General features: G+C 35.0%; 55 protein-coding genes, 3 pseudogenes, 1 riboswitch and 1 other annotated feature (1 of these 60 running past the window's edge). Of the genes and pseudogenes, 20 read left to right on the top strand and 38 right to left on the bottom strand.

The window, feature by feature from the left end:
* Positions 1–543, top strand: the final stretch of a protein-coding gene (locus tag ACQKN2_RS04140) for an MFS transporter (protein WP_427413818.1). Its footprint begins 639 nt before the window's first position; only the last 543 of its 1182 coding nucleotides appear in the window; its start codon lies beyond the left edge, outside the window; its stop codon occupies positions 541–543.
* Between the two features lie 169 nt (positions 544–712).
* Entirely contained in the window at positions 713–1120 is a 408-nt protein-coding gene (locus ACQKN2_RS04135; protein WP_427413817.1) for a hypothetical protein, read from the top strand.
* Positions 1121–1182: 62 nt separating this feature from the next.
* Here ACQKN2_RS04135 and ACQKN2_RS04130 read toward each other — a convergent pair whose 3' ends face one another.
* Complete coding sequence (locus ACQKN2_RS04130; protein ID WP_427413816.1) at positions 1183–2346, bottom strand: MFS transporter; 1164 nt, start codon at positions 2344–2346, stop codon at positions 1183–1185.
* Complete coding sequence (locus ACQKN2_RS04125; protein WP_427413815.1) at positions 2343–3191, bottom strand: NAD-dependent epimerase/dehydratase family protein; 849 nt, start codon at positions 3189–3191, stop codon at positions 2343–2345. The genes ACQKN2_RS04130 and ACQKN2_RS04125 overlap by 4 nt, the downstream gene beginning before the upstream one ends.
* A 107-nt stretch (positions 3192–3298) precedes the next feature.
* Here ACQKN2_RS04125 and ACQKN2_RS04120 point away from each other — a divergent pair, with 107 nt between their 5' ends.
* The gene (locus ACQKN2_RS04120; protein ID WP_427413814.1) at positions 3299–4636 is read left to right on the top strand and encodes a PLP-dependent aminotransferase family protein; all 1338 of its coding nucleotides are present in this window, start codon (positions 3299–3301) and stop codon (positions 4634–4636) included.
* 114 nt (positions 4637–4750) lie between these two features.
* A riboswitch (SAM riboswitch) is annotated at positions 4751–4855 on the top strand.
* Positions 4856–4981: 126 nt separating this feature from the next.
* On the top strand, positions 4982–5719 hold the full coding sequence (locus ACQKN2_RS04115; RefSeq protein ID WP_427413813.1) for a cyclase family protein: 738 nt from the start codon (positions 4982–4984) through the stop codon (positions 5717–5719).
* A gap of 441 nt (positions 5720–6160) precedes the next feature.
* Here ACQKN2_RS04115 and ACQKN2_RS04110 read toward each other — a convergent pair whose 3' ends face one another.
* Positions 6161–6757, bottom strand: coding sequence for a DedA family protein (locus ACQKN2_RS04110; RefSeq protein ID WP_427413812.1), 597 nt, complete (start codon positions 6755–6757; stop codon positions 6161–6163).
* A 111-nt stretch (positions 6758–6868) separates the two neighbouring features.
* Entirely contained in the window at positions 6869–7672 is an 804-nt protein-coding gene (locus tag ACQKN2_RS04105) for a Cof-type HAD-IIB family hydrolase (RefSeq protein ID WP_427413811.1), read from the bottom strand.
* Positions 7673–8263: 591 nt separating this feature from the next.
* Between ACQKN2_RS04105 and ACQKN2_RS04100 the strand changes: the two genes are divergently transcribed.
* The 3 genes from ACQKN2_RS04100 to ACQKN2_RS04090 all read left to right on the top strand — a co-directional run bounded on the left by ACQKN2_RS04100 (position 8264) and on the right by ACQKN2_RS04090 (position 11364).
* Positions 8264–8959: a DUF2225 domain-containing protein gene (locus tag ACQKN2_RS04100; RefSeq protein WP_427413810.1), complete on the top strand. Its 696-nt coding sequence runs from the start codon at positions 8264–8266 to the stop codon at positions 8957–8959.
* Positions 8960–8982: 23 nt separating this feature from the next.
* Positions 8983–9336: a hypothetical protein gene (locus ACQKN2_RS04095; protein WP_323647932.1), complete on the top strand. Its 354-nt coding sequence runs from the start codon at positions 8983–8985 to the stop codon at positions 9334–9336.
* A 603-nt stretch (positions 9337–9939) separates the two neighbouring features.
* Complete coding sequence (locus ACQKN2_RS04090; RefSeq protein WP_427413809.1) at positions 9940–11364, top strand: erythromycin esterase family protein; 1425 nt, start codon at positions 9940–9942, stop codon at positions 11362–11364.
* Positions 11365–11420: 56 nt separating this feature from the next.
* Here ACQKN2_RS04090 and ACQKN2_RS04085 read toward each other — a convergent pair.
* Positions 11421–12596, bottom strand: a pseudogene (locus tag ACQKN2_RS04085) (DUF4272 domain-containing protein).
* Between the two features lie 385 nt (positions 12597–12981).
* A complete protein-coding gene (locus ACQKN2_RS04080; protein WP_427413808.1) occupies positions 12982–13812 on the bottom strand; it encodes a MerR family transcriptional regulator in 831 nt (276 codons plus the stop codon).
* 284 nt (positions 13813–14096) lie between these two features.
* On the opposite strand from ACQKN2_RS04080, the gene ACQKN2_RS04075 reads away from it, so the two are divergent.
* Both ACQKN2_RS04075 and ACQKN2_RS04070 read left to right on the top strand, forming a co-directional pair.
* A complete protein-coding gene (locus ACQKN2_RS04075; protein WP_427413807.1) occupies positions 14097–14564 on the top strand; it encodes an N-acetyltransferase family protein in 468 nt (155 codons plus the stop codon).
* On the top strand, positions 14551–15900 hold the full coding sequence (locus tag ACQKN2_RS04070; protein WP_427413806.1) for an MATE family efflux transporter: 1350 nt from the start codon (positions 14551–14553) through the stop codon (positions 15898–15900). The genes ACQKN2_RS04075 and ACQKN2_RS04070 overlap by 14 nt, the downstream gene beginning before the upstream one ends.
* A 71-nt stretch (positions 15901–15971) precedes the next feature.
* On the opposite strand, the pseudogene ACQKN2_RS04065 reads toward ACQKN2_RS04070, so the two are convergent.
* The 5 genes and pseudogenes from ACQKN2_RS04065 to ACQKN2_RS04045 form a co-directional block, all read right to left on the bottom strand.
* A pseudogene (locus tag ACQKN2_RS04065) lies at positions 15972–16229 on the bottom strand (GNAT family N-acetyltransferase); the annotation flags it as partial.
* A 136-nt stretch (positions 16230–16365) separates the two neighbouring features.
* Positions 16366–16563: pseudogene (locus ACQKN2_RS04060) on the bottom strand (GNAT family N-acetyltransferase); the annotation flags it as partial.
* Positions 16564–16952: 389 nt separating this feature from the next.
* On the bottom strand, positions 16953–17996 hold the full coding sequence (locus tag ACQKN2_RS04055; RefSeq protein WP_427413805.1) for an AI-2E family transporter: 1044 nt from the start codon (positions 17994–17996) through the stop codon (positions 16953–16955).
* 895 nt (positions 17997–18891) lie between these two features.
* A complete protein-coding gene (locus ACQKN2_RS04050) occupies positions 18892–20292 on the bottom strand; it encodes an amino acid permease (RefSeq protein ID WP_427413804.1) in 1401 nt (466 codons plus the stop codon).
* 183 nt (positions 20293–20475) lie between these two features.
* Positions 20476–20637: a hypothetical protein gene (locus ACQKN2_RS04045; RefSeq protein WP_427413803.1), complete on the bottom strand. Its 162-nt coding sequence runs from the start codon at positions 20635–20637 to the stop codon at positions 20476–20478.
* A 102-nt stretch (positions 20638–20739) separates the two neighbouring features.
* Between ACQKN2_RS04045 and ACQKN2_RS04040 the strand changes: the two genes are divergently transcribed.
* On the top strand, positions 20740–21492 hold the full coding sequence (locus ACQKN2_RS04040) for an IclR family transcriptional regulator (protein WP_427413802.1): 753 nt from the start codon (positions 20740–20742) through the stop codon (positions 21490–21492).
* A gap of 144 nt (positions 21493–21636) precedes the next feature.
* Positions 21637–22572 (top strand): aldo/keto reductase, encoded by a 936-nt coding sequence (locus ACQKN2_RS04035; RefSeq protein ID WP_427413801.1) that lies wholly within the window; start codon positions 21637–21639, stop codon positions 22570–22572.
* Between the two features lie 56 nt (positions 22573–22628).
* Here the strand turns inward: ACQKN2_RS04035 and ACQKN2_RS04030 are convergent, their stop codons facing one another.
* The 6 genes from ACQKN2_RS04030 to ACQKN2_RS04005 all read right to left on the bottom strand — a co-directional run bounded on the left by ACQKN2_RS04030 (position 22629) and on the right by ACQKN2_RS04005 (position 27339).
* Positions 22629–23237 carry a flavin reductase family protein gene (locus ACQKN2_RS04030; protein WP_427413800.1) on the bottom strand — a complete coding sequence of 203 codons (609 nt, stop codon included), beginning with the start codon at positions 23235–23237 and terminating at the stop codon, positions 22629–22631.
* Between the two features lie 14 nt (positions 23238–23251).
* Positions 23252–24190 carry a ring-cleaving dioxygenase gene (locus tag ACQKN2_RS04025; protein WP_427413799.1) on the bottom strand — a complete coding sequence of 313 codons (939 nt, stop codon included), beginning with the start codon at positions 24188–24190 and terminating at the stop codon, positions 23252–23254.
* A 340-nt stretch (positions 24191–24530) separates the two neighbouring features.
* Complete coding sequence (locus ACQKN2_RS04020; RefSeq protein ID WP_427413798.1) at positions 24531–25124, bottom strand: NADPH-dependent FMN reductase; 594 nt, start codon at positions 25122–25124, stop codon at positions 24531–24533.
* A 726-nt stretch (positions 25125–25850) separates the two neighbouring features.
* Positions 25851–26195 carry a YunG family protein gene (locus tag ACQKN2_RS04015; RefSeq protein WP_427413797.1) on the bottom strand — a complete coding sequence of 115 codons (345 nt, stop codon included), beginning with the start codon at positions 26193–26195 and terminating at the stop codon, positions 25851–25853.
* Positions 26196–26226: 31 nt separating this feature from the next.
* Complete coding sequence (locus ACQKN2_RS04010) at positions 26227–26751, bottom strand: GNAT family N-acetyltransferase (RefSeq protein ID WP_427413796.1); 525 nt, start codon at positions 26749–26751, stop codon at positions 26227–26229.
* A gap of 219 nt (positions 26752–26970) precedes the next feature.
* A complete protein-coding gene (locus ACQKN2_RS04005) occupies positions 26971–27339 on the bottom strand; it encodes a nuclear transport factor 2 family protein (protein WP_427413795.1) in 369 nt (122 codons plus the stop codon).
* 254 nt (positions 27340–27593) lie between these two features.
* On the opposite strand from ACQKN2_RS04005, the gene ACQKN2_RS04000 reads away from it, so the two are divergent.
* The gene (locus tag ACQKN2_RS04000) at positions 27594–28052 is read left to right on the top strand and encodes a hypothetical protein (RefSeq protein WP_427413794.1); all 459 of its coding nucleotides are present in this window, start codon (positions 27594–27596) and stop codon (positions 28050–28052) included.
* Complete coding sequence (locus ACQKN2_RS03995; RefSeq protein ID WP_427413793.1) at positions 28030–29499, top strand: serine hydrolase domain-containing protein; 1470 nt, start codon at positions 28030–28032, stop codon at positions 29497–29499. Before ACQKN2_RS04000 ends, ACQKN2_RS03995 begins: the two co-directional genes overlap by 23 nt.
* A 64-nt stretch (positions 29500–29563) precedes the next feature.
* On the opposite strand, the gene ACQKN2_RS03990 is transcribed toward ACQKN2_RS03995, so the two are convergent.
* On the bottom strand, positions 29564–30127 hold the full coding sequence (locus ACQKN2_RS03990) for a cupin domain-containing protein (protein WP_427413792.1): 564 nt from the start codon (positions 30125–30127) through the stop codon (positions 29564–29566).
* A 332-nt stretch (positions 30128–30459) separates the two neighbouring features.
* Between ACQKN2_RS03990 and ACQKN2_RS03985 the strand changes: the two genes are divergently transcribed.
* A complete protein-coding gene (locus ACQKN2_RS03985) occupies positions 30460–31299 on the top strand; it encodes a YitT family protein (RefSeq protein WP_427413791.1) in 840 nt (279 codons plus the stop codon).
* A 191-nt stretch (positions 31300–31490) separates the two neighbouring features.
* Here the strand turns inward: ACQKN2_RS03985 and ACQKN2_RS03980 are convergent, their stop codons facing one another.
* The 3 genes from ACQKN2_RS03980 to ACQKN2_RS03970 all read right to left on the bottom strand — a co-directional run bounded on the left by ACQKN2_RS03980 (position 31491) and on the right by ACQKN2_RS03970 (position 34873).
* Positions 31491–32399 carry a D-alanine--D-alanine ligase gene (locus tag ACQKN2_RS03980; protein WP_427413950.1) on the bottom strand — a complete coding sequence of 303 codons (909 nt, stop codon included), beginning with the start codon at positions 32397–32399 and terminating at the stop codon, positions 31491–31493.
* A 4-nt stretch (positions 32400–32403) separates the two neighbouring features.
* Complete coding sequence (locus ACQKN2_RS03975) at positions 32404–33852, bottom strand: PLP-dependent aminotransferase family protein (RefSeq protein WP_427413790.1); 1449 nt, start codon at positions 33850–33852, stop codon at positions 32404–32406.
* A 151-nt stretch (positions 33853–34003) separates the two neighbouring features.
* Complete coding sequence (locus ACQKN2_RS03970; protein ID WP_427413789.1) at positions 34004–34873, bottom strand: helix-turn-helix domain-containing protein; 870 nt, start codon at positions 34871–34873, stop codon at positions 34004–34006.
* Positions 34874–35366: 493 nt separating this feature from the next.
* On the opposite strand from ACQKN2_RS03970, the gene ACQKN2_RS03965 reads away from it, so the two are divergent.
* Together ACQKN2_RS03965 and ACQKN2_RS03960 are read left to right on the top strand one after the other, a co-directional pair.
* Complete coding sequence (locus ACQKN2_RS03965; protein WP_427413788.1) at positions 35367–35978, top strand: hypothetical protein; 612 nt, start codon at positions 35367–35369, stop codon at positions 35976–35978.
* Positions 35979–36019: 41 nt separating this feature from the next.
* Positions 36020–36508 carry a hypothetical protein gene (locus ACQKN2_RS03960; RefSeq protein WP_427413787.1) on the top strand — a complete coding sequence of 163 codons (489 nt, stop codon included), beginning with the start codon at positions 36020–36022 and terminating at the stop codon, positions 36506–36508.
* 183 nt (positions 36509–36691) lie between these two features.
* Here ACQKN2_RS03960 and ACQKN2_RS03955 read toward each other — a convergent pair whose 3' ends face one another.
* The gene (locus tag ACQKN2_RS03955; protein WP_427413786.1) at positions 36692–37201 is read right to left on the bottom strand and encodes a class I SAM-dependent methyltransferase; all 510 of its coding nucleotides are present in this window, start codon (positions 37199–37201) and stop codon (positions 36692–36694) included.
* The gene (locus ACQKN2_RS03950; RefSeq protein WP_427413785.1) at positions 37171–37392 is read right to left on the bottom strand and encodes a hypothetical protein; all 222 of its coding nucleotides are present in this window, start codon (positions 37390–37392) and stop codon (positions 37171–37173) included. The genes ACQKN2_RS03955 and ACQKN2_RS03950 overlap by 31 nt, the downstream gene beginning before the upstream one ends.
* Before the next feature lie 217 nt (positions 37393–37609).
* Between ACQKN2_RS03950 and ACQKN2_RS03945 the strand changes: the two genes are divergently transcribed.
* Positions 37610–38386 (top strand): ABC transporter ATP-binding protein, encoded by a 777-nt coding sequence (locus ACQKN2_RS03945; protein ID WP_427413784.1) that lies wholly within the window; start codon positions 37610–37612, stop codon positions 38384–38386.
* A gap of 2 nt (positions 38387–38388) precedes the next feature.
* The gene (locus tag ACQKN2_RS03940) at positions 38389–40023 is read left to right on the top strand and encodes a hypothetical protein (RefSeq protein ID WP_427413783.1); all 1635 of its coding nucleotides are present in this window, start codon (positions 38389–38391) and stop codon (positions 40021–40023) included.
* 48 nt (positions 40024–40071) lie between these two features.
* On the opposite strand, the gene ACQKN2_RS03935 is transcribed toward ACQKN2_RS03940, so the two are convergent.
* The 4 genes from ACQKN2_RS03935 to ACQKN2_RS03920 all read right to left on the bottom strand — a co-directional run bounded on the left by ACQKN2_RS03935 (position 40072) and on the right by ACQKN2_RS03920 (position 43084).
* Entirely contained in the window at positions 40072–40683 is a 612-nt protein-coding gene (locus ACQKN2_RS03935) for an ABC-2 transporter permease (RefSeq protein WP_427413782.1), read from the bottom strand.
* A 4-nt stretch (positions 40684–40687) separates the two neighbouring features.
* Entirely contained in the window at positions 40688–41545 is an 858-nt protein-coding gene (locus ACQKN2_RS03930; RefSeq protein ID WP_427413949.1) for an ABC transporter ATP-binding protein, read from the bottom strand.
* Positions 41546–41823: 278 nt separating this feature from the next.
* Positions 41824–42129 carry a monooxygenase gene (locus ACQKN2_RS03925; protein WP_427413781.1) on the bottom strand — a complete coding sequence of 102 codons (306 nt, stop codon included), beginning with the start codon at positions 42127–42129 and terminating at the stop codon, positions 41824–41826.
* A 34-nt stretch (positions 42130–42163) separates the two neighbouring features.
* Entirely contained in the window at positions 42164–43084 is a 921-nt protein-coding gene (locus tag ACQKN2_RS03920; protein WP_427413948.1) for a DsbA family protein, read from the bottom strand.
* A gap of 142 nt (positions 43085–43226) precedes the next feature.
* Here ACQKN2_RS03920 and ACQKN2_RS03915 point away from each other — a divergent pair, with 142 nt between their 5' ends.
* Positions 43227–43796: a TetR/AcrR family transcriptional regulator gene (locus tag ACQKN2_RS03915; protein ID WP_427413780.1), complete on the top strand. Its 570-nt coding sequence runs from the start codon at positions 43227–43229 to the stop codon at positions 43794–43796.
* Between the two features lie 66 nt (positions 43797–43862).
* Here ACQKN2_RS03915 and ACQKN2_RS03910 read toward each other — a convergent pair whose 3' ends face one another.
* From ACQKN2_RS03910 to ACQKN2_RS03875, 8 genes are all read right to left on the bottom strand, one after another.
* Positions 43863–44813 (bottom strand): alpha/beta fold hydrolase, encoded by a 951-nt coding sequence (locus ACQKN2_RS03910; RefSeq protein ID WP_427413779.1) that lies wholly within the window; start codon positions 44811–44813, stop codon positions 43863–43865.
* Positions 44814–44887: 74 nt separating this feature from the next.
* Positions 44888–45391 (bottom strand): GNAT family N-acetyltransferase, encoded by a 504-nt coding sequence (locus ACQKN2_RS03905; RefSeq protein ID WP_427413778.1) that lies wholly within the window; start codon positions 45389–45391, stop codon positions 44888–44890.
* Positions 45392–45732: 341 nt separating this feature from the next.
* Positions 45733–45984, bottom strand: a complete 252-nt coding sequence (locus ACQKN2_RS03900) for a hypothetical protein (RefSeq protein WP_427413777.1) — start codon at positions 45982–45984, stop codon at positions 45733–45735.
* A 284-nt stretch (positions 45985–46268) separates the two neighbouring features.
* On the bottom strand, positions 46269–46844 hold the full coding sequence (locus ACQKN2_RS03895; protein WP_427413776.1) for a GNAT family N-acetyltransferase: 576 nt from the start codon (positions 46842–46844) through the stop codon (positions 46269–46271).
* 161 nt (positions 46845–47005) lie between these two features.
* Positions 47006–47287: a CD3324 family protein gene (locus ACQKN2_RS03890; protein WP_427413775.1), complete on the bottom strand. Its 282-nt coding sequence runs from the start codon at positions 47285–47287 to the stop codon at positions 47006–47008.
* A 353-nt stretch (positions 47288–47640) separates the two neighbouring features.
* Positions 47641–49413 (bottom strand): oleate hydratase, encoded by a 1773-nt coding sequence (locus ACQKN2_RS03885; RefSeq protein ID WP_323647993.1) that lies wholly within the window; start codon positions 49411–49413, stop codon positions 47641–47643.
* A 370-nt stretch (positions 49414–49783) separates the two neighbouring features.
* Entirely contained in the window at positions 49784–50998 is a 1215-nt protein-coding gene (gene tyrS, locus ACQKN2_RS03880; protein WP_427413774.1) for a tyrosine--tRNA ligase, read from the bottom strand.
* Positions 50999–51152: 154 nt separating this feature from the next.
* Positions 51153–51394 (bottom strand) — a binding site (T-box leader).
* Between the two features lie 207 nt (positions 51395–51601).
* Positions 51602–52285, bottom strand: coding sequence for a DUF554 domain-containing protein (locus ACQKN2_RS03875; RefSeq protein WP_427413773.1), 684 nt, complete (start codon positions 52283–52285; stop codon positions 51602–51604).
* 399 nt (positions 52286–52684) lie between these two features.
* Here ACQKN2_RS03875 and ACQKN2_RS03870 point away from each other — a divergent pair, with 399 nt between their 5' ends.
* Positions 52685–53197, top strand: coding sequence for a DUF6609 family protein (locus ACQKN2_RS03870; protein ID WP_427413772.1), 513 nt, complete (start codon positions 52685–52687; stop codon positions 53195–53197).
* A 209-nt stretch (positions 53198–53406) separates the two neighbouring features.
* Here ACQKN2_RS03870 and ACQKN2_RS03865 read toward each other — a convergent pair whose 3' ends face one another.
* The 3 genes from ACQKN2_RS03865 to ACQKN2_RS03855 all read right to left on the bottom strand — a co-directional run bounded on the left by ACQKN2_RS03865 (position 53407) and on the right by ACQKN2_RS03855 (position 57626).
* Entirely contained in the window at positions 53407–54846 is a 1440-nt protein-coding gene (locus ACQKN2_RS03865) for an MDR family MFS transporter (RefSeq protein WP_427413771.1), read from the bottom strand.
* Positions 54847–55486: 640 nt separating this feature from the next.
* Positions 55487–57106, bottom strand: a complete 1620-nt coding sequence (locus ACQKN2_RS03860) for a DUF4179 domain-containing protein (RefSeq protein WP_427413770.1) — start codon at positions 57104–57106, stop codon at positions 55487–55489.
* On the bottom strand, positions 57093–57626 hold the full coding sequence (locus ACQKN2_RS03855) for an RNA polymerase sigma factor (RefSeq protein ID WP_427413769.1): 534 nt from the start codon (positions 57624–57626) through the stop codon (positions 57093–57095). Before ACQKN2_RS03855 ends, ACQKN2_RS03860 begins: the two co-directional genes overlap by 14 nt.
* Positions 57627–57671 lie beyond the last annotated feature (45 nt).

The following is a 57671-nucleotide window of genomic DNA, read 5'->3' as shown; positions in this document are numbered from 1 at the left end:
CTCTTCATTACTGCGATTGGATACGGTGGAGCATTCATAGTATACACCTATGTTTCCCCTATCTTAGAGCAGTATATGGGCTACTCACCGAAAGCAATTGTCGTGATCTTAATTGGATACGGTATTTGTGTTGCAATCGGTAATACATTAGGTGGTCATTTTGCGAATAATAACCCTTTACGTTCTATCTTTATTATCTTTATAGGCTTAGCATTATCATTACTCGGCATCGGCTTCTTTTTGGAATCATCGTTTATTGGATTAATGATGGTCTTTATGATGGGGCTATTTATGTTTATGAATGTACCAGGATTACAGCTTTATGCCGTTCAGCTTTCAGAAAAGTATATACCATCAGCTATTTCAATGGCTTCAGCATTAAACATTTCGGCTTTTAACATTGGCATTTTTCTAGGTTCATACATCGGGGGATTCATCATTCGCCACCAATCATTAGCTCATACACCTATATACGGATTCGCCTTGGTGATGATTGCGGCAGCTACTACATTACTATGGTTAATCTTTGATAAAAACAAATAATAGATCCAGAATAAAAAATAAAAGGAAGCCTTAACCAATAAATAAGGCTTCCTTTTTGTGTTTATCATATTCCACTTTTGCTCAATCTCTTCAAAGCATCGATCATTAACACCGAAAGTCTTTGTTGTACATAAGATAATGTATCAGCTATAGGATAGGAGGAGTTTAGTTGTATTACAATCCTTATCCGTATTTTGTCTATCCTCATTATTATCCAACATGGGTAATGGCAAATCAACCAACTACTCAACAACCTTCTAGACATCTAGCAATGCCAGACCCAACGAATAGAAGTCCATTTCCATCCATCAATACAGTGAAATTAAAGACTTCTGCGAAACGGATTAAGGTTATTATGCAGCAAGCACAATTACTTACAGATAAAATTGATGAATCAGAGCAATTTGCACATGATCTTATGAACGCAGCACAACAATCAAATAAAACAGAAGTAGAAAAATTAATTGCGTCAACAGGCGTTACCGTAAAATTCGAAACAAACTATACACCAGATGGATTTCGTATAACATTTACTGAAAGCGGCTGTTGTAAGCTAACATTAATTTTTGGTTGGTGAAGAGTTGGCCCTTTGAAGAGGGCCTCTTTTAGATTTATTGAATATTGAACTCTAAACCTCATTTAATTTAGATCTTGTTTAAAAGAATAGTAGGTAGCGATTATAAGTGTGCTAAATACAATAATAAAATTGATTGTCATATCAAAGACAGCAGAAAAAATTGTCCCAATACTTGACCCTAAGAAAAGAAGAAATGTGTAGGAAGCCATCCCATAAGAAAGATTGTTTTTTATTTGTTTTCCAACCTCTTGAATAAGCAATGGTAGCGTAGATGAAACCGAGAATGATATACACAAAATAGCGATATATAAACAATATATTTTGCTTGATAACATTAACAGAGAAAATCCACCTAAATTTATAATTAAAAATACAATTATTAATTTCTTACCAATTCTATTTAGAATAGGTGCAAGTAGAGGAGAAATTAAAATGCCTATTAAGCTGACAAACTGAATTGTAGTTGGTGAGATAGAGATATTCTGTTTTGTAGAGAGGTTTTGGATTATTTGAAGTAACATGACAAAATAAAAAAATTGTATAATGATCATGCCAAACAACCAACGATATTTAGGATTCAGTAATACTCTATACACTTGCCTATATTCTTGGCCTATTTTCAACCGTTCATGCTGTTCTATATCTTTAGGTAGTAAATAGCCATACATAATAGTAAGCCCTGCGATGATTATGCTTACTAGTAGAAACAATTCTGATACTGTTACAAATTTAATGGTTAGTCGAGATAATAATTGACTTACTATAGGGCTAGCAGTAAGGGCTGTACTTAATATTATCATCTTTTTGTTATTAAATAATTCTAGACCATAGTGTAATGCGATAGGAGTAAAAGTCGCACTACTAAGTCCTTGCAAACCTCTTAATAAACAAAATATAGCGTAATTATGAACTAAACCAACGCACGCAGTAAAACACGCTGTAAATAGTAATCCTAAAATTAAAACTTTTCGTTTCCCATATTTTTTAACAACTACTGTCCATGCTAGGAAACCACAAGCATAGCAAAAGGAGAAGATACTTGTACTTAGAAAAACAAAACTGTGCTCTATATGAAATTCAGCTTGTAACTGAGCTGACATAGGCAGTAGTACAAAGTTCTGTGAAACGATTAATATTCCCGTTACAGCAAATAATAGTAAAACAACATTTGAATACCATGGATTAAGTATTTTTCTTGGTGAAATTCCATCCTGGTAATTACTCATTCCTCCATAATAAATCCTTTCCTCCAGGATGGGAATCGTAAATGTAATCCAGCTTCTTTCGCTTTCTGATTGAACGCTCCTCTTTCCCACTGATCTTTCCCATCAATATATTTCGGCGGTGATGCTTTTAGCTGTTCCGCATAATATCTACCCCATACACTGTTTTTAACAGGTTCATCATCCGCTATATTGTAAATTCCTGGTTCCCAGTCAATAGCCTCTATTGTTGCTTTTACTGCATCCTCAATATGGATAAACGATGTTATGCCATCATTTACTACCATTTCTCCTCTGAGATATTGTTGTGCAATTAAGCCTTGTGAATCATACCAAGTACCTGGTCCGTAAAGTGAACCGTACCTTAAAATAACAGAGTCTGGGATTTCTTGAATAGCACTCTCCAATGCTACTATTCCGTCTATTGTAATCTTCCTTCTGCCTATTGCATTTACGTCTAAAGGGGTTTCTTCAATGGCAATTGTGTCGCCCGGTTCATATGCCCATGCAATACTTTGGGCAATAAGTCGTTTACTATTTGTCTTTTTCGCAGCTTCAACTAAATGGCGAGTTCCAATTGCCCTCACTTTAGCATTGTCCTCTACTCGTCCGTGCTGAAGCGCCGTGACCTGATGGATAATAATGTTTGGTTGAAAATCCTGTATAATTGCCTCAACTTGCTCCTTTTCAAGTATATTTCCAACGTATGCCGTAGCGCCTAATGCTTGTAATACTTCAATTTTAGAATCACTTGTTGTCATTCCTCCAACTATATAGCCTTTTTCAACTAAAGCTGCTATAAGACTTTTTCCAATTACACCAGTTGCGCCTGTTACAAAAATTTTCATATTTACCCCATTCCTTTCTTCATTCTTTAACCAACATCATTGTATGGTTGTTCGTTATTCTATACAATGACAATAAAACAAATCTGTACCGGTAAAGGGGTATATAAATGCTGAAATATCAACAAATTGTTGCAGATATACTTTATGAAATTGAGCAAGGAACTTTAATAGAAGGGGCAAAATTGCCTTCTATTCGTGAATTAAAAAACCGTTACGATTGCAGTTCAGAAACTGTCCTAAAGGCATTAAGCGTATTAAAATACCAGCACCTAATTTTCTCCATTCCAAAGAGTGGATTTTATGTATTGTCTACATCAAATTATCAAAGCACTGAGGTAACGAATATTATTGACTTTGCCACAGCTACCCCAGAAAAAACAATGTTCCCTTACACAGAATTTCAACATTGCTTAAATCAAGCAATTGAAATTCAACAAGGTGGGCTTTTCTCTTATGGGATGACAGTACACGGGTTAGAGTCATTGATTTTAGAGGTAAAGAAGTTACTTGAGCAATATCAGGTGTTTGCTAATAAAGAAAATATTGTGATTACAACTGGCACTCAGCAAGCACTTTATATATTGACATCAATTCCTTTTCCAAATGAAGGAGATACAATTCTAGTCGAGCAGCCAACATACCACCTCTTTAATCGCTTACTTGAAACGACTGACGTCAAATGTATTGGAATAAAAAGAGATGCAAATGGTATTAACCTGCAGCAACTAGAAAATAATTTTGCTGAAAATCGTATAAAGTTTTTCTATACTATGCCAAGGTTCCATAATCCGTTAGGGACTTCTTTTAGTAAGAAGGAAAAATTAAATATAATAGCTTTAGCAAAGAAATATAATGTCTATATTGTTGAAGATGATTATTTAGCCGATTTTGATCTAAATACAAAAGCCGACCCCATGTTTGCGTATGATGTAAGTAACCGTGTTATTTATCTAAAAAGCTTTTCTAAAATTATCTTTCCAGGATTACGAGTTGGGATTACTGTACTTCCTGATCCAATTTTAAATAATTTTATAGCTTTAAAAAGAGTAATTGATTACGATACAAGCCTGATAACACAAGGGGCCTTGGAGCTATACTTAAAGAGTGGAATGTTTCATTCTCACAGTAGGATGCTTTCACAAAAGTCTGCAAAAAAATCAGCTATTTTACATGAAGAGGTTCAAAAATTAGCCGGTTCTTCAAATATCGACTATACACGTCCAAGCTCACTTGATACTAAACTACACATGGTAATTCCTCAAAAATTACATGTAAATACTTTAATCCAACGTTTACTTGTTGAAAATGTGCATTTGAAAGCTATTGACGACAATTATTTAAAAAGTTTTCACAAAGAAAATGTACTCAAAATAGATGTAAGGAATACAAATCAAGCTCTTATTCCACTAGGTGTACAAAAAATATTTAAAGCAATGATTTTATAGAGAGGCTCTGGAATATTAAATTTTTAACCTTGTATCCCTATTGAACTTGTAAACTATAAACAAATATACTAAAGTGTGTGTAAACTTTATTTCTGAAAATTCTTATATCGCATTTTCTTATCAAGAGAGATGGAGGGATTGGCCCTATGAAGTCTCAGCAACCAGCCTATAGGTATGGTGCTAATTCCAAATGGCATAATTTAGCCTTGAAGATGAGAAGACTTACTGCAGTTGCTTTGCACAAGAGTCTTCTTCTACAAGGAGGACTCTTTTTTATTTGCTATTTAACGCGAATGATACGCAAAGAATAGCACCCAAAATATGAATAGAAAGCAGGGAAATATTATGGCAAACGAACTTTTACAAGCAATTAAATTATTGAAATCAAAAGAATGGGTCGATTTAACGCATACATTTGGTCCAAGTTCTCCACACTTCTTTATGTTTGATGATGCAAAATTTGAAACATTATTTTCCCATGATGATGGCTTCTTTGCACAGCAATTTACTTTCCCTGGGCAATACGGAACACATATCGACCCACCTATCCATTTCGTGCGAGAAACACGCTATTTAGAGGAATTGGAACTAAAAGAACTAGTGCTACCACTAATCGTTATTGATAAATCGAAGGATGCCGAAATTAATAACGATTACACATTAAGTGTTCAAGATATTCTTAACTTTGAAGTTGAATATGGAGAAATTGAAGCCGGTACCTTTGTTGCGCTGCGTACTGATTGGAGTAAACGATGGCCAGATAAAGAGTCTTTCAGCAACAAAGATGCTGAAGGCAATAATCATATTCCTGGCTGGGGATTAGAAGCGTTGCAATTTTTATTCAACGAACGAAAAGTAAGTGCTATTGGCCACGAAACTTTTGATACGGATTCAGCAGCAGATTTTCGTAAAAACGGAAAGTTAGACGGAGAATATTTTGTACTAGAGCAAGATACTTACCAAATCGAGCTTATGACCAATTTAGATAAGCTACCTCCAAAAGGCGCCGTTATATTCAATATTGTGCCAAAGCCTGAAAAAGCATCTGGATTCCCTGTCCGTTCATTTGCTATATTGCCTTAATATAGCAATAGGTCCGATTTGAAATGTAGACAAACACCACTTTGTTTTGCACAGAGCTGTATGGTAATTTAATCGACAGACTTTGCCATTTAGCATTTTATGAAGAGCATCTAATCTTGTTTTACTCGAGAAGTCTATGTGGTGAGGCTTGCCTTGTATAGTATTTTAACCATAGCTATAATACTATTTTGTTTCGCTTGTCGACTCATTCTATGATGAGGAACTGTTGATTTTCGCGGAGAGTGGCGACTCCTGCGGGATGAGCTTGCGCTGAAAGCCCCGCAGGAACGGAGTGACGAGGAGATTGAAGCCAAGCCCGCGGAAAGCGCCAGCTCGGAGTGAAAATCAACCTTTGTTTTTTGATACACTTTATTTAAATTATTCTCGACAAGTTAAGGTCTGATTCAATAAATATTGAATCAGACCTTCCATAAATTTATTTTATTTAGGTGAATTCTTTCTTTTGAAAATAAAATAAACGATCAACATAATTATTATGAACAATACTATAAGATAAATACTGTAGCGGGATAAATATACCCCAACATAATGCCATTTCTCTCCAAGCACCGTTCCTAAGGTAATAAAAGTAAATGTCCATATAGTTGCTCCCGCATAAGCAAAGAAAGCGAATTTTTTATAAGGGTAATTATTAATAGCCGCAATATATGCAGTAAGATGACGCACACCAGGAATAAAAAACCCTATTAATAATAATATTGGTCCAATTTTTTCAAATAACTTTTTCGTAAAATCAATTTTCTGTTCAGTTATATGGATTTTCGAACCGTATTTTTGTAATAAGGGGAGCCCGAATTTATAGCCTATATAGTAGCTCAAGGTAATTCCCCCAGCTGCACCTACCATAGCGCTGATTAAAGCTGGAATATGTGAAAGAGTTTCACGATATACACTATACCCTACATATGTTAAAAATATTTCATCAGGAAGTGGCAGCCCGACAATCCCTCCAACCAGGATAAGAATGATGCCAAAATATCCATAATGTTCAATAAGAGATTGCACGTGATGCGCCATAAATCCATCCCACCTAAAACGTAATAATTTTTAATAGTTAGCTTTATAATAACTCAATAGAGACAACATTATGAGTGTTATGAATTTATTACAATTTTCTCCATGCATTCATCAATGTTGTATCTTAAAATGTTTTTCATTACTAATTATTTGTAGCTCACGAAGAGCATAATCAATTCCATCTTCAGTTGATTTTTTCGTTACATAATTAGCGACATTTTTTAATGCTTCACTACCATTGCCCATTGCAATACCAAAACCGACCTGCTCCAGCATGTCAATATCATTATCTCCATCCCCAAAAGCAAGTGCTTCCTCAGGACTCAAATCGAAATAATCTAGTACAGCTTGGACAGCAATAGATTTAGAAACATCATGTTGCAAAACATTTGTAATGTAAGGATGCCACCTTTTAAATAATAAATGAGGAAATGTGGAAGTATACTTTTTCTCAACATCCTCATTACCATATAAACACATTAAATAAACCTCTTGCGTTACGATATCTTCATTGATAACAGGAAACTCTTGCAAAGATAATGTTTCTTGCATGGCTTTTAATGTCTCTTTTTCTTGGACGTTATTCATTGATAATTGTTCTGTAAAAAATGATAGACTTTGTTTATTTTCATCAGCAAAAGCTTTAACTGCCTGAACAATTTCTTTTGCAACAGGTATTTTATGTATGACTTGATCTTGGTGCTTAACATATGCACCATTAGCTGTAATGAACGTCTCTATTCCTATATTTCTTAAATCCTGGCACATTGATAAAGGTCTTCCTGTAGCAGCAACAATATGAATTCCTTTGTTTTTTAATTGCTCGATAGCGTTCCTTGTACTTTCTTCAATACGACCATCTTCATAATTAACCAGCGTTCCATCTACGTCAAAGAATACAATTTTATAATCCATTGTTCGCTCCTTATCTTTTTACATAATTTTATCAAGTATATCGATTAGCCCAGCCTTCACCTCCATTCAACCTTTATACATGGCATTGTTTTAACAAATATCATCCACTACTTTTGATGATTACTCTAGTTTAAAGATGCTAATTTCCGCAACAGGCGTGCATTGTGTAACTCCTCTTTACCATCTAATGAAACACCTATATTTTACCAACTAATACACTTGTAATTTTACATTAAGAAACATCTTTATACCAAAAATACATATAGGTGTTTTCACCTATATGTATTTTTACTTTATTATATAAAAATCAGTAGCTATTTAATTAAACATTTGTACATATTTTGACAAACTAAAACGAATGTATAACTTGCTTTAACGGCACCGATAAACACTATTACGGGTACATATCAAAATTTCAAACAACTAAAACGTAGAGAACATTTTTAGTTCAATAATTCTAAAGGAGTATACCAAAGAACATAGAATTGTTAAAATAAAAGATAACTAATTAAATACATTGAACGATACTATCCATCTTATAAATAGAACAAAAGAAATAATAACCGTCTGAATGTAAAGGAGTTGATTCTTATGGCATTTAACATTTACTACTATGAAAGTAGTGTGGATTGCAAGTTTTGCAAAAAGCATTTTACTACATATAAAGTACGCCCTAATCGATATAAAATTATCGAAGAACAAACAGACTTCATGCCAGTTTATGAAGGTTTAAACCCGTTATTATATGAAGTTGCCGTTTGTCCGCATTGTGGCTACGCTTACCACAAATCTATGACAAGAACGTATGGACCTTTCATGCTTCTTATTGATGAGCTGTACATTAAAGAGCTACAAAAACCAATGGATATCTGCAAGGAACGTACGATTGATGATGCCATTGTAAGCCTTAAATTAGCTTATCTTGTATCAAGAGCATCGATGGAAGAGTCACTTCTTATGGCCAATTTCGCACTAAAAATCGCCTGGCTTTATCGCTTAAAAAATGATGAGGAATCGGAAATGCGCTACCTCTTTGCTGCAAGAGATTTTTACAGCAAATCTTTTGCATCCAATCAAGAGGGCGGAGAGAGAATTCAATATTTACATGCCGAATTAAGCCTTCGACTTGGAGATATTGCTGAGGCGAAAAAAGGATTCTCTCGATTAATTGCAGATCGTAATGTTTCCAATAAATATCGAAAACTAGCACGAAATCGTTGGGAAAACTATAAATATGACGGGCAGCCTAACAATGCAAATGAAAGTATAGGAGAAGTCATCAATTGAAGTAAACGGGGAGAGTGATAAACATGCTGCTATTTACCAAAAGGATTGATGTGAGAGAAGAAGATATTTTTTCGGAATTACATCATTTTTTACTGAGAAAAAATAATCGCTATTTAACGAACGATGAGGTAGTTGCATTAACTGGGGTTTCATCAGAACTACTCTATAAATGGGTAAAAGCAGGAAAGTTAAAAAAATCGATTTTCCCTAATTTAGGCGCACCTTGTGAACGCTGCGGACAAATTACTCAGGCAAAAATCTGTGTTAGCTGCTCATCCACCATCGTTCATACATTACAACAAGAGGAAAAGGATCGTGCATGGTTCAATCAAATACAGCGAAATAATCAAAGAGCTAGCACGTATCACTATAAGTAAAATAATCAACATCTTCACAGTGTACTTAATTTGAATTACGCTTTGGAGATGTTTTTTTACTGTCTTCGCTCAAATAACTTTAATAATGGCTCATCACCATAACGTGTGGTTGATTTCCGTTCCGGCTGGGCGCTTTGTCGCTGACGCTTCGCTTTCGCGCAGATAAAACATTTGTTGTTGCTGTTGCTGCGCTTTCGCACAGATAAAACAATTGCTGACGCTTCGATTTCGCACAGAGCAAAGCTTCCTGGGGGCGTCCGTTGAGCCGCTTTTGTTGTTGCTGTCGCTACGCTTTCGCACAGAAAACATCCGCTTCGCTGTAGGGTCTCGGGCTAACAGGATGTTGGTCACGAAGGCGTTATCACAAGATGTGATGCTTTTAGCCTTCGTTCCTCTATTGCTAATCCCCGAGGAGTCGCCCAGCCGGAACGAAGATCAACTAATATAAAATGTATTTTTTAAAAATGTCACCCACTACTTTTGGTAATGAGCCTTAATAATGTAATTTGACCAAATTTAAACAAAATTTAAACAAAGTCCCCTTTTACTTTAAACTTCACCACCTATAATTAGTCTTAACATATAACGAAGGACTGATAGAGAGTGACAAAAGGTAAGAAACGTAAGGTCTTATTATCATTAAGTATCGCACTAACAAGCTTTGTAGCGTTCAACGGAGTTTCAAATGCATCCGCGGCAGTTCCGGCGATAGAAGAACGCGTAGCTTTCGATAACCAATTAGAAGTTAAGGCAGCTCGCACATCCAATGAAACACTTCAAGAGTGGAAAAAGTGGACAAATGACCATGCTTACAGCTTAACGTCTATTCAACCTGAAGCAGTTGTTCAACAAAACATTCCATCTACTAAATTTGAAGATTTAGAGATGTTAAAGCCTTTATTACATGATAAGCGCATCGTTTTTTTAGGGGAAAGTTCACATGGCGCAGCAGAATTTAGCCTAGCAAAAACACGTTTAATTCAATTTTTACACCAAGAAATGGGCTATAATGTCCTAGCCTTCGAAAGTGGTATGGGGAATGCCATGAATGCTCAAGGACAAATTGATAAACAAACAGCGAAACAAACAATGAAGGATGCTATTTTTGGTGTATGGTGGACAAAAGAAACACTACCGTTATTTGAATATGCTAAAAAAACACAGAAAACAGATAAACCTTTAAAATTAGCAGGCTTTGATATTCAACAGCAAAATGCATTTACGAACGGTGACTGGCTACAAAATAGTCAGCTTGCTAAACAGTTCAGTGAAGTAGAGGAGCAACTTGTTGATTGGAGCTTTGGTACGGATCTAAAAGGCTACCAAAAGGCGAAACCAGGCATTATTGAAGTGTATAAACAAGTAAAATCACAAGTACAGCTTAAAGAAAACGAGTTACAAGCAGCTTATCCGAGCGAGCCTCATATTGTAAAGCTTATGGAACGTACTTTAGCTGACCGTATCCGCTTAGCAGATGAATATGTAGAACTATCCATTCAAGCAAATATTGAGATTGAACAAAATAAATATGATTCTTTTTTAAAGACAATGGAATGGCGTGACCAATCGATGATGGAAAACCTACTTTGGTTAGCTGAGGAAATTTATCCAACTGAAAAATTCATCGTCTGGGCGCATAATGACCATATTCGTAAAGCACAATCCGAAGTAATGGGTTCTCCTTATCCGGTAAAATTAATGGGTGAACGTCTACCAGATATCTACAAGAAATATAGCTATGTGCTTGGTCTTTATATGAATAGTGGGGAAACAGCAAACAATATGGGTGAACCTATGGCCGTTTTACCGTCAGTAAAAGGATCCATCGAGGATATTCTTTCATCATCAAACAAACCGTACACATTTATCGACATGCGAAACCGTCAAAATGAGCGGGGCAACTCATGGATGTTTGAGCCACGTTTATCGTATAGCTGGGGAATGATTCAGGAAAGTCTTGTTCCGCGGGATCAATACGATGGCCTTCTTCTAATTGATAAGGTAAGTAAGCCAAATTATATTAAATAATATTGTTAAAATAGCAAACTAGTTTCTACTTCTAGTTTGCTATTTTTCTTTTATGTTTAAGTATCCATCGAAATTGTATCCCATTCTTCCTTGCGATGCCCTATCATCCAGAACAAGCCCCTACGTCTTTCCATAACGATACTTTCATTCATCCCCGCAGGAGCTGGTCGTTCTTGTATACGACTATCTACGCAAGCCCAATGATATCTGTAAATTTTGTCGGCCTCATCCAAAATCTCCTCCTGACTACGCATAGCGGTTTGTAGATAAAACTGTTCAAACGTTTCGTAATTAGAAACAACTTGAATGGCATACTCACAATCGCATACCTCATCAGGAAAATCGAGCTTCTCAACAAAGCCAAGTGCCCAAACAAGTGTCCAATAAGCCTCATATTGCCAAGAAATATGAATAGCTTCTTGCCCAGTGGGTTCTGACGTATCTAAAAAGTCTCTTTCACTGCTAGTTAGATAATTATCCACATCATATTGACGCAACATATTGACGAAAAACTCTCTAGATTCTTCTACATTTTCACCTTGTGCTACGTCACAGGCGAATTGAATAACAATTAACAAGGCTACAGCTCTTCTAGCTATGTCCTCTTGGGTTTTAAACTGACAAGCCTCGATTGGCGGGAGCTGAGGGAGTGAAGCTATATATGGAATAGCTCTTTCCTTTAAATAAGCTATCGTGTTATTTTTTCTTTGCTCGCCTTCTTCTGATGTCACCTCTTGTCCCATTACCTTGCGTGTACACGCATGAGGTCTGAAATTGGATGGTCCTGATTGCCCGTCAGGATAAACAATAACGGCCCCTTCATCGTCTAGTAAAGTGCCATTCGGTAAAAAGCCAATTCCCCCTATATTTGATAGCAGGTTCGTAAATAACAGCATCTGGTCTTCATTTATCTCTTTTTCCGACTCAATGGCAATCACTGTATTTAAAACAGATATTTAAGTCAACACTAATTCTTTTAAATGGTCATCTTCAAACGGAATGTTCTCGTAATATCCCATCATCCCAGGAATATTATTAGCGAAGTAATCTGGATTTGTATCTTCAGACATTATTCGAATGATTAATTTATGTTTTTTAAACAGTGCTTTGGACTTTAATAAATACTCGTTTTCATTTTTACTGATAGCAAAGCCTTTTGCAAAAACATCTGAAATTTTAAACTCAATATCATCGATGTTGTTCTTAGATGCAAATATTGTGAAATAGTTCAATCTTCTCTCCCCTTTTATTCACCAACTATCCAAAATGCTTCCCTATAAAATCATCTACATCAAATTTTTAGCTAAACATCACTTGCTTTCGGATAAAAGGTTACCTTTTTAGATTCATTTTTTCTTTACTATTGTATCGTCAGGAAATCATTTACTTATTAGAACAAGACTTAATTTATGTATAAACACTAAAATTTTACTTCCTTCAAGACTCAAAATATATGATAAATTACCTTACTATTTTTATTTCCTAGATCTTTTTTCATTGGCATCACTAGTCACTTTAGATAATAGTATTTTGTTAACCATTAAAAAAATCTCCTTATAGAACATTTGAATGTCACTATAAGGAGATTTTTTTTATACCTAGAGTACATACTACTGATCAACGAGCCTTTTCAATTTCTATCATAATTTTCGTTACATAATCCTCTTCACGATTTTTAATAACGGCGTCATAAATATATTCCTCATATACGTACTGCCCTAATTCAAAACCTTTTTCCCTCATAACCTTAAATAATCGCTCGTAAGTTTCACCAAGTGTAGAAGATGTTCCTATATGATACCCGACAATAAAATCTCCTTCAATGGCTTCGAAATAAGGATGACCTTCTCGTGGATGTGGTTGCTCTATATACAAATAACTATAATTATCATAGTTTCCAGCTAATATTTGCTCTCTTCTTGTAATCCCTCCAATGGGATAACCTGTGTCTAATTGCGAGCGATCTAATTCATCTATAAAGTCTGAAACGGCCTTCGTGAACTGTTCTTCCGTCGAATCCTCGATATTTTTACTTAAATACAACGTTGCCTCTGGCAGATGTTCAATCGTAACGTCATCAAATTTAAGGTGTAAAGCTTCCTCTGTTAAGCCGATTTTTACATCAATAATGCTTTCAATCATCTCCAGCTCTCGACGTTTTTTCGCTACAATTTCCTTTTGCTGATACATTAAATCTAAAAAATTTTCAGGTGATTTTTCTGCCATATATTTTTGAATATCTTTTAAAGACATGCCAACCACCTTTAATAGTTCGATCACACTGAAAAACTCATATTGTGCAATGGAATAATAACGGTAGTCTTTACTATCCTTCATAATTGGTGATAATAAACCTATTTGATCGTAGTAAATTAACGTTTGTTTATTAACCTTACAAATTTTAGCGAACTCACCAGTTGTAAAATATTTTACATTTTTATTAAACATTTTTAAGTTTCCCTCCTTGACTATATAGTAACTATATACATTAGATTGTAGCTATTCACAATTAATTATGCCACAGCATAATTGCGTCCGGAATCAGTTTGTGCTTAGGCCGACACGAAGTCGGTCATTTCGGTAATGCCACAGGACGGCGTTTTTACCGATGCAGGTCAGTTAGCCGTTATCGCATGGATGCGATGATTTTAGGCTAACATTCTATAAAGCACTCCTTTCCGATTTCCGTGACATCTGCTGAAAGAAATTAAAAATAGAAGGGTTTTGACATTATGTTCACGGAAATTCGTGACATTACAGCTTTAAACAAAGAGGAAGTATTAGCACTTCGCATCGCTGATAATCAGCTAGATTTTATTGAAAGTACACAGCAATGCATAGCGGAGGCAAAAGCAGATAAACGCTTTATCCCTGTAGGATTGTATAAGGAAGATAATGCAGTCGGCTTCGCTATGTATGGCGTGTTCCCACATAAGGACAATTCAAGACGTGTTTGGTTAGATCGCTATTTCATTGATGAGCGCTACCAGCACAAAGGATTGGGAAAATACTTTTTACAGCAGCTTATTCAATATTTAGTAGCTAAATACAGCTGTCAAAATATATATTTAAGCGTTTATGACAACAATATAGTAGCGATTCAGCTATATAAAAAGTTTGGGTTCGTCTTTAACGGTGAGCTAGATGACAAAGGCGAAAAGGTGATGGTAAAGGAGGTACATGCTCATGACTACGATTAATCCAATTGAAACAAGACCTCTTAAGCCCTTGTTTTTATCATACTTATTCCCGGCTATGATTGGTATGTTGCTAATGTCAGTCAATATTTTAGTGGATGGAATTTTCGTTAGTCATGGAGTTGGACCAACCGCTTTAGCAGGAGTAAATATCGCCGTACCAATTTTCTCGATTTTACTATCCATTTCCCTTTGGATTGGTATGGGTGGAGCTACATTATTTTCAATTTCTCTTGGTGAGGGCAATAAAAAACGAGCGCATCAGCTCTTTACATTAGCATTTACAACAATGATCGGTGTCGTCTTGACACTGATTCTAATACTTTTATTAAATTTAAAAGAAATCGCCTATATATTCGGGGCAAGTGATGCTACCTTTCCTTATGTTCAAGAGTACCTATATGTTATTTTGATTTTCGGTGTATTCTATACAATTGAAAACTTACTAAGCATTTTTATTCGAAATGACGGCAATCCAAAGCTTGCGATGATGGGCTTAATCACTACATCTGTGTTAAACATTATTTTAAACTACATCTTTATTTTCGTATTCAATTACGGCGTAACTGGCTGTGCCCTAGCTACAGCATTCTCCACAATAATCGGTATGTCGGTGCTATGCCTACACTTCTTCCGAAAGCAATCCGAATTAAAATTTGTCCGTACATTTTTCAGCATATCTGATTTAAAGAAAATATTCGCTATTGGGCTACCAAGCTTTATCGTTGAAGCCTCCGTCGCTGTTATGGTTATTTTATATAACGTGACATTTTTACATTATTTGGGCTCAGATGGAGTTACTGCTTATGCAATGGTTAACTATATTCATACCGTACTTTTAACGGTATTCCTTGGCATCGGTATGGCCCTTCAGCCACTAGTTAGTTATCACCACGGTGCGAGGTTAACTGAGAGATTAACAGCATTATTGAAAATAGGTATTGCTACTGCATTTATTATAGGTTTAACTACTGTCATAATTGCTACTTTATTCCCTTCTCAGCTAATTGCATTATTTGGTGATAGTACGTTTGACATTCGCAATATGGCTACACAAGGCTTTGTACATTTTGCAATTGGGTATGCATTCCTTGGAGTGAACATGGTATTTGCGGAATTCTTCCAATCGATTGAAAAAATACGTCTTGCAACAACCATTATGTTACTTCGCAGTATTCTATTATTTATCCCTGCTCTCGTACTATTGCCTAAATTCCTTGGCCCACAAGCTATTTGGTGGACATTCCCTGTCGCAGAAGGTATTACCGCATTGCTAATTTTTATATTTATGAAGAAAAAAACGCATACAATTTTCTCAGAAGCAAGTTCCTTAAAATAAAGCACATAAATGAAGTTAAACCCCTTTCGATATAATAGTCGGAAGGGGTTAATAGTTTAATTTCTATTTTATTATTTTTCGTTTAAATATTTGATGACAGCCATTTCTTTACCAAAACGATCACCATAATCTTTAAATCCTAAACTTGAATATAAATTATGCGCACCTTTATTTTCTGGGTGGTAACCTACTATAACTTTTTGCGCATTTGGTAATTTTGCTACTTCTGAAATCATTAGCTTAGTAGCCGCTTTCCCTATACCCTTACCTTGAAAATGCTTATCTATCATAATTCGATAAATCCAATAGCCATCAAGCTCTTCTTTTACAAAAATCAATTATGCCTCGGCATAATTGCGTCTGGAATTGGCTTTGTGCTTGCACAAAGAACTCCTTTCCGATTCCATGACATCCGCCGGAGGCTTTAACTTCTTTCAGCGGGTGTTTGGACACCCGCTGAAAGAAGTTAAACATTAAAAAACCTACTACTTTCTCTTCAAAATAAATAACGTATGGTTTTAATGTTAGCTCAAACTTTGATTGCACTATTGAAATAGCGTTTGGTTCAATATAATTTCTTTGCTCGTTTGATATTTCTAATAAACAACACTCATACCAATTCTCTGCATTGACTTCTACAATCTTCACTAAATTCTTACTCATATTTTTCCCCTTCCGAATTCAGGGGAACGCTTCATGTCTGTATTAATTTAGCGTTATCCCCCAGGATTTAAAGATAAAAAAAGTTGTTTTGTTTGTCATAACGAACGCCCCCTTTAACAAAGATTAACCATAATAGCATATCACGCTTTTCCATTTATTATTAAATTTTAACTAAAATTCCACTTACCTAAGTGAGAGAAATATCTATAAACCATATATAAAAACTAAAACTGAATTTCCTCTATACATTGACTAACAAATTTAGTGATGGCATCTTTTTATATTTTCTAATGGCTCTTTTTTAATTCTAACTATTCATTCAGTAAATATTTTCAATAAAAAAAGGAATCACACACTTGATTCCTTTTTGAACAAAAACTTTATTCAATTTATTGATCCTCTTGTATTTCCATTACCTGTTGCCGCTCATCCTCTGAAGACGTAACTCCTAGAATATCGAGAAGGAACATGAATAATGGAATACCAATAATTAATCCCCATACACCAAGGAAATGCTCTGAGAAGAGAATGACGATGAATGTATAGAAAATTGGAAGATTTGTCTTGGCAGACATCAGCTTTGGATTTAAGAAGTATGCCTCCATAGCATGTAGTACCATAACGATAACCAAGATATAAACAATGTACATTGGTCCACCGATACTATATGCAATTATAGTGAGAGGAATCAAGGACATGATGACCCCTGCAACTGGCACCAATCCTAGTATAAAGAGCATAATCCCCAGTGCAATTAAATGCGGGAAGCCCATAATGGATAATGCAATAACAGATAAACCACAGTTGACAGCAGCAATAATGAACTGCGCCTCAATCACTTTACCAAAAGAACGAATAAATATCTTTGAGAAATAATGAAGTTCATCGTAAAGATGGCTCATTTTGCTATCTTTAAATTTCGCTGTAAAATCTATAATACGTTTCTTCTCAAGTAAAATAAACAAGCTCAAAATTAATGCGATGAATATGTGCAAAATGATTTTACCAATATTCGTAAGATTTTTCAGCGTGAGGTCTACACCCTGCTCTAAATATTTACCCAGTTCAATCTTCTCAAAGGTTGGAGCTAAATATCTTGCAATCTCATTATCATTTGGATCGAGACTAAAGCTAGCAATAAGATCAAAGAGCTGGGTAATTTGTTGGGTTACGACAGGCAAATACTTATAGATAATTGCCACAATGCCTGCAAGAAGTAAAAGATAGAGGGTAACTGTAACAGCCTTCTCGTTCATTCGTGTGTATTTTCTAATCTTTTTTGTTGTCTTCGTGGTAAGTTGATTCATCAAGTAAGTAATAATGAACGTGAGAAGAATAAGATTGATCATACTTCGCATCAAATATAGTGCAATAGCGATCCCAATAAGAATTATAAAACGTTTAAATCCGTGGCTTCGAAAGAAATTACTCATGTATTCACTCCTTCTACAAAACGGCTTCGCTGCCTGGGTTTCGCTATCAAATGAACATAAGCAATTAATAAATTGATGTAAAACATTACGTATCATTCTTATGTAAATGCCCCCTTCTTTGGATTATTATTCCCATCATCACTTAGAATAAGACTTACATGCATGCTGCTTTATAAGTCTTATAAGAAATAAATAAATCCATGGAGCGAAAAGAATTATATGTCTTATCAAATTGTAAATTAATGACCATACTTTTGTACTTTATTGAAAGCTGTATCAGCGTTATAAGCCTAAATTCTATTATTCTATTATACCCCTTTGAACACCATCATAGCCAATGTAACTTCTTTTAAGAAGGTAATCAATTTTGCTTCGGCATAATTACGTTCATTCCTTTTAATCAAGAACAGATTTTGGTATTGTTCCTTAGTTTCAGTATGATATTCTTATTAAAATTTTAAACTAAAAATAATAGAAAAGACGGAATTTGTGAAAATCCCAAAGAACCTCGAAGGACATTCATAACCAATTGCTCCTTATGAACATCAAATTGAAGTAACGGGTCCATACAATATCTGGACAAATAGGATGGAGAAAGATGGGACTGCACCTGAGGGCCAGTAGCTCAAATGAAGTTAGCATTAGAAGTATCCGGAAGAGTCTTGAACGTGCACATATGGAACTTCAAGATTTAACGTAGATAGTCTTTTTATTTGTTGGGGAAATTAATACGGTACGAAGAAAGCAAATTATAAATGACTTTCTTGGCGATGCCTTTTGCGAATTCAACAACTGGGTATATAAGGGAATTTAACTTATACTATGTTGTCATTAACAAGAATGTGCATTAGTTATAAAAAACACCTCTTTAGAGCTAAAGAGGTGTTTATCTTATTTATAGATTTTCATTTTTAGAGCCTATTTTAGCGTGCTTGTATCCATAGACTATGTATATAACTAAACCTATCGCTAACCAAATCAAAAAGCGTACTATAGTAAATAGCGGCAGACTAAATATTAATACAATACATCCTCCAACGCCTACAGTTGCTACAAGCCATAGCGCAGGTACTTTGAATACACGTGGTTGATCTGGTCGTGTATAGCGAAGAACAACGACACTAACTGTTGTTAAAGCAAAGGCAGTTAAACCTCCGATGTTAGCAAATTCCGCTAATTCCCCGATTGATAAAAATCCTGATAAGAGAATACCTGTTCCAACCACAATTAAAGTTGATAATACAGGGACCCCTGTTTTTTTATTTGTTTGTGCAATACGTTCTGGTAGAAGCCCATCACGGCTCATTGCAAACAGCACGCGCGTCGCACTGGTTGTATTTGCAATCATCGTAGCAAGCAATCCAAAAATAACTGATACTGCGATGATAGCACCTCCCCACTGAATACCAACAGATTGTAGTGCATACACTGTAGGATTTGGAACATCCAATTTAGGGAATGGTACGATACCTGTTAATACTAGTGCAACAAATGCATAAATAAGCGTTAATACACTCAAACCACCAATTAAAGCTTTTGGTATTGTTTTTTGTGGATTCTTTACTTCTTCCAGAACAGTTGTTACACCATCAAATCCAGTAAAGGCAAAGAACACTAATGCCGCTCCCGCCATTACACCTGACCAGCCAAACGGTGTAAATGGTGTCCAGTTTATAGGGTTAACGTGAAAAGCCCCGATAGCAAGGAATAAAACAATCGCGCCGACTTTTGCCATTGTAAATAACATATTTGCTCGACCAACATTTTTAATCCCGCTCATTGCAATCCAAGCTACAATAAGCCAACCAGCCACAGCAGGTAGATTTACAACCCCACCATGGGCAATATCTTTTGTTAAAATCTCTGGCAAGTGAATTCCCACAGATCGTAAAAATGAATCGACGTAGCCACTCCAACCAACTGCGACTGTACTAGAAATAACGATAAATTCCAATAGTAAATCCCAACCGATGATCCAAGCAATAACTTCACCTAACGCAATATAAGAATAGGTGTAAGCACTCCCTGCGACGGGCGCCATCGCCGCGAATTCGACATAGGCTAATCCAACTGCAATTGTTACAAGACCCCCAATTAAGAAAGAAACAACGACACCTGGGCCTGCATGTAGAGCAGCTGTAGTTCCTGGCAGTACAAAAATCCCAGCTCCTATTGTAGCCCCGAGTACATACAGCAGTAACTGCAACGACCCTAGTTCACGCTTTAGTTTAAAACGTTCGACTTCAGTTATTTTATTGGCTTGCTCGATTGACTTTCTTCGTAAAAAATTCGCCATAATAACCACTCCATTTCCAATAAACAGCTAATAAATATCATTTTTATGCATTTTTACTAATAATCAGTATATTAGCTATATTTTCGAATCGAGTCAACAATTAGATTAGTATAGCAATTTATCTGTTACTAGAAAACGAGATAATCGACGCATTCTTTTATATCAAACTTTTGTCATACTATTTTACTGGAATCTTGCTGATATACTCTCTTCTTTTATCTGTAGAAACTCTATAAAGACTTGGTCATTCCCTTTTTTAAACAATAGCGACTTCTCTTGCGTTTCTTCACCGTCCTTTCTTGTTTCTATATAATGATTCCATGGATAGAATAGAGTTTCCACCACCTATCAGCTTCCCCTTTGGTGACTTATTTCTACCGAACAATCTAGTAACTCAATAGTAAAGATGATATTGTACAAACTATATAGAAGTAAGGAGAGGGCAAAATGGATTCCTATGAAGTATCTACATTAAAAAAGGGCCTTTTAATTTTGGATGTATTACGTCAAAAGCATTCTCTTACATTAACTGAAATTATGGAAGAATTATCAATGAATAAGACATCCGTTTTTCGCATGCTTTATACGCTAGAAAAAATGAATTATGTTCTTAAATATAATAAGTATTATCAATTAAATCCGCATATTTTCAGGGATGAGCAATTATATTGGCACAAAGATATCCAATGGGCGTCTCTCGTAGCGCCATATCAATTTGCCCGCCAAGAAAAAATAACTACTTATATCGGGATTTTGGAAGATTGTGACATGGTGATAAAAAATGTGATTAGGGAGCCTTTTGAACAGCCTGCTTTTCATGCAATCGATACTCGAACACCTATGCATTCAAGCGCGCTCGGAAAAGTAGTATTAGCTCATCTATCACCTAAAAAACAACGTGAACTATTAAATAGTATTGAACTTAATACCTTTACAACAAAAACCTTCTATGATTATGGTCTATTGATTCCTCATTTACAGGTCATTAAAGCTCAAGGATACGCTGTTGATAATGAAGAAACGAATGAAGGTAAATGTTGTATTGCCGTTCCGCTTTATGTGAATGAAGAAGTCATCGGCGCCATTGCTTTGCACGGTTCGACGAATCAAATTAAGAAAACTGCCATTCGGTCATTTGCAAAAAAGTTAGGAGAGGCAAGTCAGCAATTGACGGAAGAAATTCATTATCTTTTAGCATAATGTTAAGGCCTTTGGAAATTTTTTATTCGCCCTTTATTTGCAATTAAAATGCACTTGTTTCTATATATGAAACTATAACGATATATGTTGGTAAAACATCCTCTTTACTCTATTCTGATTACAGAACAACGAGGAGGTAGGAATATGAAATTTCATACATTAAAAAATACAACTATCAAGATTTCCGAAATTGGTCTTGGGACGAATGCTGTAGGTGGGCATAATTTATTTGAAAACTTAAATGAACAAAATGGGAAGGAGCTAATCTCAGCTGCACTTGACTTAGGGATAACTTTTATTGATACAGCAGACATTTATGGAAAAGGGCGTTCAGAAGAACTTGTTGGCGAAGTATTAAAAAAATACTCAAGGGAAGATTTCGTTTTAGCAACAAAGGGAGGTAGACATTGGTTCGAGGATGGTTCCGTAAAAACAGATAATCATCCGCAATATCTACGTGGTGCATTCGAAAGTAGCTTGAAACGGCTACAAATGGATTATGTAGATCTTTACTATCTACACTTCCCGGATAACGAAACTCCTCTTGCGGAGTCGATTGGTGAATTGTCACGCTTAAAAGAAGAGGGAAAGATCCGAGCAATAGGCATTTCAAACGTAACATTAGAACAGCTTATAGAGGCAAATGTGCATAATGATATTTCTGTCCTACAATCTCCTTACAATATGTTAAATCGTTCAGGAGAACAGAACTTATTGCCATACTGTATAAAAAATGAAATTTCATTTATTCCATACGGTCCACTTGCATACGGCCTACTTGGTGGAAAGTATACAAAAGACTTTAAGTTAGGTACTGGAGACTGGCGAATTTCGGATCCTTTATTCCAAGGTGAATTATTTGAACAAACATTAGTAAAAGTAGAAGCGTTAAAGGGAATTGCAGAGGAGAAGCAAACGACATTACCAAATCTAGCGCTTGCTTGGTTATTAGCTCAAAATGGCGTTGATGCCGTTATCCCAGGTGGGAAACATAAAAACCAAGTGGCTAACAATGTGAAAGCAACTGATGTCCTATTAACAAACGAAGATTTAATGAATATAGAGAGAATTTTAATATAGATTTAGAACAAAAAAATGCGAAAATGCTGTTATATCAACATTTTCGCATTTTATTTTTAATCGGGACGTTCTATTTCAAATATATCACCAATTTTTGCGTAATTTGAGCCAGCTAGTCTGCTAACTGCTTTTAGTTTTCTTGGATCAATTCGCCCTTCATTATAAATGGTCTCATCTATATGATACTGTACGACTTCACCAATAAACAAATCACCTGTCTGTTCGTCACCATTCATTAAAGGAATTGCCTGTACTAAACGGCATTCCATTCGAACCTTTGCCTCTTGAATACCTGGTACAGATATAAGTTGGCTATCGATTAATGTAAATTGTGCTCGATCAATTTCACTTTCAGTTACAGGTAAGGACGCGGCTGTTTCATTCACCTGCTTAACATTATCCTCATCTACAATATGCACAACAAATTGTTGCTGATGATGGATATGGCGAGCGGTATCTTTTAAGCGCCCATTCGGTCTTTGAACGGCTAGAGAAATCATCGGTGGATTGGAAGACACGATATTAAAAAAACTAAAAGGTGCACCATTGATAATCCCTTGCTCTGACTTCGTCGTAACAAAGGCAATAGGTCTCGGAATAATGCTACCTATCAATAACTTATAATTTTCACGCTCTGTATTTTTCTTAGGATCAATTGAAATCAAACGTCCCATCTCCTTTAATCAAGCGCACGCACTTTGATTGGAATTAATGTTCTTTCCAATTGTTCTCGATGCTGTTCGTATTGAGATGGTAACATTAATTGGCTACCCATTGTCTCAGGTGTTTCATCATGAGCGAAGCCAGGTGGATCTGTCGCAATTTCAAATAAAATCTCACCGGGTTCACGGAAATAAATCGCATTAAAATAATTACGATCTTTCACTTCGGTTACATGTTGTCCATGATTCATTACATACTCTTGCCATTCTAAGTGATCCACATCATCCTGTGCTCTCCAGGCAATATGATGAACTGTTCCAACGCCCATTTGACCACGCATACTAGGAACAACTTTTAAATCCACTGTATTGCCAATATCTGCGCTGGATTTGTAACGAGTATACTCGCCTTCTGTTGCTACTTTTTCAAGACCCATAACTTCAGTTAATACTTTTGCTGTCTCTTCTGGGTGACTTGAATACAGTGTGGCACCGCCAAATCCTTTAATTGCAACCTCAGGAGTTACTTCACCAAATGTCCATTCATTCAATTCACCTTCTGCACGTGCAACTAATTCAATATGAAGTCCGTGTGGGTCATCAAATTGTAATACTTGTTCACCAAAGCGTTCAGCTTTTTGGAATGGAATAGTGAATTTTGCAAGACGATTCATCCAAAATGGTAGTGTTCCTTCTGGTACAACATAAGTAGTTACGCCAACTTGACCATCACCAATACGACCTTGGTAAGCATTTGCCCATGGAAAGAATGTAATAATTGTACCAGGTTTACCACCTTTGTTACCGAAGTAAAGATGATATGTGCCAGGATCATCGAAGTTTACTGTTTGTTTAACTAAACGCAAGCCTAATACACCTGCATAAAAATCAATGTTTTCTTGTGGATGCCCTACAATGGCAGTGATATGGTGAATACCAGCAGTATGTTTTTTCATGTTAACAAGCCCTTTCATGACTAAATGTATTTTCTCACCTTTACTTTACCCAATACCGTTCTACCTCAATCTATCAATTATGCCTCGGCATAATTGCGTCCGAAATCGGTTTTGTGCTTAGGCCTGTAGGATGCAGGTCAGTTAGCCGTTATCGCATGGATGCGATGATTTTAGGCTAACATCCCCTAAGAACTCCTTTCCGATTCCGTGACATCCGCCGGAGGCTTTGGGCCAACAGGATGTTTGTCACTCAGTCGTTGCCACAGGACGTGGCGTTCTTAGACTGAGTTCCTCTATTTCAGTGGGTGTTTGGACACTCGCTGAAATAAGTTGAACAGGATTAACGAATTGTATATAAAGCTTTTGACCACGGAATTACTTGGTCTAACATTTGGTTAACAGAATCTGCTTGCACTGCTTTTGGTTTAAAATCAGTACCATTTTCAAAATCTGTGAATAGTGATAATGCTGGATGTACACGTACATCTGCAATTAAAAGCTCACCCATAATCCCACGTAAATGTTCAGCTGCTCGCGCACCACCTACAGATCCATAAGAAACAATACCCGCAGCTTTGTTATTCCATTCTTCACGTAAATAATCTAGTGCATTTTTTAGAGCACCTGTAATAGAGTGATTGTACTCTTGTACGATAAATACAAATCCATCTTGTTTTGCAATAATTTCTGACCAAGCTTGAGCGCCTGAGGCATCTTGCCCTGGTTCACCTAGTAAAGGTAATTTGTAATCTGCGATATCAATAATTGTATAATTAGCATCGCCTCGTTGATCTGCGATTTCTTTTACCCATTGTGCTACTTGTGGACTTACACGACCTTCGCGTGTTGATCCGATAATAATTCCAATATTTAATTCTGCCATTGTTTTTTCCTCCTCTTTTTTTGAACTAAAAAATTTATTTAAAAAACCCATAATGTTTTCCTCCTTCTGAAGAAAAGTAAAATTTTACTTTCTGAATGGATTAAAAGGTTCGAATTCGTTTATCTTGAAATTAGTTATCTTGAATTCGAGATAATAATAACACGATGGTTTAATTTGCGTCAACAAGTTTGTTTATTATTAAAAAAAGCAGAGATGTTATGAAATCAACACCTCTGCTTCAGCTTGTAAAAAAGAATAAATAAAAATGAATATGGCTCATCACTATAGCATGGGGTTGATTTCCGTTCCGGCTGGGCGCTTTCCTGGGGGCGTCCGATGAGCCGCTTCGCTTCGCTGCAGGGTCTCGGGCCAACACTATGTTGGTCACGAAGGCGTTATCACAGGATGTGATGCACTTAGCCTTCGTTCCTCTATCGCTGATCCCCGAGGAGTCGCCCAGCCTCCACTCCAATCAACTTATTATACATCGCATATGCTATCTCTATTTTTTGATGAATAACCAAATGAAGAAATGAACATAGGTGCATTATCATTCCAAAAACACTTCCGCGAAAATTAAAAGATTCCTTATCACAATCACAGAATGAATCACTTAGCTGGAATCAAAATAGTACTATGCCATACTAAAATATCTAGAGAATCAGACAAATTAAAATGAGATATGTTTGATGATTTTTCATCCAATGTAAACCTTACTATGGAGGAAACGAGATTTAGTAGAGACGATATAATATCAAGATTTCCGCCTTCTATTCCCTAGCCTTTTCCTAAATTCTCATAAACCTGTGATTTTAGATAGCTGTATTGAATATCATTCGTATCTTGAAAAGCCTCTTTTCTGTTTGAACGAACATCCTGATATTCGGGGTTGTATGTAAATTGTTCTTGTGTAAAATCCTTTCTTTCCCCATCGAAACTATTATAAAAATGCCAACTTTCATCAAGCCATGTTTTATAAATTTCGCCTCCAAGAATATCATTTACAACTAATGCAGTGGCTCCGCATTGTCCATTTGCAGGATTATCTATACTCCATTTTGAGCTCGATTGAATTGACCAGGATTTTTTTAAAGCTCTGTACAGATCAGTTTCTGTATACATTCCTCAACGCCCTTTTCTACCTATATTTATCTTAAAACGGTACATCATTGATTTTTATAGGTGTTGTTCTACCTACATTCCAATCATCTTTTATTGCACCATATAGGATACTATCAGTTATAGTTCCGTCTGCGTTTTCCCAGGCATTTCTTAAATAGCCCTCTTTCACAAAACCAGCTTTCGTAAAGCATTTTCTCATACTGATATTATCGACTCTCGTATATCCTTCGATACGAATCTTACCTTTTTCTCCAAACAGATAATCTTGTAACCAAATGAGTGCTTTTACTCCGTATCCTTTTCCTCTATAACGTGTACTTAAACGGATATCGAATAATGGGATTGTATCGCTTATGTCATGAATTATCATAATCCCGACCTTTTCTTCATTATCAATGATCCAAAACGTCTCGCGATCGCTGTGATAGTATCCTTCTGCATACCCTTTTCGAACGGATTCCTCTTTCACATTTTGATCAGTATGATAAATCCACTTGTTTTGAGTTAATAACTCCACTAAATCTTCAATTTCATCTCCTAAAAGTTTATATTCCATTTATATTACCCTCCAATGCATAAAATTGGGCTCTTCTCTATAACGTGGGGTTGATTTCTGTTCCGGGTGGGGCGTCCGATGAGCCGCTTCACTCGCGAGGCTCGCTCCAATCAACTTATATACAGGACATACATTTTAATAAATGACATCCCAAAGCAAAAGGGAATAGAAAAGTAAAAGGGGCTATAAACTGAATAGCCCCTTCTCATATGCTTAAAATTACTTTGGAACAGAACTACAATGGCCTGACACAATAATTAGACGCTTACCATTCGATTTCCAAACACGTGAATAACACATTTCATCTTCAATTGACTCTGTGCCGAACGTTCCTTTTAGAGCAGCCCTTGTCACTGTCACGGCCGAATTTTCTAATAGAATTATTTTTTGATCTAAAAAATCGATAGTTGTAAAACTCAGTATCTCAGAACGATACGCTTCAATATCCGCTTCCTTCGTTAAGATTTGTCCGAAGTGATTTACAAAGATAAGATTATCATCGATAAGTTCTTCCAGAGCTTTGACATCTCCATTTAGCATCGCTTGTCGCAGGCGTTCTTCATATTCGATAATGAATTCTCTTTTCATGTTAAAACCACCCTTTCAAACTATTAGTTATATTTCCATTATTATAGCCTTTTATTTCACAGCTCCCAATACAAAACCATTCAAGAAAATTTATTTTATCAGGCGTGTTGATTAGGAAAATATAGGTTTATTATAGGCTGATAAAAGGATTTTTTTGTTGATATTTTGCTAATGTATGCCCATTTTAACTGATTGTAGCGTAGGGCTACTCGACTCCCGCGGGAAAGCGAGACAGACGAGACCCTGAGGCCAACATGATGTTGGTCACGAAGGCATTGTCACAGGACGTGACGCATTTAGCCTTCGTTCCTTTAGCGGAGGAAGCGGCTCGACGCTCGCCCGCAGGAAGCTTTGCTCTGTGCGAAAGCGAAGCGTCAGCAACAAAGCGAGTAGCCCGTAGCGGAAATCAGAGCCTTCTAATTAATCAGGATGGATATAAATGGTTAATCAACACGCTTGTTATTTTATATTTAAATCATCCTATTATGAACCGTTTCCATCCTATGATTAAGTATTGTATGTCACTTTTAAATTCTATGTTCTCTGGAATAGTACTCACAACAAATATCATATACTTCAAAGAAGTGTATAATTTTGTTAAATTTACTTTGATAGATGGATCAAGCTTAATGGCAATTGATATGAAATTAGGAAAGGAAAAATTTTTGAAGGAAATAGGTGAAAACAACAATGAAAACAACCCCTATATATAAAGCTATATTAGTATGTTTATTATTAATTCCGTTCAATCTGTTTCTACCAGTCTCACAAATCTCCGCCGCAGAACAAGACATTAAGAGTACTATAGACAATTATGTTGAAAACTTTTTGGCAGAGCAACGAATTCCAGGAGCATCTATTGCTATCGTTCATAAAAATGATATCTTTTACTCCAAATCGTGGGGCGTAACCGGGGAATCCGAAGAAAAAGTAACTGCCGAAACTCCATTTGTAGTCGGCTCTATTAGTAAATCACTAACGGGCTTAGCCATTATGAGATTGGTTGATGCAGGTATCCTTCGATTAGATGATCCCGTTCAAAAGTATATGCCCTGGTTTACCCTAAAAGATAAACAAGCCGCTTCTCAAATAACGATTAAACATTTACTTACCCAAACAAGTGGGATAAGCACTTATTCTGGCTTATCTATATCGGATAAAGAATCTAATGATTTGAGTGCTATAAAGGAAAACGTAGAAAGTTTATCGAATGTTAAACTGACTGCTGCTCCTGGAGAAAAACATCAATACAGTAATGCTAACTTTTCTATTCTTGGCGCTCTCATCGAAGAAGTGACCAATCAAACATTTTCTGAATATATGGAAGAACAAGTATTTTCCCCATTAGGAATGAAAAATGCAGCCGCTAATAGTAGCATGGCCTATGAAAGAGGATACTTAGCTGGTTATCAATCATGGCTTGGCCACCCTGTAAAAAGCGCAGTCACCTATGATAATGGCGGCACACCGTATGGATATATAACGGCAAGTGCAACAGATTTAGTGCAGTACATTAGACTTCTTAGTCAACATGAGCATAACAATTTTTTAAGTAAAAATGCGATGAACCTTTATATATCACCTTTTGTTCAAACTAGTAAATATCGATATTACGGCCTTGGTGTACGAATCTCCTATCCAGAATCTAAAGAAGAAATGATATGGCATTCCGGTTCAAATCCTGACGCACGCTCAGAAGTATTTTATATACCAGAGACCGATTGGGGCGGTGTGATTCTTACTAACAAAAGTCATATCTTAGAGGAAAAGTCACTTCTATATTTGAAACAAGGAATTATTAATATTTTGAATGGAAAAGAGCCCGTTGACGTCCCTAAATATAAACCTACATCTCAAATCATAACAATTGCTATTTTATGTTTACTTTTCGTGATGTTTGTTTATCTTTTAATAAAAGTTAAAGCTAAAAAAGTGAATAAAAGAGGCGTGTCAGGTATATTCGGTTTCATACTTTTAGTTTTGGCCATTATCTCAATTCCATTATTAAGTTATAGTACAGGAACACCTTGGCACACTATTAGATATTTTGCTCCTGACATTGCATTTTTGACCATAACAATGATTACTCTTTTAACATTGAATGGCTTATTATCTATATATATTTCATTTAAACGACGACAAAAAAGACAACTTCTCTGAGTAGGAGTTGTCTTTTGTAGTTATGCTTGTATTATCGGGGAAAATGCATCCTATCTAAAATGGATTATTCATTACCATGACCATAGTCTGCTTCCGAGGCCTCAGACTCTGCTTTAGTAACATGTACCGTACCAAATGGGTGGTTAGGAGGAGCGTATATCGAATAAAGTTTTAGTGGCATACTTCCTGTATTCGTGACGTTATGCCATGTTCCAGCGGGCACAACTACGGCATAATTTTCATAAACTTTTCTTTCATAGTTTAAATTATTTTTACTTGGGCCCATTTGAGCAAGTCCCTCACCCTGTTCAATATATAAAAATTGATCAACATTTGGGTGTACTTCTAAACCTATATTATCATCAACATTAATACTCATTAAAGTAATTTGTAAATTCTTTCCTGTCCACAAAGCAGTACGATACGTATCGTTTTGCTTAGTCGCATTTTCAAGATTGATGACAAGCGGCTGAGCTCCATAATCTTTTAATACAATATTTCCACCATTGGAAAAACGAGAAGGTTCAGCTCTGCTTGCATATCCTACCTGATAAGGAGATGTCCAATAAACAAGCTGATCTCCATAGTTATACATAGGCATGTTTCCGTAATAAGGAATGTAGTACATTTTCTCAATCCCCTCACACATTATAAGAATATCCTATGCAACTTGCTAAAGGAATGTACTTCATTTGCAAACATCATCGTTAGACATAACACTTTGAACTACCGATAGCTTTAAGAAAATTACTTTTTACAACGATTCCCCAAAATGAAGAGTGAAGTATTTTTAATACTAGCCGTGTAAACAATTTCTCCAATTCAATATTTCCACTGATAAAGGACATACTAACAATTATAGTTTTTTTACAAACGAACATTCCAAAAAGTATATGAAATGACTAGAACTTGATATAGTATGTATTTAGGAAATAATCAATTTGTTTTGGTGGTGTATATATGAAGAAGTTCAGTATGGATTTTTTAATGATTACGGTCGGAGCACTGCTTTTTGCACTAGCTGTAAACTTGTTTGTTATACCTAATGATTTAGGTGAAGGTGGCGTAACAGGTGTAACAATCATCTCCTATTATTTATTTGGATGGTCGCCAAGTATTGTGAGCCTTGTGTTAAACGCAGCTTTATTAGTAGTTGGCTATAAATTTTTAAGTAGACAAACGACTATTTATACGATTATTGCCGTATCCCTCCATTCACTCTTTTTACATTTAACAGAATCATGGTCAATTTCTTCAAATGAAATTATCGTGAATACTATTTTTGGCGGGGTGTTCGCTGGAGTTGGCATAGGCTTAATCATAAGAGTTGGTGGAACAACGGCAGGTTCAACAATCTTAGCTAGAATGACAAACAAATATTTAGGCTGGAGTATTAGTTATGGTTTATTGTTTTTTGATTTAATTGTTGCTTTTTCATCTTATTTTATTATCGGGGCAGAAGCATTAATGCTTACTATTATTATGCTTTATGTCGGAACAAAGGTGATGGAGTTTGTTATTGAAGGTGTGAACCCCAAAAAAGCCGTTACAATTATTTCGAAAAAACCAGAAGAGATTGCCAGTCATGTGAATGGTTTTATGAATCGAGGCGTGACGGTCCTTTCAGGTCATGGCTATTATACGAAGGAGCAAAAAGAAATTCTGTATATTGTCATTAGTAAACAGGAAGTTGTGAAACTAAAGAAGATTGTCAAAGAAATAGACAAGGATGCCTTTATTGCCATTCATGATGTACGGGATGTCTTTGGACATGGATTTATTGAATTATCTAAAGCTTAATTAGACAACTGAGAAAACACCTTTTGTTGAAAATGGGAATGTTCCCTTTAAAAATCAACATAGAGGTGTTTTTTTCTATTGAAACTATGAGCTACTCATACTTATCCATTTTCGATTATCACCATAACGAGTGGTTGATTTCCGTTCCGACTTATATGCACGGTTCATTCTAAATTTTAGTAATGAACCCTTTATTCCCTAACCTGTAAGGAAGTTTCTATAATCGTATCTAAAAGTTGTGTATAAGACATTCCTGCCGAGAATGCGCTTTTTGGTAGTAAGCTGTTTTTTGTCATCCCTGGCAATGTGTTCACTTCCATGACATATGGGACTCCATCCTTTATCATCATATCGATTCGGGCATACACACTACACTTTAATGCTTTATAGCAACCTTTTGCCGCTTCGGTAACTCGTTCATGTATGGCAGGTGGAAGTTCTACAATCTCCTCTATCGTAGCAGCATCCTCATATTTCGCCTTATAGTCAAAGAACTGCGCTGTATGGCGAATCGAAATGATTGGTAATAGCTCCTCGTCCAAAATGGAGCATGTTATTTCTTCACCCTTTATATATTTCTCAATAATGATTTCAGAATCCCATTTGAATACTTCCGCAACCGATGTTAGTAAGGCATCTTTATCATAAACTATTTTTACTCCTACACTGGAGCCACCTGAATTTGGTTTTACTACTAACGGGTATCCCATCTTGTCTAATTCATCTAACTGAAGCTCCTCGATATTCGAAAGATGGAACCAATCAGGTGTTTCAATGCCTTCATAACGTAGAATTTTTTTCGAAACATTTTTATCCATACAAATACTGCTTGAAAGTATACCACTACCTGTATATGGAACACCCAACGTCTCTAGTACACCTTGAATCGTGCCATCCTCTCCAAACTTGCCATGTAGTGCTAATAAAGCAATATCGATATTGCTCACCTTTTCAATAAGCTCTGCCGTGTTATTTTCATTTAGTTTAATAGCTACGGCTTCGTATTTACTCTTATCTAAATGAGCAATCATCTCTTCCCCTGTCATAATAGAGACCTGCTTTTCAGAGGAAACGCCCCCCATAATAACGCCAACCTTCATATTTTCAACTCCCCATTTCATTTTTCAAGGTATCTCCAATAATCTTAATACCACGCACAATATCCTCTTCTGTTAGCCGAGAAAATCCTAAGCGAAATGTATTACTGCCTTCGCCATTGCTGTAAAAAACATCTCCAGGATAAAAAACAACTCCCTTTTGATAGCACTTTTCCAATAGTGTACGAGCATTCATACATTCTTCTAGCTCAATAAAGAGATGAAGTCCACCATCTCCTGTCATTCTCTTAAAAGGAATGTACTGATGGCATACTTGACGGGCTAGTTCATATTTTTTCTTATAAACGAACTTGGCCTTTTTTAAGTATTTTTCAAAATAGCCATCCTGTAAATATTGATAAAGTACAGCCTGATCCAGTGTCGATGTATGAATAGTACGAGCTCTTTTCATACTTTCCAAACAATGGATGAGTTCCTTATCTGCTAATATCCATCCAACACGTAAGCCAGGAAAAAGAATTTTTGAAAAGCTACTGATATAAATAACATTGTTGCCCTCACCGATAAAAGTCATTAGCGGTGCTAAATGCGAGCCTGAATAACGTAATTCTTCATTAAAGCCATCCTCTACAATTGGAATTTGATATTGTGAAAAAAGCTTAATAATTTCAGCTCTTTTTTCAGAGGATGTAACAATGCCTGTCGGATTATGATAAGACGGGATTAAGTAAGCAAAATCAAATTCCTTTTCCGACAAGGTTTTCTCAACTTGTTCAATATCGATACCGTCATCCTTCATGTCGATTCCGTGGATATCAAATCCATGTAAGCGAAAAAGCTTTAATGCCGCATGATGAGTAGGATTTTCACAAATAACACGTCCAGATTTTTTTGCTAAGGACGATAATAAAATATCCAATCCCTCGGTAAAGCCATTCGTAATCAAAATATCCTTATTGGAAATATCTACACCCTTCATTTCCATATAGTGAAGAAGATACTCGATTAAAGGTTTATAACCCTTCGCGTATCCGTAATTCAAAACGATATCTCCTTCAAGGGACATCCGGGTCAGAAAGGCTCTTTTAAAATTTTCAACATCAAAAAGCTTTTCTTCGGGGGCAACGCTGTTGAAGGAAATCATCCCTTTTTCCCAGTGAATATCTTGCTTCATTAAATCTAATTCATCAGCTAATAAGGTAGCTTTATTGAGCCTTTCCTTCCATTTAAGCTCGATGGAGGGTGCTTTCAATGTTGCAACCTTCCCTACAAAATTCCCCTTTCCTTTCACTGCATAGATAATGCCCTCTTGCTCTAAATCTGCATATGCATTCAGTACCGTATTTCTACTGATTAATAATAATTTACTTAGTTCACGGGTAGATGGAAGCTTCTGATGCTCCAGCAAGTGTCCCTTCATAATCTTTTCTTTCAAATAATCTTTTAATTGAATATAAACCGGACGATCATCGATAAGCTTAAAATCATTAAACACTTCCTTGACCTCCTTGCTTTATTTTTGCATAACCGTATCTAACTCAAAAGGTCCACAGTATATGTATTTTCCCTTCATAGTGGTATGGTTTCTAGCTCATAAAAAAGGCAACCCTTCAAAATGAAGAATTGCACCTATTATATGCTAATGATTATTTTAATTCTTGATCATGAATCGTTGTATATTTAATAAATTCTAATTGAATTCTTTCAAAATATTCATCATCTTCATATAGTCTTATGAGTTGAAAGGCTTTCTCCAAGAAAACTGTTGAGTCATTATAACCAAGATGAAAATGGCAAATAGCTTTTCTTGAAAAATGTAGAGCTAGTATATAGTAATTCATTTTTCTTTTATACTGTCTTAATGAATCATTAATTATAGAAAGGGCTGTAGAATAGTCTTCGTTCGTTATTACTAACAGTGACAAATTAATATTAAACGCAGATTTTAATAATTCTATGTCTCTAAAGCTATTATATTTATTTAATCTTTTTAATACATTTTGTGTAAATTCAATAGCTATATCTACTGGAAATAAAAATAAAATCGTGTTGATTAGACAAATATCACTCAAATACCACTGATCATATTTTGAAATACGCTCCCAAATGGGCTTAATAATCTCTTTAGCTTCATTAATATTTTCCTGATTTAATTGTATAAGACCTTCACAAACAAGTCGAATCTCTTTAATCTCTATATCATTTTCAATTTGTAAATATTCAGCCGTTTTTATTTTTAAAAGAGTTAATTTTTCTATATCATTATGATTTAGCATGAAGAACTGTTGTACAATATCTTTTTTCTTTCGGTAAATACGGTCATTATGAATATACTCAAATTCTTCTAGGGAAATATTTAATTTATTTAGTAATTTAATATATTTTTCAGCATCTACATCAACTCTACCTGCCTCATATTTTGAATATGTACTTTGAGATACAATCCCCTTTGACAGGATTAGTTGACTCACCCCTTTATTTTTTCGAATTTGTTTTAAGGTTTTCCCCCTATTCATTATATTCACCTCACAAATATTGTATATGTAGAATACTTCGAGGCATTTCAGTATTTACCCTTTATATCTAACGAAAAAAATATTAATTTCATCTGGATGATTGAGCAATGGGATAATTTCAGAAAATCAATATCAATATTAGACTCCCCCTTCCCTTCAACTCGATTTCAAATTTGAAATCGATTTTTTTCTTATTTGTTGTGATTAAGAGAAAAATATAAATGCGTAGCAATTATTTAGCCTTTTATGCTTATTAGAGAGCTTGTATGAAATCGCTGTTCCTAATTTGAATATGTACTTTGAAATTCAATTTCTTTTTAAAAAGTTTTGTTTTCTCGCTATCCATTCAAATCACATTACAAAATATTCAGTTCAGAATATTTTGTAATTTCACAGCATTTTCCGTTTATATTTAAGAAAAAAAGGAGGGATAAATATGAATTTACTATCAATTCTAAGATTCATCTGGATTATTGTAGGGGTGTGATAAAACATGAGAAAAACAATAGTTCTCTCCATCATAGTCGTAGTGGTATTTTTAATATCACTTGTAATCTATAATTCAAAATCAAATGCTGATGGAAGTTCAAATAATAATTTCATCAATGGGGAAATTGACTTTTCCAACTTTAATAAAATAAATGAGAAAATTACTAATGAATTTACCTTTCCAGGTTATGAGGAAATCTTAGGTGAAAAAGGGGATATTGTTATTGTACCTGATAGTATTACTGGTAAAGATGAAAGCTTAAGTAAGCAAGGCTTCTATCAGAGAAATAAAAAGTATGTTTATAAGAATCCAGAAAAAGGTGTAGTTATAATCTTAAGTATTACCGCAGCTACAAGCCAATCTAATAACACTTGGGAGCATAGTATTTACTATACAGAGGACTTATTCAATCCTCAAAGTGGTGATTTATCTAAAACCTATAATGAAAATTATCCTTCATCAGAGGTAGCACAGTACAGTTTTTTAGGGAATGGTTATGCAATATCTGTACTTGGTATCTCTAATAACTTATCAAATCAAGAAGTTTTTACATTGAGTGAAACAACTCAGTTTGTAGATGCCTTAAGCACCTATAACGGATACACCATATTCTAAACAATTTACTGTAAATTAATAATTTGGAAGGAGAGGGATTTATGAAATTTAATAAGGTTTTATCTTTAATAATTGTAGGTGCAGCATTATGTATTGGTGGAGTTAGTGTTTATGCAAATGTAAATGCTATACAGGGAGATGATATTGAACCAAACAACTTACAGAGCGATGATATTGAACCAAATGCCCTACAGAGCGATGCTATCGAAAACATTGGAGTAAGATCACAAAATTTGGTTATTTCTGACGTGAAAATCAGTCAAAGTAATGGTACTTATGAAAGAGTTTGGTCACAACCAAAAGGTTGGAAGTATTATAGATTTTATGTTAAAAACACTACAGGGACAAAGGTAAATGTTCAAATTCAACAAAACGGTTACAATCAAAATTATAATTTATCTGCTAATGCATCTAACGTATGGACTCAATCAGCAGCTGTTGCTGGCGATCATAAAATAGTAGTATCAACATCTGATGGTAGAAAATTCACAGGTGATGTTTCTGTCAGAATAGCTGATGCTCCTTTTTAGTTCACAACTTTTAACAGCATGGAATAAAAGCTGCATCATAACTTATATTCTTAAGTTATGATGCGGTTTTTTAGTTTTCAATATACACCCTAAAGAAATATATTATTCTTTCTCCTTTTACACAGGATAATTTGGATTATATTCGGAAAGTTGAACCTTAATCTTCTCCATCAGCTTCTCCCCTCATAAATTCTTTTTAAATAAACCTACTAAAAATCCTTCTAAACCGAAAAACTGATCTTCATCAGACATGGCTATCATTTTTCGTATTTCAATTTCTTCAAATGATTGAAATACTTCTTTTAGTTGATTTTTTGTATACCCTAGTCCACCTTCTAAGCTACGTTTTATATAAACTTCTTCATCTGAAATGGCAGAACCGCCATATACACCATGCTCCTCAAATGTGCATAAAGCAAAGTAACCATTAGGCTTTAATAATTTATGAATCATTTCAATATACGTCACACAACGATGAGGGGCTATGTGGTGAAAACAGCCTGAATCATATATAAAATCAAAGCTCTCTTCTTGTAAATTCAGCTCAAAAATATTGGCACAAATTAATTCTACACTTATGTTTGCGTCATCAACTCTTTTTTGCGCCCATTGCAATGCTTTATCCGATAAATCAACACCGACAACTGAACAACCTTGTTTTGCTAAGCAAATGGCATTTCGACCTGCCCACACCCTAACTCTAAAACTTTATTTGGACAGATCATCTTTTTTTCTAAATAGCTTACTAAGTTTTCATCAGGTTTATTAACAAAAAAAGGTGTCTTTTTGAATGTTTGATCATAAAATTCATTCCAAAATTTCTGTGGTTCACGTAATAAATCATCTAATACAACTAGCAATTGTTCATTTGATTTGATTAGCATTTTACGCCTCCATTTTGCACCTGCCTTATTTTCAAAAACAAAATATTCTATCCATTAATTATAAAGCAAAGTTGGTCGCTACTGGAAATTAACCGATGCGATTTTGAAAAAGGGGTATTTATACATTTTTAAATAAAACTTTATAGTTATGGATATTTTCTCTAAATCAATTACACTATACATAAGATAAAGTGAATAAACAGAAAGGAGTTGCAACATGGAAGAAATCTTGACGATTACGAATTTGACGAAAAGTTATGGTAGCAAGGAAATTTTAAAAGGAATCGACTTGCACGTCTCGAGGGGAGAAATCATTGGCTATATCGGTCCGAACGGTGCAGGTAAAAGTACGACTGTCAAAATCATTTTAGGACTTGAGGGTGATTACGGTGGAGAAATTAAGCTTTTTGGGGGGAATATCGGCAAAGACAGCATTGAATATAAACGAAAAATTGGCTATGTACCGGAGATAGCAGACGTTTATGATAATTTAACGGGTTATGAGTATTTAACCTTCATCGGTCAGCTTTATGGCCTTGAATTAGAGGTTGTTGCTGATAAATCAAAATCCTTAATGGAATTGTTCGGTGTTGGAGAAGCGTATCATTCCAGAATATCTTCTTATTCAAAAGGCATGCGGCAAAAGCTATTAATTATCGCTAGCCTGATACATAATCCCGACTTGTTATTTTTAGATGAGCCGATCAATGGATTAGATGCGAATAGTGTGATGATTTTCAAAGAAATTTTGACTCAACTGGCTGCCCAAGGAAAAACAATATTTTATTCCTCTCATATCATGGATGTCGTCGAAAAAATCAGTAGTCGTATCATCCTGTTGAATGATGGAAAGATCGCTGCTGACGGGACATTTGCCCAACTACAGGCAGACAATACTGAAGGAACTCTGGAAAGAATTTTCAACCAATTGACAGGCTTCCATGATCATCAGGAAATTGGTGAGAAATTCGTTTCTATTGTACAAGAGGTATGAGCATGAAAGATTTTAAAATCCTACAAGTGCTTGATAAAATTCAATTTATTTTTGTGAAAATGGGCGTCGATTACGAAATCATGAGAAAGATCCTCCATATTAAACTAACAATGGATGAGCGTAAAGTACCGACAATATTTAACCAAGCATCAAATAAAAACAAGGAAGAGCAAAAATACGGTTACATCAAATCTTTATGGATTTATGTTTTATTTGGGCTTATGTTAATTCCCTTTATGGGATTTGGTCAAAACTATATTTTCCAGATGAGTATTGCTTATGCCATGATTATTTTTATCATCATGACAACATTGATTTCTGATTTTTCTTCCGTACTTTTGGATGTACGGGACAGAAGCATTCTCTCGACCAAGCCTATCTCTGCTAGAACGATCAATGCAGCCAAGTTTATGCATATTTTCATCTACTTGACGTATTTAACGATTGCTTTTACATCCCTCTCTCTAGTAGTTGGCCTATTCAGACAAGGAATTGTATTCTTTATTTTAACGTTGCTCTTACTAGTTTTAATTAATATTTTCATTGTCGTTTTAACTGCTGTTTTATATATTGCTATTTTAAGATTCTTTGATGGTGAAAAGCTGAAAGATATCATCAATTATGTACAAATCGGCTTATCATTAATGCTGATGATTGGCTATCAAGTTCTTATTAGGTCCTTTGAGTTCGTCAATTTTGATATGGTCGTAACATTTCATTGGTGGAGTGTTTTTCTCATTCCTATGTGGTTTGCCGCTCCTTATGAGTTACTGCTAAACGGTGACATCTCTTTATTTACAGTGATATTCAGTATTTTAGCCGTCGTCATGCCAATCATCTCGATATGGCTTTACCTAAAGCTAATTCCAACCTTTGAACGTAATCTGCAAAAACTATTAAACACTAGCAAATCGAAAAAAGAAAAGAACAATCGACTTAAGACGCTTTTGTTAACAATCATTTGTAGAACGAATGAAGAAAGAGCTTTTTACCGCTTCGCCTCCCTTATGATGAAACAGGAGCGAGAGTTTAAACTGAAAGTATATCCGTCTTTAGGGTTTTCATTTGTCATTCCATTTATTTTTATGTTTTCTTTTTCAAAGTACGAAGCTATTGATTATTCCGATAGCATGGGCTATTTAAATATTTATTTCAGCATGCTAATTATTCCGACAGCTGTGCTTTTGCTCGGGCATTCTGGAAAATATAAAGCAGCTTGGATCTATAAAGTCTTTCCAATGAAAGATTATACAAACTTAAGAAAAGGTACTTTAAAAGCATTTTTGATTAAATTGTATTTTCCATTGTATATAGTTCTGAGCATCATTTTCTGCTTCATTTATGGTACGAGAATTATCCCAGATTTACTGACGGTTTTAGTAGCAAGCTGCATGTACACTGTCATTTGTTACCTCGGCATCGGAAGTAAGATTCCTTTCACAAAGCCCTATAATGAAGTTGGCGATGCCCAGAGTTGGAAAACGCTTATATTACTTCTCCCTTTAGGTGTTCTGGTGGGACTGCATTACGTCATGGTTGCTCATATTTCTTATGGTGCAATCATTTATTTACTTGTGCTTGTCATCACGAATTTCATACTATGGAAACTTGCATTTAAGCATACAAAAACGGCATGAGTCTAGGCTCATGCCGTTTTTCTTCTGAGAACTTTTTCAAAAAAAATATTAAAAAGCTTTTCTCTCATATATACGAATAGATAGTAGCCACGACCCAATATACAATATTACAATTGTAAGGATAGCTACGAGATACATTTGCGTTTCTTGTAAAGTTATGAACTTTGATATTAAATCACCTAATATATTATTAAAATTAGGGAAAATTTTAATCGTTAACATATATATACCGAATAACGCAATTAAAGCCATCAATAAATATTGCGATTTAAATTTATAAGAGAATGGAAACATGAATGACACACCGACCATAACAAGACCAATAATAAGCAATATATCTTGCCATAAGAACATTGCCTCTTCTCTATTCAAAAGGAAATTACTAACGTATGTGAAGATTATAAATATGGAAGTGAATATCAATGCACCTATATATTTTGAATTGACAACTTCCTTTCTCGTGTATGGTAGCGAATTGAGCAGAATATTAGCGTTATCTTTTTCATCGTAAGAAAAAGCATTCATGATAGATACTAGACTATATATAATTCCTATTTTCACTAGGGACGCATCTATTAATAAATAAAGTATGATAGTTGCAAGGTAAAATGGAATCAGTTTTTTTTGTATTAAAATATCCTTAAGTACAAGGTTAAACATACAGTTACCATCCTTTTTTCGTATAATACATAATATCTTCAAGCGTTGGTTTTTCCACAATAACAGAATCCCCAAATATGTTTGCCACACGATTTTTATCAGCTATTAATGCTTCAAAACCTGCATTCGTTTTTCTGATCGAAATAAACGCTTGTTCCGTTTCTTTATCCAATAAATCCAACTTCCCTTTGACAATGGCATATTCCTCTTCAATTTTATAAAATTCTTTCGTGAAAATATGTTCCCCGTTATGAATAAAGGTAATATAATCCGCAATACGATCTAAATCTGTTGTAATATGTGTCGAAAAGAAAATTGTTTTTTCCCCATCCTGCATTAACTCATGTAAAATATTTAGTAACTCTCTACGAAATATCGGATCAAGCCCAGCAGTTGGCTCATCCATAATAATTAATTCTGCATGGTGAGCTAGAGCAATAGCTAACGAGGCTTTCATCTTCATTCCTTTCGAAAAGTTCTTCATATTTTTATTCAATGGTAGTTCGAATTTTTCAACATACTGTTGGAAAACCTTATCATCCCAGTTTTTATAGGCGGGTTTAATAATCTTTTTCATATCCTTTAACGTTACATTTTCATAAAAGACATTTTCATCATAGACAAAACCAATACGTTCTTTTATTTCTTTCTCATGTCCCTTATAGTTCATACCAAATAATGAAACAGTACCACTATCTTGCTGTAATAAGTTCATAATCAATTTGATCGTTGTTGATTTACCTGCACCATTTCCCCCAATAAATCCAGTTACATAGCCCTTTTTAACGTTAATAGAAAAATCTTTTACCTGAAATCCTTTAAAGGCTTTATGAATATTCTGTAATTCAATGACATTTTCCATCATTCATCCTCCGTATACAATAATGTAAGCATTTCATTGAGTGTCCGTTTCTTTCGCGACATGAACGAACTTTTCAACAGATAGAATACATCCATATTTCTCAAGCTCTACACAAAACAATGTATATACACTTTATATACAATATATACACAATTGGCTAATTTTGCAAGTAATAAATTATTATTAACTCAAAAAAAAGAACATGAGATTGTTAAATCACAATCCCATGTTTTTAATTCTGCATTATTTAGTTGATATGATGACCTTAGCTTAGGAAATTATTTAATTGGCGCATGATTAATTGTTGATAATACTTCATTCACTTCGAAAATCTTCCCGCGGATATCGGTAACACCAAAACTTGTTAATCGTTCTGAATGCATGATTAAATATTTTTCAGCATCTGTTTTGGTTTCAAATAAATAGATCCCACCAGCTTCTTTAGTCGCAGCATTCTCAGTCCAAATCTTCCAGATCATACCCGACTCTTCGTTAATACTTTTCGCTAAATCAACGAATGCCTCGGACATTCCTTCACCGAATGGTCCATCCATTGTAAAATCGACTTGTAATAAATAGTTCATGATTAAAACCCCCATTTTATATAAAACGACTCTTTTATTTCATTACAAAATAAGTTTCACCTAGTATTTCTTTCGCATCATAAGCAGTTGATGCAAGCTCTTTTTCAGCAAATACGTTGATATCCTTTTGCTCAATATCATACATAACTTCAATCTCTTTCGAAAAAAGAAGCTTTTCTTTCTCAAGTAAACTTGAAAGTGCTGGCTGTTTTTTCGGCTGTAGTTCATCTAAATTAAGAATTTGTTTCAGCCCAGCAATATAAGAATCTAACGTTCGGCTACCAACAATTTTTACACCTTTATTTTCTTCGCTCAACATGATAATGGTTGGAAATCCTCTGACCCCTAGTTGTGAAGCTAGCGCAAAATCTTCATTTAATAATTTCTGCCCAATCGAAAGTTCAGCTTCTTTTACAACTTTTTCTCCATCAAGTCCAAGATTATTCACGATTTCAATTAATACTGATTTCTCTGCAATATTTTGATTAAATACGAAAACGGCTTCTCTTGCACTGCGTAAAAATATATTTGCTAAATCCTCATTTTGCTGTTGAATTACTTTAAAAACTTTAGATGGAGGATAGGAGGATTGAATGGGATTTTCAAGCCAAAGCATACCATCAATCGGCATACGACTATGCTCACCAACCTCTCTCCAGTGTTCAACCACATCTGATGGGCTTGATATACCATTAGATACATCAGCAAAGCCGGCCCATTTTTCTAGCAAACCGCCCATTATAGTCTGGACATTAACATAATGACCATATTGCTCTACAAAGCGACGAAGAACTGGTTCTAATGCCCAACAATGCGAGCAGATTGGATCTGTCACATAATATAAATCAATCGATTTCCTTTTTTGATCGAAATCAATCACCTGCATTTCGTTATCTTCTGAAACACCACATACACCCGTTTCTAAATCACAAATTAAATTATTATTGTTCGTCATCATACTCACCACTTTCATTTTAATTGCTTTATAAGCGTATTTTAGTAAATAATGAAAATCATCTGTACCAATAGTTCTTTAGATTTGTCGTATATACAACACATTGAAGAAATTGTTTAAAAAGTAGGAGTGATACAACAAAATGACTCAATCAAAGACTGACCTTCGTGTTCTTCGTACTCGCAAATTGATTATGGATTCTTTCATTGAACTTTCAGGTCAAAAAGAATTTAAGGATATTACTGTGAAAGATATTACGACAGAAGCTATGATTAATCGCGCAACGTTCTATTATCACTTTCAAGATATATATGACTTATTGGATAAGGTATTATCAGAAGTATTATTAGTTGATTTAAATGATAGTATCTACGAAAAAAGCGATCTAAATGAAGAATCGGTTATTCGTATTTTTACAGCTATAACGAACTTTCAAAAATCTTTATCTAACCGTTGTCATAGAGGATACGGAGATACCATTTCCCGTATTATTCGGGAGCATCTCGAAATCGTTTTTTACAAGATGTTATTAAAACAACATAATATGAAAGAGGATGCGGTACTAAAAACTACCGCTGTCATACTAAGCTGGGGAATTTACGGTGCTTCTGTGGAATGGAGAAAAAGTAGTATGGATAAATCCCCGGAGGAATTTATTAAATTGTCAATTCCTTATATATTATCTGGGATTACTTTAGATTCTAAAAACTAGGAGTTTCCATATCACATAAAAGTAGAGCATGTTTTGAAAAGATTGTTCAAAACATGCTCTGAAGATTTAACGATTTAAACTCTCTATATATTTTTCTGATTCATTAGCTATTCGCTTATATTCGATAACATGAATATAGTGAGAGGATTCTAATTTTATTAATGTTCCGTATTTATGCTTACTGATAAAATCCTTCTGAAATTCATTCCACGCCTCCCCATTCCAACCTGTCCCTTGACCGTTTGAAGAGAACAAAAGCATAGGAACATCTAGGGTTCCAGCCGCTCCTACCTTTTCAGCATTTGCCTTAATATGTTTAACTTCATTTATCATATTTTTAGTTGCCGTTCTGCGGTAAAAAATCACTTTATACATTTCTTTTTCCTTGTCAGTTAAAGTCCCATATTTTATAGCATCGCTTTCAGACAGACCCGAAATCCATCTAGTAAAACCAATATTTGCAGCAAAGGCACTTATATGAACTAGAGGCATATTTATATCATAATCTTTATATGCGGCAGGAACGGCCATATCCAATCCTATAATTGCCTTTACTTCATTCGGATAGACTTGAGCCCAATACAATGCTTCAATACCGGACATCGAATGAGGAAATAAAATATATGGCCCTTCAACGCCTGATTTTAATAGAGATTCTCTTGTTTCTTGTAAAATTGTATCCATATCACGGTCGGAATCTGTAATGTCGCTAAATCCATATCCTGCCTTTTCAACGACAACGATTCTATATTTATCGCTTAGCAACAAATATAAAGATTTAAAATCTAAAACAGGCGAGCTTGTGCCTCCGCCAGACATAAATACAAGCGTATCCTCTCCATCTCCTTCTATGTACACATGCATTTGATGCCCATTCACTTCTACCATTTTCCCCGTTGGTGTAAATAATTGATCTTCCTTTGATAATTGGTTTTGATGAATAATATAACTTGTCGTAATAATTAACAAAAGTATCGCTGTAACAATTGAAAAAAGTATCGTGATTCGTTTGAACACGTCTTTCAACCACCCCTCACAGGATTTTTACTATCCAACAAGCCTAACTTAACCAATAGAAGACACCATGGCTTTTAGAGTTCTAAAAGATAATCGATAAACTGTAGCTTTTGGCCATTCATTTCGAATTCATCATCACTTAAATACACTTGTTTAAAACCATTCTTTTCAAGAACCCTTTGAGATGCAATATTATTTGTTGTTGTTTTTGCTTTAATCTTTTTTACACTTACTTCTGTTTCTAAAAGTAGTTTTAAGGCTTTTGCCCCTATCCCTTTCCCACCATATTCTTTACCTACTCTATAGCCAACCTCTGCTATATCGTTCGTTTTATCTATATCTACTAAATTAATTCTTCCGACAATATTTCCTGAGTATTCCCTTATTAAGTAGGACCTTGATTTTTCTTCTTCTTGCTCTTCTAATAGCTCTCTATGTTTCAATTGAAACTTTTCAAACATATAATAATCTTCCCCACGACTGGGTACCATTTGTTCAAAGAATAGTCTATTATTCTTTTCAAACTGAAATAATTCTTCTGCGTCACTTTCTCGTAAGCTATTAATTAATATTTCCAAGCTAACTCATCCCCTCGTTCTTTAAAAATACATCACAAAATCCTTACGTAATAAAAAAACAATTCGATTGCGGTATCATATTGGCAACTTGAAACAAAGAAATATACAAACATTCCGCTCTAGCGCATATGCGTAGACTACTAAGAAAAATCACCCCTCTAAATCTTTCAATCGTCTCCGAATAATAGCTTCTGAAACACGAAGTATTGTGCAATTTCTCGATTACTTTTCCCAGCATTTTTCTCACCTTCTCATGCGTTATAACTCTAAATTATTTGTTATAAAGCTTTGTGAAAAATATATATGATTCTTTCATTCAAAAAAAGAAAGCAGATCTATATCTACTCTCTTGATTGTTTAGGAAAAATATAAAAATAAAAAACGAAACCAATGATAATTGCGGGTAGTAAAGCAATTCCTATATTTTGTACAAATGCACTTGCAAGCAATTTAAAAATCTCAATAATATCCTTAGATAAAATGTTTTGATACTGTTCTGCACCTGTCAAACCTCTGATTATTAAAGTTACAACAAAAATAATGATATAACTAATTAAGCTATATTTAATACTTAACTTTATATTTCTCTCCATTTTATTCCCCTTTCCTTACTTATTGTATGCTTATTATCACATATCAGAAATTCTATTAAAATGAATTTTCTGAAATATAAAAAAATAGAATACTGCCTAATAATGCGACAAATACTCATTAATTAGATTGTTGTCGCACTTCAAAAAGTCCGTATAACCATCCATTTCATAGATGAATTCTAGCAATTATCTCAAGGCATAATCTCCATCGTTTACATACCGTCCTCGATCGTCGGGATCATTATGATCAAATAGAAAAGCGCCATCTGAGATTACCATAAAACTTATATATTCTTCTTCGAAAACTCGGTATTCAACAAACTATAGATCAACATATCTTTGCATTCTCCTGTAACGCTATGGCATTCAAACTGTCTTAAGCAACCTTCTTCCTTAAAGTTGAATTTCGACAATAACTTCTTTGAAGCTATATTTTCTTCCGTGACAGTTGCCTGTATTCTTACTAGACCTAACTGATTAAATCCTATTGATAATACTTCTTTAACAGCTTCCGACATAATACCACGATACCAATATTCTTCAGATAATTCATAGCCTATTTCAGCTCGTTTACCTGCAAATTCACTCAAGAAAATGGTACCAATAATTTCATCCGTTTCTTTGTTAGCAATAGCAAAACGAATAATCCAACCTTTATCATAGCCTTTATTCCAAAAATTAATTACTTCATAACTTCTTTCTAACGTCTCTGGTCCATTCCAATCAAGATAACGATATACATTTTCATTTGAATAATAATTGAATAACGTAGGAGCATCCTCCAACTTCAACTTTCTTAATTTAATGCGTTCAGTTTGTACTGTTGGAAAAGAGGTTCCTAATAACTCGGTAAAGTTCATTTTTTTCTCTCCTTTTTTTGAATGAATATCAAAATAAACTAAAGATGAAAATTCAAAAGAGGCTGATTAGATTATATCTGCCCCGCATTACCTGAAAAAACCTCATACATATTTCATAAAAGAGAATAAGCCAATGTGGTCAAAAACCACACTGGCTTATTCTATTCTATTCTTCTTCTTTTCTCTTTTAGTACAATTCTTTGAATACTCTTTGAGGACAAATAATATTTTTCACCTAAAGTAGCCGTGTCCGCTCCCGACAGATAATCGTGATAAATATTAACGTCTCTTACATCCAATTCTTTTCTTGTCGCAGTATTGGATCCCCAGCCCTTTTTATGTTCTGCTCTCCGCGGTATATAAATATATTCACCATCCACATATTCTTGTATTAACTCTAGCAACTCAGCTGGTAGAATATGCTTTGCTTTTTTATAGCTCATATTTGCACTCCTAAATGTTAATATTTTTTAGGAAGAGCAAAGGCTATTTTATTTATCTTATATTGCAATAGCCTTTGCTATGCAAAAAAAGTATACCTTCTCATCAAACAATCCCCCCTCTATATCTTTGTAATTTTATTCCATCATATACTATATAATCAAAAATACAAAGGGGTTTTATAAATTCCCGTACGCTTTGATAAACAAATGAAAAAGTACAGCGATATAGCTGCTAATGTGGCAACTAGACTGTATCTGAAAAAGCTAAGGTTCTAACCGCTATGGTTGATGCTTTAAGATCGTATCGCAAAAAAGCTGATTCAATGAAGAATCAGCTTTTTTAGCATATATATTTATATCAATTTACTGTCTTTGAGTAAATCATAGATGATTGTGTCTTTTGTTTTATGAATACCAAATTTACCTATTTGTTTTAAGATAAATGGCGCATCTACATCTGTTAATTTTTTACCGTCAAGTAAGCGAGCAGTTGAAGATAATAAAGTACGGATATCATAAGTAGATGCAAATACTTCTGGAACGCCTCGATCAATATCTAATAATTGATAAACAGCTTCCATCGCTGTTCTTACTGAATATTCCGTTGTGAATACAGTGTCTCTTTCTGTTTCACTAAAATTACCCATGAAAGCTAAGTTAACAGATCCATTAGGGACAACTAAAGGACGGTCTCCCATTGCTCTAGGCATGAAGTAAGATGTTATATAAGGCATGTAACATGGAATTGTATTACAAGAATTTTGTGCTAAGTCCGGTATTTCGTCTACAGGCACACCCATATGGTACAACCACTCTTGCGCTATCTCACTTCCAGAGCATTCAGTAATACTCTTTTTAATAAAATCACCTGGTTTATTAGATAGTAAACCATAAATCCAAACGACTAATTGGTCTTTTGGTTGATCTTTAAAATGAGGTTGTCGGTTCAACGTATAGCTTAGCATCCAATTAGAATCTGTAGCAGTTACAATACCACCAGTAACTACCTTGCCTGCATACGGATCTCTTTTACTGATCTTTTCAATATAAGGAGCAACTTTAGCATCCAATGTAGTTAGTGTTGCTGAAACAAACCAACTTTCTTCTGGAAGATCATCGCAGAATTTTTCTGGTCTACCAAATTCAGAATCTTGAGAAGCGATGTTTTTCCAAAGTGACCAGCTTCCGCCTAAATCAGTGCTTATAGGGGCTGGTGTATTATTGTCACCATAAGTTGTACTTTCCGTGATACTACCATTTGTAACAAACACTAATTCATTTTCTGTTAGCTCAATATTCTTTTTCACACCATCTTGTTTTAACACTAAAGTATGAGCTACCTTTTTATCTCCAACTTTATCAACTAAAACATTCTCTACAACAGTATTAAATTGGAAATCAACATTATGGCTTTCTAAATATTTAATCATAGGAAGTACTAAAGATTCGTACTGATTATATTTCGTAAATTTTAAAGCAGATAAATCAGGTAGGCCCCCAACATGATGAATGAAACGCATAATATAACGACGCATTTCCATTGCAGAATGCCATTTTTCAAAAGCAAACATCGTAGACCAATATAGCCAGAAGTTCGATTCAAAGAACTCTTCAGAGAATACATCTGTAATTTTCACATCATCTAATTTCTCTTCAGGCGTAAAGAATAATTTAATCATTTCTTCAGATGCTTTATCAGATAATGTAAACTTACCATCATCCTCAAGTCTTTGACCTCTATTTTCAATCAATCTACATTTTGAATAGTTAGGATCCTCTTTGTTTAACCAATAAAATTCATCTAAAACTGAAGCGTTTTCTATTTCTAAAGATGGGATTGAACGGAATAAGTCCCATAAGCATTCAAAATGATCTTCCATTTCCCGACCACCACGAATAATGAAGCCTCTTGTCGGATTTAGAATACCATCAAGGCTACCTCCTGAGATATCTAGTTCTTCGAGAATATGAATATTCTCACCTTTCATTTGACCATCACGAATTAAAAAACATGCGGCTGACAGTGAAGCTAACCCCGAACCAACAAGATACGCTGATTTCTCATCAACACCCACAGGTTTTTTAGGACGTGCGAAAGCCTCATAATTACCATTACTGTAATACATAATACCGCCTCCATAAACTATTATCGTGATATAGCATACCATTAATTTGCTTGATAATGGTAAAATGAGAGAGAAATTAACAAAAAATTCAATTTCAGAGTTAGAATGTAGAAATACATATCCTTCTAATTTGACATGGCATTTTATTGTATTTTTATACCAATATCTTTTATAGCAACGGAACTTGCAATATATATAAAGTAGATTCTTCTTATGGCGATTACACTCGAAAGCACTAGATTAATTCATAATTCTCTTTCTACAATAGAACCATAAGGCTATCTTAAAAGGTTAATTTTTTAAGATAACCTTGCATAATTATTATATTAAGAAAACAAAAAGGAACTGAAGAATGATTTAAAGGCCCCCCTTATTTTATAAATCGTACAAATCGTTTCTTCCCAATTTGTAAAACTTCATCATTCATTACTATTTTATCAGTATCATCTACTGTAAGTTTTTCGCCATTTAAAGAAACGCCATTTTGTTTAATTAATCGTATAAATTCACTTTTACTTTGAATATAATCATTGGCAATTAATGCTGGAATAATATCTAGTACAGATTCTTTTCCTATTTCGATTAACATTGAGGAGATGTTACCGGGGATTTTTTTCTTTTGAAATGCTGTTTCAAAATATTGCTCCGCTTCCTTCATCGATTCTTCCTCATGATATAAAGTAGTAATAATTTCTGCTAACTCTAGTTTGATATCTCGCGGATTTTCACCTTTTAATAATCGCTTTTCCACTTCTTTTATTACTTTAGGATGCTCATCTGTCGCAAGTTCAAAGTATTTAATAATTAATGCATCAGGTACTTCCATTACTTTTTTGAACATTACTTCTGGTGCTTCATTTACACCAATATAATTCCCTAAACTTTTACTCATTTTTTCAACACCATCTAAACCTTCTAATAACGGCATGAAAATGGCAATTTGTTTCTCTAGTCCTAAATGCTTTTGCAATGTACGCCCCATTAAAATATTAAACGTTTGGTCGGTACCGCCTAATTCAATATCAGCAAAAATTTCGACTGAATCATACGCTTGCATTAATGGATAGAAAAATTCATGAATGCCAATTGGTACCTGACTGTTATAGCGTTTTTGAAAATCATCACGTTCTAAAATACGCGCTACAGAAGTCGTCGCAGCTAACTTAATCACTTCCTCAAATGTTAACTTTGATAACCACTCACTATTAAAACGTACAGTAGTCTTATCCTTATCTAAAATTTTAAAAATTTGCTCACAATATGTTTTAGCATTTTCCTTTACAATTTCATCACTTAACGCAATGCGCCCTTTGGCTTTTCCTGTTGGATCTCCTATACGACCTGTAAAATCACCAATAATAATGACCACTTGATGACCTAAGTCTTGCATTTGTTTAATTTTTCGTAGTACAACAGCATGCCCTAAATTTATATCTGGCGCAGAAGGATCTAAACCAAGCTTAATTGTTAAAGGCTTTCGTTCTCTAAAAGAATGCTCCAATTTTGCTAATAACTCTTCTTCATTAACAATCTTACCTACACCCTTTTGAATAATTTCTAATTGTTCCTCTGGTTTTAAAAACATACAATACAACTCCTTCAAATTGAATTAATATTGCAAGTTCTATAAGAGTAAAAATCAATTTCGCCTTGGCGTAATTGCGTCCGGAGGCTTTATCTTCATTCAGCAGGTGCTCTTCTGCTAAATGAAGATAAAAAAAAGTCCTTTAGGAATCAACCTAAAGGACGTGTATGAACGTGTTACCACCTTAATTTAAGAGTTATTCACATAACCCTTCTCAATAGGTACGGCTAAATGGCGATACCTTTGCATTGATTACGGATGCAACCCCGTCGTAGCCTACTAAAGTTCGGTACGCAGCTCCAAGATGTATTCATTTTAACTTTCCTTGCGTCTCTCATCGACCGGCTACTTTCTGTAAGTTCCATTAAAACTACTCGTTCTCTTCAACGCTTTTACTCTTATACTCCAAATCGTTATCAACAATTTTTCGTTATGCAAATCTTGTTAATTATTATAGTACCTTTATTTGAATTGTCAATAAATTAGGAGGATATTTTAAATTAAGTTGTATAAGTTTTGGAAAGTTAATTAACATAGCTCCCTAAGTATATTTACGGATACAATTAATAACTAAAGCCCTCTATGTGCAATATCTCATAAAAATTATAAATGGGCTAAATGAATAATCAAAAATACTATAGGAGGAATCATTAATGATGGCAGAAGGTTTAACGTATTAAATTTCTTGATCCCCAAAATACTTAAACCTGAAGCTAATATTAATATACCCCCTACAATCGTCACTTCATTTAGAAGATCATTACTTAAAGAATTCTCCATTAATATCGCAATTACATAAATAGAACCTTGCCATACAAATAATACGATCCCCGCAACAGCTATCCCAATACCAAAAGTGGAGGCTAAAACAATTGAAGTAATGCCATCCAACATACCGTTTGCAAGCAGATATGTATAGTCTCCCTTTAACGCAGCCTCAACGGGACCTAAAATTGATAAAGTCCCAATGCAAAATAATAAAATTGCAGTCGATAACCCTTCAGCTAAATTACCTTTAGAGTACTTATTTACTAAAGTATTAAATTTTGTTTCTAAATTTAGTTTTTGACCTAGTAAGCCTCCTATAGCTAAACTTACAATAAAAAGCACTGGATATTTGCTTGAAGGTAAATGTTGTACTAGTGCATTTATTCCTAATCCCATAGCTACTAGCCCCATAGCCTGCATTAAAATATTATGATATTCATCTTTTATCCCCTTTTTAAAGATACTTCCCACAATGCTCCCAACTATGATCATCATTGTATTAAATATTGTTCCTACCATAATCATTTCTCCTATTAAATAATAATCTTAACCCAAATGTATTATGAAGCTTAGCCATTTCCCCTATTGAAAATCGATTCTCCATTTAAATCTTCCTTTAGTCATAAGATATGTTTAATTTATCTTATCACAATACAGTTTATTGACCGTTATTAGTGAAACAAAAATAGGCAGCTCCGAATGACCTTTTTATAAACAATGCAACTTAATTTGTACCTATATATTTATCACTTCGACAGATTTTGACAAAAAAATGCAACACAATTTGATATATTGTTCTAGAAATCTATTATTCGAAGTAGATAAAAGAAAACATGAACTCTAAAGTTTTCGCGTACCTACTACATATTTAATAGCAACAACTTTAAGTGAGCTTTATTCGAGAATGGAGAATAAAATATGGATACACAAACCTACAAATATCCCAGACAAAAGATTAATGGGATTTGGCTAATAATAGCTGGCTTAGCAATGTTCTTACTTTTAATAAAATATAACGGCTATCCAAATGTTTGGCCTTTTGCCATCGCTTATGTGCTAGGAATGATTTGGCAATTAAGCTCAAAAACACGGGAGAAGTTAGCAGTCGGTCCTGGAACACGGGAACAAAAAAAGTGGTCTAATTTTTCAATTATGTTATTGGCTATTTTAGTTTTTGTCATTTTTCAATTTTTTGCCGATGATTATAGAACTTGCTGGCTATTAATTCTTTTAGCAGTCGGCGTTCATTTTTTACCTTTTATCCCTGTACACGGGAAATTAATGCTTTTTCTATCAATCAGTTTAATCATCAATGCATTCATAGGATTAATTATTACTACTGTAAGTCTAGATATCTTTTTCGTAATAGATGGCCTAATAAAGATTTTATTCGGTGTTATTTTTATTAAGCTAAGTCCTACGAATTTTTAAAGAAATCAGGTTTCTGTTTCGCAGTGATTCTTACAACAAATAAAAGAATCCATTTTGAAGACTAATCAAAATGGATTCCTTCCTAAACTTCTGTAATATTCCCCACATACAAACGCCCGGTTGACCTGTTTTCAAACTCTACAAGCAAATAAAACCTTAAGTAATCATGTAAAAAAATAAGCTACAAAGAAAAATTTCTATATTAATTTTTATTGTTCACTAGTTTGTGTAGATGGTTTTAATAAGAACCAAACAATTACTAAAGTTACTAGTGCTAATATAAAAGTACCCATATAAATAAAATGTACACTTGAAGCTAATGCTTCTTGCGATTCGGTTACTACGTTTGCTGTAGTTCCTTCATGTCCACTAGAAGTTACAAGATCAAGGTTTTTAATACCGCGTGCATGAATCATCGTGTTGAACATCGCCCCGAAAACTGCCGCTCCTAATGTTTGGCTAAACGTATTGATAAATGTGTTTAAGCCAATTGCTGTCCCGCGCGTATGATTTGGAACAGCCGCTTGAATTGTTACCATGTAGATAGGTGTAATAAGCCCCATCCCTAAGCCGAATAATCCAACTGCAACATAAATGAGGAATGCTGGTGAATCTGTTGACAAAGTAAATAATGAAAAGGCAGCAACCGAAAGAACGCTAGCTCCAAGTAGAATGATTTGTTTCGTATTTAAGCTACCAATCAATTTACCTGAAAAGATAGTGCCAAATGTCCACATTACAGGTAGTGGCATTAAAATGAGTCCGGCGTCTGTCGCGTTTTTTCCTAATACACCCTGGCTCCAAATCGGAAGATACATTGTAATACTAATAATCATTGCACCAGAAATAAGAGTTAGTATATTTATAATAGATAATGTACGGTTAGAGAAAAGTGCTAGCGGAATTAATGGTTCCGGCGATTTTTTCTCAATGAATAAGAAAATAATGAATGAAACAGCTGCAAAGATTAAGAGGCCAACAATTGTCGTGTCCCCCCAGTTTTGCTTACTGCTACCTGTTAATAACGCGTATAGTAGAGCGATTGTACTTAATGAGAATACTGTTGCACCAAGATAGTCGATATGATGCTTAGCAGGCTTAATAGATTCTTTATAATAAATGACAATCATTATGCAAGCGATAATTCCAAATGGAACGTTTAAGAAGAAGATATAGCGCCAAGAAAGGGAATCAACTAAAAATCCGCCAACTAATGGTCCGATAACACCTGAGATACCCCAAACAGCACTAATCCAACCTTGTGCTTTTGCACGGTCTTTCACTTCGCTATATAAGTCACCAATGATGGTCATTGTTATTGGCATAATGGCGCCAGCACCTAGACCTTGAAGGGCACGAAAGACAATGAGCTGTTCCATCGATGTAACGATACCGCAAAGTGCAGAGCCAATTAAAAATATTGTAGCTCCGATAAGTAAAACTTTTTTACGACCGAATAAATCAGCCAGTTTCCCGTAGATTGGAGTCGAAACAGCTGTGGCAAGCATATAAATTGCATAAACCCAACTAACAAGTTCGACGCCTGACAAATCATTCGTTATACGGGGGATTGCTGTACTAATAATTGTTCCTTCTACAGCAGAAAGAAATGTCATTAACATTAATGATAAAATAACTTTTTTTCTCATATTTTTCCCTTTCACTTCCATCTAATTAAAAAAACCAATATATAACTAAGTATTTTTTTATTATATATCAACTAATAACTATGTATCTTCTAAAACGTCAAATTGAATATCTCCATCCTTGAAACTGATATCAATAAAACAATTATCGTCAGACCCCATTAATTTCTCCCTCATTAGCATTATGTACTTCAACTGATCTGCCCCGGTTAGCACAAAAGCGATCGCTCTAATTGAACAATCGCCCTCGTTAATGAAACAAGAAAAGTTATTCATTAACCTTCTTGATAATTGCTCATTATATAATTCACAAGACAAACATAAATTTTAACACAAATATCCATAAAAAAACCACCTCAAAGAATAGCTAAAGAGGTGATTGATGTGAAGAGATAATAAAGTTGTAAATTGAGAAAGGTAGAATATAGGAGCGTTATAGTTAATCTCATTTAAAAGAGCTTGTTAATTTAATTAAAAGGCCCAACTTCTCTGCAAATTAATATAGAGAAATTGGGCTTTTACGTTACTCCATTTAGTTATATGGATAGGGCTATCTATAGTAGGGGTTAGATTTTCAATTAAAAATGTTTCTCTTCAAGTTCTGTTAAATTCCTACTGGGCTTTCTGATATTCATAATGCAGGTCATTTTCCAGACTTAAGTGGAATACGAAGCTCTTCGTTTGGCTTTTCAATTGCATAACTATAAATGTAAATATCTAGCTCTTTCTTGTTGAAATTTTTATACACGTCAATAGATTTATTACTTCCAGTCAGGTTAGGTTCCGGTCTCCCTAAGTTCTGTTCTTTACCGTCCAAATAATAAGTTCGATCGACTCCACCAAATGTCGGGTCTGAGCTCAAGGTTTCCACATAGAGGTTATTATCCTTCAAATAATAAGTCCATGAGATTGGATACCCCGCAATGCTAGACGTTGCGGTTTGATGTTTTTCTGATATGTCAGTCAAATGGATTGGTTTGTCGTTCTCGTCTCCGTAAAAACCATCGATACGGTGCTTCGCGACGAGGGTTACAGGCTGATTAGCCAGAGCAGCTGCATCCATCCCTGCCATTTCAAAGCGTAGCTCTGGTTCGTTAGGTTGTATATTCATAAAATACCCATCTAACAGAGTTCCACCTACATCTAGTTGATACTCTTTAAAAGGAATAGCGTTGTGGTCGTCTCGAGTAAATTTCAAACGAACTTGGGTTGGTGTAACCTTCATTTCGTGGATTTTCGTGCCAGGCACATTGTCCATAGGGATATCTAGAACTTGCTTAAATGACCCATTTTCCAACTGTTTTTTGGAAAGATTCATATTTATGCTCCAAGTACTTTTTTTTGTTTCTAGTATGCGATCATAAGAAAGCCGGAATTTAGTTCCTTCTTTACGTAAGGTTTCAGACTTAAATATTTGATTCAAGATTGCTCCTCCGTCTAGGTATGAAGACCCTTCCGCTTTTTCAACAGATTTAACCGTATCATTGATTACCTCGAAATTTGTCCATCTGCTCTCCAGTTCAGGATCCGTAAGAGTAACGGTTGATTTCAGGAGAACTTTACCTTCAGCTTCTTCAAAAGACTGCAAGGTCACGCTATCCAGCCCATCCTTTTGAATTGGGAACACTTGCGTAGTAGAGTCATTAGGATTATAGCTGATGGACTGCTTCTTATTGTCGAACAATCGCATGTTCTCCATTATAAACTCAACATCGGCCGTCTGCCCTTTACCAACCCAGTCCGTTTCAAAATACCCCTGGAATTCACCAAGATCCTTATTCCACTTGTGACCATGATGTCCTTCAATAAAGTTGCCCTTCGAATCTTTTAGTCCGATAAGTTTAAAATCTATATCCGTTACATCCTGGGATGTTTCAGGTTTCAAACTATACAGCACTACGGTTCTGTTCTCATCTATAAACGCCGTATGTACAGTTAACGTAACACCCTCCTTTGTAACGGATTGCTCAATCTTTTGACCTAAGCCCTGCTCTAATGCGGACTGAATACCTTCCCTATGAGAAAGCATGCTGGACCAGTCATAATTCAGAGCTGCATAAACTGGTGTAGCCATCAAAGCTACAGATAGCCCTGCCACCAATGCAAAGCGCTTTCGTTTTCGAGGACGGAGCACAACTGGTTCACCTCCAGCAACCTTTAGCTCGTCCTGCTGGATACTGCTCCACATCTGATCAAAGTCAGGGTAATCGACGTTATTTGAATCCTTCATTTGGTTATTAACCTTGTTTTCAATGCGTTCCAAATTGGTTCTCTCCCTTCAACCATAAGTTGTTTTTGTGTTCAAGCTTTTTGCGCATGATTTTCAATGCCTTATGGAGTCTCGACTTCACTGTACCCACAGGAATCTGCAGGGTTTCAGCGATTTCTACCATGGATAGCTCACCGATATAGCGGAGTGTAACAACTGCCATCAATTTGTCTGGTAGTTGCTTCAGTAGTTCCTCCCATTCTTCCTGAGCTGTTTTTTCTACTACAATCGTGTCTACGGATTTATTTGAAAATGTGGCCTGCTCATGAAGCCATTGAACCTGACCCTGTTTATCCCGCTGAGTCTGATTCCGTTTTAGCAAGTTTAAGCAATGGTTCATTGCGATGCGCATGATCCAGGCACGCGTATGCTCAACGCTTTGCCAATCCTGACGAAAAACGGTGATAAATACGTCATGGCAGAGATCTTCCGCATCTTGTGAGTTTCGCAGCATGTAATAACATGTGCGGTATACATCCTTGTTATAAGAATCGAATAATTCACGCTCTGTCAATCCAAGGCACTCCTTTCTCTGCGTTATACTTTATAAACAAATGAC

The organism is Lysinibacillus sp. NPDC093688, from assembly GCF_050280145.1.
GTDB lineage: Bacteria > Bacillota > Bacilli > Bacillales_A > Planococcaceae > Lysinibacillus > Lysinibacillus xylanilyticus_B.
The sequence above is the reverse complement of the archived record's forward strand: the minus strand, read 5'-3'. Positions and strand labels throughout refer to the sequence as shown.

Bases quoted from the DNA above. Each gene is read 5' to 3' on its own strand.
- ACQKN2_RS03895 (WP_427413776.1), bottom strand. From the start codon at position 46,844: ATGAACTTTACCGAGTTATTAGGAACCTCTTTTCCAACAGTACAAACT.
- ACQKN2_RS03925 (WP_427413781.1), bottom strand. From the start codon at position 42,129: ATGAACTATTTATTACAAGTCGATTTTACAATGGATGGACCATTCGGT.
- ACQKN2_RS03930 (WP_427413949.1), bottom strand. From the start codon at position 41,545: ATGGAAAATGTCATTGAATTACAGAATATTCATAAAGCCTTTAAAGGA.
- ACQKN2_RS04105 (WP_427413811.1), bottom strand. From the start codon at position 7,672: ATGGATTATAAAATTGTATTCTTTGACGTAGATGGAACGCTGGTTAAT.
- tyrS (WP_427413774.1), bottom strand. From the start codon at position 50,998: ATGTTTTTAAAACCAGAGGAACAATTAGAAATTATTCAAAAGGGTGTA.
- ACQKN2_RS04010 (WP_427413796.1), bottom strand. From the start codon at position 26,751: ATGGAATATAAACTTTTAGGAGATGAAATTGAAGATTTAGTGGAGTTA.
- ACQKN2_RS03980 (WP_427413950.1), bottom strand. From the start codon at position 32,399: ATGAAGGTTGGCGTTATTATGGGGGGCGTTTCCTCTGAAAAGCAGGTC.
- ACQKN2_RS03935 (WP_427413782.1), bottom strand. From the start codon at position 40,683: ATGTTTAACCTTGTACTTAAGGATATTTTAATACAAAAAAAACTGATT.
- ACQKN2_RS04125 (WP_427413815.1), bottom strand. From the start codon at position 3,191: ATGAAAATTTTTGTAACAGGCGCAACTGGTGTAATTGGAAAAAGTCTT.
- ACQKN2_RS04040 (WP_427413802.1), top strand. From the start codon at position 20,740: ATGGATTCCTATGAAGTATCTACATTAAAAAAGGGCCTTTTAATTTTG.
- ACQKN2_RS03920 (WP_427413948.1), bottom strand. From the start codon at position 43,084: ATGACGAACAATAATAATTTAATTTGTGATTTAGAAACGGGTGTATGT.
- ACQKN2_RS03900 (WP_427413777.1), bottom strand. From the start codon at position 45,984: ATGGAGAGAAATATAAAGTTAAGTATTAAATATAGCTTAATTAGTTAT.
- ACQKN2_RS04055 (WP_427413805.1), bottom strand. From the start codon at position 17,996: ATGAGTAATTTCTTTCGAAGCCACGGATTTAAACGTTTTATAATTCTT.
- ACQKN2_RS03995 (WP_427413793.1), top strand. From the start codon at position 28,030: ATGAAAACAACCCCTATATATAAAGCTATATTAGTATGTTTATTATTA.
- ACQKN2_RS04070 (WP_427413806.1), top strand. From the start codon at position 14,551: ATGACTACGATTAATCCAATTGAAACAAGACCTCTTAAGCCCTTGTTT.
- ACQKN2_RS03890 (WP_427413775.1), bottom strand. From the start codon at position 47,287: ATGAGCTATAAAAAAGCAAAGCATATTCTACCAGCTGAGTTGCTAGAG.
- ACQKN2_RS03865 (WP_427413771.1), bottom strand. From the start codon at position 54,846: ATGAGAAAAAAAGTTATTTTATCATTAATGTTAATGACATTTCTTTCT.
- ACQKN2_RS03915 (WP_427413780.1), top strand. From the start codon at position 43,227: ATGACTCAATCAAAGACTGACCTTCGTGTTCTTCGTACTCGCAAATTG.
- ACQKN2_RS04075 (WP_427413807.1), top strand. From the start codon at position 14,097: ATGTTCACGGAAATTCGTGACATTACAGCTTTAAACAAAGAGGAAGTA.
- ACQKN2_RS04025 (WP_427413799.1), bottom strand. From the start codon at position 24,190: ATGAAAAAACATACTGCTGGTATTCACCATATCACTGCCATTGTAGGG.
- ACQKN2_RS03985 (WP_427413791.1), top strand. From the start codon at position 30,460: ATGAAGAAGTTCAGTATGGATTTTTTAATGATTACGGTCGGAGCACTG.
- ACQKN2_RS03960 (WP_427413787.1), top strand. From the start codon at position 36,020: ATGAAATTTAATAAGGTTTTATCTTTAATAATTGTAGGTGCAGCATTA.
- ACQKN2_RS04050 (WP_427413804.1), bottom strand. From the start codon at position 20,292: ATGGCGAATTTTTTACGAAGAAAGTCAATCGAGCAAGCCAATAAAATA.
- ACQKN2_RS03950 (WP_427413785.1), bottom strand. From the start codon at position 37,392: ATGCTAATCAAATCAAATGAACAATTGCTAGTTGTATTAGATGATTTA.
- ACQKN2_RS03875 (WP_427413773.1), bottom strand. From the start codon at position 52,285: ATGGTAGGAACAATATTTAATACAATGATGATCATAGTTGGGAGCATT.
- ACQKN2_RS04015 (WP_427413797.1), bottom strand. From the start codon at position 26,195: ATGTATACAGAAACTGATCTGTACAGAGCTTTAAAAAAATCCTGGTCA.
- ACQKN2_RS04020 (WP_427413798.1), bottom strand. From the start codon at position 25,124: ATGGGTTTTTTAAATAAATTTTTTAGTTCAAAAAAAGAGGAGGAAAAA.
- ACQKN2_RS03940 (WP_427413783.1), top strand. From the start codon at position 38,389: ATGAAAGATTTTAAAATCCTACAAGTGCTTGATAAAATTCAATTTATT.
- ACQKN2_RS03945 (WP_427413784.1), top strand. From the start codon at position 37,610: ATGGAAGAAATCTTGACGATTACGAATTTGACGAAAAGTTATGGTAGC.
- ACQKN2_RS04005 (WP_427413795.1), bottom strand. From the start codon at position 27,339: ATGAAAAGAGAATTCATTATCGAATATGAAGAACGCCTGCGACAAGCG.
- ACQKN2_RS04100 (WP_427413810.1), top strand. From the start codon at position 8,264: ATGGCATTTAACATTTACTACTATGAAAGTAGTGTGGATTGCAAGTTT.
- ACQKN2_RS04110 (WP_427413812.1), bottom strand. From the start codon at position 6,757: ATGGCGCATCACGTGCAATCTCTTATTGAACATTATGGATATTTTGGC.
- ACQKN2_RS03885 (WP_323647993.1), bottom strand. From the start codon at position 49,413: ATGTATTACAGTAATGGTAATTATGAGGCTTTCGCACGTCCTAAAAAA.
- ACQKN2_RS04000 (WP_427413794.1), top strand. From the start codon at position 27,594: ATGATGTTGGTCACGAAGGCATTGTCACAGGACGTGACGCATTTAGCC.
- ACQKN2_RS04115 (WP_427413813.1), top strand. From the start codon at position 4,982: ATGGCAAACGAACTTTTACAAGCAATTAAATTATTGAAATCAAAAGAA.
- ACQKN2_RS03990 (WP_427413792.1), bottom strand. From the start codon at position 30,127: ATGTACTACATTCCTTATTACGGAAACATGCCTATGTATAACTATGGA.
- ACQKN2_RS03870 (WP_427413772.1), top strand. From the start codon at position 52,685: ATGGATACACAAACCTACAAATATCCCAGACAAAAGATTAATGGGATT.
- ACQKN2_RS04095 (WP_323647932.1), top strand. From the start codon at position 8,983: ATGCTGCTATTTACCAAAAGGATTGATGTGAGAGAAGAAGATATTTTT.
- ACQKN2_RS03965 (WP_427413788.1), top strand. From the start codon at position 35,367: ATGAGAAAAACAATAGTTCTCTCCATCATAGTCGTAGTGGTATTTTTA.
- ACQKN2_RS04035 (WP_427413801.1), top strand. From the start codon at position 21,637: ATGAAATTTCATACATTAAAAAATACAACTATCAAGATTTCCGAAATT.
- ACQKN2_RS04080 (WP_427413808.1), bottom strand. From the start codon at position 13,812: ATGTTTAATAAAAATGTAAAATATTTTACAACTGGTGAGTTCGCTAAA.
- ACQKN2_RS04130 (WP_427413816.1), bottom strand. From the start codon at position 2,346: ATGAGTAATTACCAGGATGGAATTTCACCAAGAAAAATACTTAATCCA.
- ACQKN2_RS04120 (WP_427413814.1), top strand. From the start codon at position 3,299: ATGCTGAAATATCAACAAATTGTTGCAGATATACTTTATGAAATTGAG.
- ACQKN2_RS03970 (WP_427413789.1), bottom strand. From the start codon at position 34,873: ATGAATAGGGGGAAAACCTTAAAACAAATTCGAAAAAATAAAGGGGTG.